General features: G+C 60.6%; 50 protein-coding genes. 31 read left to right on the top strand and 19 right to left on the bottom strand.

The features are described 5' to 3' along the window. The first annotated feature begins 142 nt into the window (after positions 1 to 142). The 4 genes from relA to eno all read left to right on the top strand — a co-directional run bounded on the left by relA (position 143) and on the right by eno (position 6,503). On the top strand, positions 143 to 2,356 hold the full coding sequence (gene relA, locus I6L40_RS19520; protein ID WP_040068329.1) for a GTP diphosphokinase: 2,214 nt from the start codon (positions 143 to 145) through the stop codon (positions 2,354 to 2,356). 179 nt (positions 2,357 to 2,535) lie between these two features. Beyond that, complete coding sequence (mazG, locus tag I6L40_RS19515; RefSeq protein WP_071912850.1) at positions 2,536 to 3,333, top strand: nucleoside triphosphate pyrophosphohydrolase; 798 nt, start codon at positions 2,536 to 2,538, stop codon at positions 3,331 to 3,333. 141 nt (positions 3,334 to 3,474) lie between these two features. Beyond that, positions 3,475 to 5,112, top strand: a complete 1,638-nt coding sequence (pyrG, locus tag I6L40_RS19510) for a glutamine hydrolyzing CTP synthase (RefSeq protein ID WP_033113091.1) — start codon at positions 3,475 to 3,477, stop codon at positions 5,110 to 5,112. An 89-nt stretch (positions 5,113 to 5,201) separates the two neighbouring features. After that, positions 5,202 to 6,503 (top strand): phosphopyruvate hydratase, encoded by a 1,302-nt coding sequence (gene eno / locus I6L40_RS19505; RefSeq protein WP_005335583.1) that lies wholly within the window; start codon positions 5,202 to 5,204, stop codon positions 6,501 to 6,503. 218 nt (positions 6,504 to 6,721) lie between these two features. Here eno and I6L40_RS19500 read toward each other — a convergent pair whose 3' ends face one another. The 7 genes from I6L40_RS19500 to I6L40_RS19470 form a co-directional block, all read right to left on the bottom strand. After that, positions 6,722 to 8,686 (bottom strand): LTA synthase family protein, encoded by a 1,965-nt coding sequence (locus I6L40_RS19500; protein WP_216994744.1) that lies wholly within the window; start codon positions 8,684 to 8,686, stop codon positions 6,722 to 6,724. A gap of 175 nt (positions 8,687 to 8,861) precedes the next feature. Continuing rightward, on the bottom strand, positions 8,862 to 9,692 hold the full coding sequence (locus tag I6L40_RS19495) for an alpha/beta fold hydrolase (protein WP_216994743.1): 831 nt from the start codon (positions 9,690 to 9,692) through the stop codon (positions 8,862 to 8,864). Positions 9,693 to 10,046: 354 nt separating this feature from the next. Further along, positions 10,047 to 10,415 carry an SMI1/KNR4 family protein gene (locus I6L40_RS19490; RefSeq protein WP_201909143.1) on the bottom strand — a complete coding sequence of 123 codons (369 nt, stop codon included), beginning with the start codon at positions 10,413 to 10,415 and terminating at the stop codon, positions 10,047 to 10,049. 777 nt (positions 10,416 to 11,192) lie between these two features. Then, positions 11,193 to 11,678, bottom strand: coding sequence for a hypothetical protein (locus I6L40_RS19485; RefSeq protein WP_216994742.1), 486 nt, complete (start codon positions 11,676 to 11,678; stop codon positions 11,193 to 11,195). A 723-nt stretch (positions 11,679 to 12,401) separates the two neighbouring features. Continuing rightward, positions 12,402 to 13,256 (bottom strand): 23S rRNA (adenine(2030)-N(6))-methyltransferase RlmJ, encoded by an 855-nt coding sequence (locus I6L40_RS19480; protein WP_216994741.1) that lies wholly within the window; start codon positions 13,254 to 13,256, stop codon positions 12,402 to 12,404. Continuing rightward, positions 13,250 to 13,711: a DUF2390 domain-containing protein gene (locus I6L40_RS19475; protein WP_033113755.1), complete on the bottom strand. Its 462-nt coding sequence runs from the start codon at positions 13,709 to 13,711 to the stop codon at positions 13,250 to 13,252. Before I6L40_RS19475 ends, I6L40_RS19480 begins: the two co-directional genes overlap by 7 nt. Further along, positions 13,704 to 15,614, bottom strand: coding sequence for an ABC transporter ATP-binding protein (locus I6L40_RS19470; RefSeq protein WP_043849947.1), 1,911 nt, complete (start codon positions 15,612 to 15,614; stop codon positions 13,704 to 13,706). Before I6L40_RS19470 ends, I6L40_RS19475 begins: the two co-directional genes overlap by 8 nt. Before the next feature lie 154 nt (positions 15,615 to 15,768). Here I6L40_RS19470 and I6L40_RS19465 point away from each other — a divergent pair, with 154 nt between their 5' ends. After that, positions 15,769 to 16,179 carry a CBS domain-containing protein gene (locus tag I6L40_RS19465; RefSeq protein ID WP_216994740.1) on the top strand — a complete coding sequence of 137 codons (411 nt, stop codon included), beginning with the start codon at positions 15,769 to 15,771 and terminating at the stop codon, positions 16,177 to 16,179. Positions 16,180 to 16,280: 101 nt separating this feature from the next. On the opposite strand, the gene I6L40_RS19460 is transcribed toward I6L40_RS19465, so the two are convergent. The 3 genes from I6L40_RS19460 to I6L40_RS19450 form a co-directional block, all read right to left on the bottom strand. Further along, a complete protein-coding gene (locus I6L40_RS19460) occupies positions 16,281 to 17,942 on the bottom strand; it encodes a hypothetical protein (RefSeq protein WP_216994739.1) in 1,662 nt (553 codons plus the stop codon). 129 nt (positions 17,943 to 18,071) lie between these two features. Further along, positions 18,072 to 18,533 carry a hypothetical protein gene (locus tag I6L40_RS19455; protein ID WP_216994738.1) on the bottom strand — a complete coding sequence of 154 codons (462 nt, stop codon included), beginning with the start codon at positions 18,531 to 18,533 and terminating at the stop codon, positions 18,072 to 18,074. Positions 18,534 to 18,572: 39 nt separating this feature from the next. Then, positions 18,573 to 19,949 (bottom strand): PLP-dependent aminotransferase family protein, encoded by a 1,377-nt coding sequence (locus I6L40_RS19450; protein ID WP_071912869.1) that lies wholly within the window; start codon positions 19,947 to 19,949, stop codon positions 18,573 to 18,575. Positions 19,950 to 20,069: 120 nt separating this feature from the next. Between I6L40_RS19450 and I6L40_RS19445 the strand changes: the two genes are divergently transcribed. From I6L40_RS19445 to I6L40_RS19410, 8 genes are all read left to right on the top strand, one after another. Next, positions 20,070 to 20,666, top strand: coding sequence for a LysE family translocator (locus tag I6L40_RS19445; RefSeq protein WP_071912871.1), 597 nt, complete (start codon positions 20,070 to 20,072; stop codon positions 20,664 to 20,666). A 130-nt stretch (positions 20,667 to 20,796) separates the two neighbouring features. After that, complete coding sequence (locus tag I6L40_RS19440; RefSeq protein ID WP_042030532.1) at positions 20,797 to 21,387, top strand: LysE family translocator; 591 nt, start codon at positions 20,797 to 20,799, stop codon at positions 21,385 to 21,387. A gap of 126 nt (positions 21,388 to 21,513) precedes the next feature. Continuing rightward, complete coding sequence (locus I6L40_RS19435) at positions 21,514 to 22,212, top strand: aspartate/glutamate racemase family protein (protein ID WP_216994737.1); 699 nt, start codon at positions 21,514 to 21,516, stop codon at positions 22,210 to 22,212. A 130-nt stretch (positions 22,213 to 22,342) separates the two neighbouring features. Beyond that, the gene (locus I6L40_RS19430) at positions 22,343 to 23,449 is read left to right on the top strand and encodes a 1-acyl-sn-glycerol-3-phosphate acyltransferase (RefSeq protein ID WP_216994736.1); all 1,107 of its coding nucleotides are present in this window, start codon (positions 22,343 to 22,345) and stop codon (positions 23,447 to 23,449) included. A 306-nt stretch (positions 23,450 to 23,755) separates the two neighbouring features. Beyond that, a complete protein-coding gene (locus I6L40_RS19425; protein WP_071912874.1) occupies positions 23,756 to 24,226 on the top strand; it encodes a YhcH/YjgK/YiaL family protein in 471 nt (156 codons plus the stop codon). Positions 24,227 to 24,447: 221 nt separating this feature from the next. Then, the gene (locus tag I6L40_RS19420; protein WP_033113766.1) at positions 24,448 to 25,647 is read left to right on the top strand and encodes an acetate kinase; all 1,200 of its coding nucleotides are present in this window, start codon (positions 24,448 to 24,450) and stop codon (positions 25,645 to 25,647) included. A gap of 132 nt (positions 25,648 to 25,779) precedes the next feature. Next, complete coding sequence (locus tag I6L40_RS19415; protein ID WP_216994735.1) at positions 25,780 to 27,021, top strand: mechanosensitive ion channel family protein; 1,242 nt, start codon at positions 25,780 to 25,782, stop codon at positions 27,019 to 27,021. 186 nt (positions 27,022 to 27,207) lie between these two features. Beyond that, the gene (locus I6L40_RS19410; RefSeq protein ID WP_033113768.1) at positions 27,208 to 28,134 is read left to right on the top strand and encodes a L,D-transpeptidase family protein; all 927 of its coding nucleotides are present in this window, start codon (positions 27,208 to 27,210) and stop codon (positions 28,132 to 28,134) included. A gap of 78 nt (positions 28,135 to 28,212) precedes the next feature. On the opposite strand, the gene I6L40_RS19405 is transcribed toward I6L40_RS19410, so the two are convergent. Then, entirely contained in the window at positions 28,213 to 29,106 is an 894-nt protein-coding gene (locus I6L40_RS19405) for a DUF535 family protein (RefSeq protein ID WP_216994734.1), read from the bottom strand. A 323-nt stretch (positions 29,107 to 29,429) separates the two neighbouring features. Between I6L40_RS19405 and putP the strand changes: the two genes are divergently transcribed. The 10 genes from putP (at position 29,430) to rpoS (ending at position 37,790) form a co-directional block, all read left to right on the top strand. Beyond that, entirely contained in the window at positions 29,430 to 30,947 is a 1,518-nt protein-coding gene (gene putP / locus I6L40_RS19400) for a sodium/proline symporter PutP (protein ID WP_041210188.1), read from the top strand. A 206-nt stretch (positions 30,948 to 31,153) separates the two neighbouring features. Then, on the top strand, positions 31,154 to 31,471 hold the full coding sequence (gene ftsB, locus I6L40_RS19395) for a cell division protein FtsB (protein WP_041210187.1): 318 nt from the start codon (positions 31,154 to 31,156) through the stop codon (positions 31,469 to 31,471). Further along, positions 31,464 to 32,156 carry a 2-C-methyl-D-erythritol 4-phosphate cytidylyltransferase gene (gene ispD, locus I6L40_RS19390; protein ID WP_216994733.1) on the top strand — a complete coding sequence of 231 codons (693 nt, stop codon included), beginning with the start codon at positions 31,464 to 31,466 and terminating at the stop codon, positions 32,154 to 32,156. The genes ftsB and ispD overlap by 8 nt, the downstream gene beginning before the upstream one ends. A gap of 54 nt (positions 32,157 to 32,210) precedes the next feature. Beyond that, positions 32,211 to 32,687: a 2-C-methyl-D-erythritol 2,4-cyclodiphosphate synthase gene (ispF, locus tag I6L40_RS19385; protein ID WP_041210185.1), complete on the top strand. Its 477-nt coding sequence runs from the start codon at positions 32,211 to 32,213 to the stop codon at positions 32,685 to 32,687. Then, positions 32,687 to 33,745: a tRNA pseudouridine(13) synthase TruD gene (truD, locus tag I6L40_RS19380; protein WP_203132730.1), complete on the top strand. Its 1,059-nt coding sequence runs from the start codon at positions 32,687 to 32,689 to the stop codon at positions 33,743 to 33,745. Before ispF ends, truD begins: the two co-directional genes overlap by 1 nt. Next, positions 33,726 to 34,472, top strand: coding sequence for a 5'/3'-nucleotidase SurE (gene surE / locus I6L40_RS19375; RefSeq protein ID WP_041210183.1), 747 nt, complete (start codon positions 33,726 to 33,728; stop codon positions 34,470 to 34,472). Before truD ends, surE begins: the two co-directional genes overlap by 20 nt. A 4-nt stretch (positions 34,473 to 34,476) precedes the next feature. After that, entirely contained in the window at positions 34,477 to 35,094 is a 618-nt protein-coding gene (locus tag I6L40_RS19370; RefSeq protein WP_033113776.1) for a protein-L-isoaspartate(D-aspartate) O-methyltransferase, read from the top strand. Continuing rightward, entirely contained in the window at positions 35,091 to 35,672 is a 582-nt protein-coding gene (locus I6L40_RS19365) for a YqaA family protein (protein ID WP_033113777.1), read from the top strand. The genes I6L40_RS19370 and I6L40_RS19365 overlap by 4 nt, the downstream gene beginning before the upstream one ends. 9 nt (positions 35,673 to 35,681) lie before the next feature. After that, complete coding sequence (locus I6L40_RS19360; RefSeq protein WP_216994732.1) at positions 35,682 to 36,758, top strand: peptidoglycan DD-metalloendopeptidase family protein; 1,077 nt, start codon at positions 35,682 to 35,684, stop codon at positions 36,756 to 36,758. Positions 36,759 to 36,803: 45 nt separating this feature from the next. Then, the gene (rpoS, locus tag I6L40_RS19355; RefSeq protein WP_041210181.1) at positions 36,804 to 37,790 is read left to right on the top strand and encodes an RNA polymerase sigma factor RpoS; all 987 of its coding nucleotides are present in this window, start codon (positions 36,804 to 36,806) and stop codon (positions 37,788 to 37,790) included. A 97-nt stretch (positions 37,791 to 37,887) separates the two neighbouring features. On the opposite strand, the gene I6L40_RS19350 is transcribed toward rpoS, so the two are convergent. Continuing rightward, positions 37,888 to 38,925, bottom strand: coding sequence for an alkene reductase (locus I6L40_RS19350; RefSeq protein WP_216994731.1), 1,038 nt, complete (start codon positions 38,923 to 38,925; stop codon positions 37,888 to 37,890). 199 nt (positions 38,926 to 39,124) lie between these two features. Here I6L40_RS19350 and I6L40_RS19345 point away from each other — a divergent pair, with 199 nt between their 5' ends. Beyond that, entirely contained in the window at positions 39,125 to 39,691 is a 567-nt protein-coding gene (locus tag I6L40_RS19345; RefSeq protein WP_041210179.1) for a TetR/AcrR family transcriptional regulator, read from the top strand. A gap of 106 nt (positions 39,692 to 39,797) precedes the next feature. Here the strand turns inward: I6L40_RS19345 and I6L40_RS19340 are convergent, their stop codons facing one another. Beyond that, positions 39,798 to 40,751, bottom strand: a complete 954-nt coding sequence (locus tag I6L40_RS19340) for a LysR family transcriptional regulator (protein ID WP_216994730.1) — start codon at positions 40,749 to 40,751, stop codon at positions 39,798 to 39,800. 155 nt (positions 40,752 to 40,906) lie between these two features. Between I6L40_RS19340 and aguA the strand changes: the two genes are divergently transcribed. Beyond that, positions 40,907 to 42,004, top strand: coding sequence for an agmatine deiminase (gene aguA / locus I6L40_RS19335; RefSeq protein ID WP_201961399.1), 1,098 nt, complete (start codon positions 40,907 to 40,909; stop codon positions 42,002 to 42,004). A gap of 127 nt (positions 42,005 to 42,131) precedes the next feature. After that, entirely contained in the window at positions 42,132 to 43,835 is a 1,704-nt protein-coding gene (locus tag I6L40_RS19330) for an amidase (protein ID WP_216952000.1), read from the top strand. Between the two features lie 98 nt (positions 43,836 to 43,933). Here the strand turns inward: I6L40_RS19330 and I6L40_RS19325 are convergent, their stop codons facing one another. Further along, a complete protein-coding gene (locus I6L40_RS19325) occupies positions 43,934 to 44,962 on the bottom strand; it encodes a hypothetical protein (protein WP_216951999.1) in 1,029 nt (342 codons plus the stop codon). Positions 44,963 to 45,308: 346 nt separating this feature from the next. Between I6L40_RS19325 and I6L40_RS19320 the strand changes: the two genes are divergently transcribed. Next, a complete protein-coding gene (locus tag I6L40_RS19320; protein WP_254204062.1) occupies positions 45,309 to 46,070 on the top strand; it encodes a CphA family subclass B2 metallo-beta-lactamase in 762 nt (253 codons plus the stop codon). A gap of 104 nt (positions 46,071 to 46,174) precedes the next feature. Here the strand turns inward: I6L40_RS19320 and I6L40_RS19315 are convergent, their stop codons facing one another. Then, a complete protein-coding gene (locus tag I6L40_RS19315; RefSeq protein WP_124241738.1) occupies positions 46,175 to 47,599 on the bottom strand; it encodes a DASS family sodium-coupled anion symporter in 1,425 nt (474 codons plus the stop codon). Between the two features lie 333 nt (positions 47,600 to 47,932). On the opposite strand from I6L40_RS19315, the gene I6L40_RS19310 reads away from it, so the two are divergent. Continuing rightward, positions 47,933 to 49,207, top strand: a complete 1,275-nt coding sequence (locus I6L40_RS19310; protein ID WP_216994728.1) for a lipopolysaccharide biosynthesis protein — start codon at positions 47,933 to 47,935, stop codon at positions 49,205 to 49,207. Positions 49,208 to 49,535: 328 nt separating this feature from the next. On the opposite strand, the gene I6L40_RS19305 is transcribed toward I6L40_RS19310, so the two are convergent. The 3 genes from I6L40_RS19305 to I6L40_RS19295 form a co-directional block, all read right to left on the bottom strand. Next, entirely contained in the window at positions 49,536 to 50,783 is a 1,248-nt protein-coding gene (locus tag I6L40_RS19305) for a DEAD/DEAH box helicase (RefSeq protein WP_215801875.1), read from the bottom strand. Between the two features lie 103 nt (positions 50,784 to 50,886). Further along, positions 50,887 to 52,356, bottom strand: coding sequence for a GGDEF domain-containing protein (locus I6L40_RS19300; protein WP_216994727.1), 1,470 nt, complete (start codon positions 52,354 to 52,356; stop codon positions 50,887 to 50,889). A gap of 109 nt (positions 52,357 to 52,465) precedes the next feature. Further along, positions 52,466 to 52,924, bottom strand: coding sequence for a hypothetical protein (locus I6L40_RS19295; RefSeq protein ID WP_216994726.1), 459 nt, complete (start codon positions 52,922 to 52,924; stop codon positions 52,466 to 52,468). Positions 52,925 to 53,139: 215 nt separating this feature from the next. On the opposite strand from I6L40_RS19295, the gene I6L40_RS19290 reads away from it, so the two are divergent. Further along, complete coding sequence (locus I6L40_RS19290) at positions 53,140 to 54,048, top strand: S-adenosyl-l-methionine hydroxide adenosyltransferase family protein (RefSeq protein ID WP_182926150.1); 909 nt, start codon at positions 53,140 to 53,142, stop codon at positions 54,046 to 54,048. A gap of 79 nt (positions 54,049 to 54,127) precedes the next feature. Here the strand turns inward: I6L40_RS19290 and I6L40_RS19285 are convergent, their stop codons facing one another. Continuing rightward, the gene (locus I6L40_RS19285; protein ID WP_005343397.1) at positions 54,128 to 54,688 is read right to left on the bottom strand and encodes a carbonate dehydratase; all 561 of its coding nucleotides are present in this window, start codon (positions 54,686 to 54,688) and stop codon (positions 54,128 to 54,130) included. A gap of 203 nt (positions 54,689 to 54,891) precedes the next feature. Between I6L40_RS19285 and I6L40_RS19280 the strand changes: the two genes are divergently transcribed. Continuing rightward, positions 54,892 to 55,533, top strand: coding sequence for a ribonuclease (locus I6L40_RS19280; protein WP_216994725.1), 642 nt, complete (start codon positions 54,892 to 54,894; stop codon positions 55,531 to 55,533). 74 nt (positions 55,534 to 55,607) lie between these two features. Beyond that, positions 55,608 to 56,678, top strand: coding sequence for a nitronate monooxygenase family protein (locus I6L40_RS19275; RefSeq protein WP_216994724.1), 1,071 nt, complete (start codon positions 55,608 to 55,610; stop codon positions 56,676 to 56,678). The last annotated feature ends 213 nt before the right edge of the window (positions 56,679 to 56,891 follow it).

Here is a 56,891-nt window from a genome sequence, read left to right as displayed (position 1 = left end):
AATTCGGCTGGGCCTGCCGGAGAGACCTATTGTCTTTTTTGACAATATGCCTTGAAACCCTCTCCGGAAATCCCCATTTGAGGCGATCTCACAAGGGGTGAAAGTGACTACTTTCGGCCAAACACTTTAAAGGATTGATACCATGGTTGCGGTTCGCGATATTCATTTGAAAGACAACTTCACCCTGGAGGAGTGGGTCAGCTCGCTCACCCTGAGTGACAGTGACAAGGAGCAGTTGCGAACCGTCTACCAGTATTGCCTGACGTTGGGCGACGAGGCCCTCACCAGCAAGCTGCTGGTGCGCGGCATCGAGATGGTGGGCATCCTGCTGATGCTCAGCATGGATCTCGGTACTCTCAAGGCCGCCATCATCTACCCCTTTGTCGAAGCCGGTCTCATCAGCCAGGAGCGGATGGACGAGGATTTCGGGCCCAAGATCGCCAAGCTGGTGGAAGGGGTGCTGGAGATGGAGGCCATCCGCTCCCTGCAGACCCTCCATCGCAGCGAAACCTCGCCGGAGCAGGTCGACAATGTGCGCCGCATGCTGCTCGCCATGGTCGAGGATGTGCGCGCCGTGGTCATCAAGCTGGCCGAGCGGATCGCCTGCCTGCGGGAAGCGAAAAAGGCGGATGAAGAGACCCGGGTGCTGATGGCCCAGGAGATCACCAACATCTATGCGCCGCTCGCCAACCGGCTTGGTATCGGTCAGCTCAAGTGGGAGCTTGAAGATCTCGCCTTCCGCTACCTGCACCCGGAAACCTACAAGCAGATCGCCAAACAGCTGGATGAGAAGCGGCTCGATCGGGAACGCTACATTCAGGAGTTTGTGCGCTCCCTGCGCGATGCGCTGAAAGAGGCGGGGGTCGAGGCCGAGGTCTACGGCCGACCGAAACACATCTACAGCATCTGGCGCAAGATGCAGAAGAAGCATCTCGAATTCAACGAGCTGTTCGACGTGCGCGCGGTGCGGGTAGTAACCAAGCGGCTGCAGGATTGCTATGCGGCGCTCGGCATCGTTCACACCCACTTCCACCACATTCCCCGCGAGTTTGACGACTACGTCGCCAACCCCAAACCCAACGGCTATCAATCGATCCACACCGTAGTGGTGGGGCCGGAGGGCAAGACGGTCGAGATCCAGATCCGTACCGACCAGATGCATCAGGATGCCGAGCTCGGCGTCGCTGCCCACTGGCGCTACAAGGAGGGTCCGCAGGCTGGCGGCAAGGCCAACACCTTCGAAGACAAGATCGAGTGGCTGCGCAAGCTGCTCGCCTGGCAGGAGGATCTCTCCGAGAGCGGCTCTCTGCTGGAAGATCTGCGCAGTCAGGTGTTCGAGGACAGGGTCTATGTCTTCACCCCGAAAGGGGATGTCATCGACTTGCCGGCGGGTGCTACCCCGCTCGACTTTGCCTATCACGTCCACAGCATGATCGGCCACCGCTGCATCGGTGCCAAGATTGACGGCCGCATTGTGCCGTTCACCTACGCCCTTCAGACCGGCGATCAGGTGGAGGTGATCACCCAGAAAGAGCCGAACCCGAGCCGCGACTGGATGAACCCCAATGCCGGCTTCCTGCGCTCCAGCCGGGCGCGGGCCAAGGTAGCGACCTGGTTCAGAAAGCTGGATCGGGACAAGAATATCGTGGCCGGTCGCGAGCTGTTCGAGAAGGAGCTGGATCGCCACAACCTCAGCATGTCCAAGATCGACAAGGGCAACATGCTGCGCCGCTTCAATCTGGAGAGCACCGACGATCTGCTGGCTGGTATCGGCAGCGGCGATATCCGCATCAACCAGGTGCTCAACTATCTCGACACCTGCTACAACAAGCCGACGGCGGAAGAGGAAGATCGTCGCCTGCTGGAGAGGCTGGAGCAGAAGGCCAATGCGCCGATGCGCCACAAGCCCAAGGATCACATCGTCGTGGAAGGGGTCGGCAACCTGATGACCCATATTGCCCGCTGCTGTCAGCCGATCCCGGGCGATGCCATTCAGGGCTTCATCACCATGGGGCGCGGCGTCTCCATCCACCGGGAAGATTGCGAACAGTTGAAAGAGCTCTCCCGTCGCAACCCGGAGCGACTGATCGATGCGGTGTGGGGGGAGAACTATTCCGGCGGTTACAGCCTCACCATCCGGATCATCTCCAATGATCGCTCCGGCCTGCTGCGCGATATCACTACCGTGCTGGCCAACGAGAAGATCAATGTGATGGGGGTACGCTCACGCTCCAACGTGCGCGAGCAGACCGCCGAAATCGACATGGAGCTGGAGATCTACAACATCAACGCCTTCAACCGGGCGTTGGCAAAGCTCAGCCAGCTCAACGACGTAATTAGCGCCAAGCGGCTTTGATAGCGAACCGACCGGCCCCAGTGGCCGGTCTGTATTTGCGACCCTTTTTGAACTAATCGAAAGCGAATATCCCATGTCCCCACGTTATGACTTCTCCCGACTGTTTGACATGAGATTGCTCGACTGCGCGGCCTGATGTCGCTTCCTCCCCCATTTAACGAATCGAAAGTGAGTAGCCCATGTCCCAACGTTACGATCTGCCCCAACTGCTCGACATCATGGCTCGCCTGCGCGATCCGCAAAACGGCTGCCCCTGGGATCTGAAACAGAACTTCCAGACCATAGTGCCGCACACCCTGGAAGAGGCCTACGAAGTGGCCGATGCCATCGAGACCGAAGATTGGCAGGGGCTGAAAGGGGAGCTGGGTGACCTGCTGTTTCAGGTGGTGTTTTACGCCCAGCTTGGCAAGGAGCAGGGGCTGTTCGACTTCGCCGATATCGTCGATACGGTGAGTGAAAAGCTCATTCGCCGCCACCCCCATGTCTTCTCGGATGCCGACCTTGCCAACGAGCAGGCGGTGAAAGCGAACTGGGAAGCAGAAAAGGCCAGGGAGCGGGCGGCCCTCGACAAAGAGAGCGTGCTGGACGATATCCCGCTCTCGCTGCCAGCCCTGACCCGCGCCGCTAAGATCCAGAAACGCTGTGCCACCGTCGGTTTTGACTGGAAGACGCTGGGGCCGGTGGTGGACAAGATCCACGAGGAGATCGACGAGGTGATGGAAGAGGTGCTGATGGTCGATGTGGACGAGGCGCGGGTGAGCGACGAGCTTGGCGATCTGCTGTTTGCTACCGTCAATCTGGTGCGCCATCTGGGCAAGGATCCCGAGCAGGTGCTGCGGGGCGCCAACGCCAAGTTCGAGCGTCGCTTTCGTCAGGTTGAGCAGATAATCGCCGCAGAAGGGCTGAAAATGAGCGATTGCACCCTCGAAAAGCTTGATGCTGCCTGGGACAAGGCGAAGGAAACCGAGCAAAGTTGATTTGGCGCAAGATGGGGCGGCAAGGAGCCTGATAGATTTTTGCTCATTGTTTGGGAGAGGGGTTTTTGGTATACTGTTTCCCCGTCCTGCTTCATCCCCGAAGCACCCCTTAAAATTCCCTAAACTTCTTTCAGGTTCAGCATGACGACCAAATATATTTTTGTTACTGGTGGCGTTGTTTCATCCCTCGGCAAAGGCATTGCCGCAGCTTCTCTGGCAGCCATTCTGGAAGCCCGTGGTCTGGATGTGACCATCATGAAACTGGACCCCTACATCAACGTGGATCCGGGCACCATGAGCCCGACCCAGCATGGTGAAGTGTTCGTAACCGAGGACGGGGCCGAAACCGATCTGGATTTGGGTCACTACGAGCGTTTCATCCGCACCAAGATGACCCGTCGCAACAACTTTACCACCGGCCGTATCTACGCCGACGTACTGCGTAAAGAGCGTCGTGGTGACTATCTGGGCGCCACCATTCAGGTTATCCCGCACATCACCAACGCCATCAAGGAGCGGGTGATTGCCGGTGCCGAAGGCCATCAGGTTGCCATCGTCGAAGTGGGCGGTACCGTAGGTGACATCGAGTCCCTGCCGTTCCTCGAAGCCATTCGTCAGCTGGCTGCCGAAGTGGGCCGCAACAATGCCATGTTCATGCACCTGACGCTGGTTCCTTACCTGGCTGCTGCCGGTGAAGTGAAGACCAAGCCGACCCAGCACTCTGTAAAAGAGCTGCTCTCCATCGGTATCCAGCCGGATGTGCTGATCTGCCGCTCCGACCGTGCCATTCCGGCCAACGAGCGCGCCAAAATTGCCCTGTTCTGCAACGTGCCCGAGCGCGCCGTCATCTCCATGAAAGACGTCGACTCCATCTACAAGATCCCGGCACTGCTGAAATCCCAGAACCTGGACTCCTACTTCACCGAGCGTTTCGGTCTGGAGTGCAAAGAGGCCGATCTCTCCGAGTGGGAACAGGTTATCTACGAAGAGGCCAACCCGACTGGTGAAGTGACCATCGGTATGGTCGGCAAGTACGTCTCCCTGCCGGACGCCTACAAGTCCGTCAACGAGGCGCTCAAGCACGGTGGTCTCAAGACCCGCCACTCCGTCAACATCAAGTACATCGACTCTCAGGATATCGAGACCCGTGGCTCCGAGCTGCTGGAAGGTCTGGACGCGATCCTGGTGCCGGGTGGCTTCGGTGAGCGCGGCGTGGAAGGCAAAATCCTGGCTGCCCAGTATGCCCGCGAGAACAAGATCCCCTACCTGGGTATCTGCCTCGGCATGCAGGTTGCCATGATCGAATTCGCTCGCAACGTGGCGGGCATGGAAGGGGCTCACTCCTCCGAATTCAAGAAAGATTGCGCGTACCCGGTCGTTGGCCTCATCACCGAGTGGGTTGATGAAGAGGGCAATATCGAGACCCGTACCGAGAAGTCAGATCTGGGCGGTACCATGCGTCTGGGTTCCCAGCTCTGCCACCTGGTCGAAGATTCCAAGGTGCGTCAGATGTACGGCAGCCCGACCATTTACGAGCGTCACCGCCACCGTTATGAAGTCAACAACAAGCTGCTGCCGCAGATCGAGGCAGCCGGCCTGAAAGTGACCGGTCTCTCCGCTGACAAGAAGTTGGTGGAAATCATCGAGATCCCGGATCACCCCTGGTTCGTGGCCGCGCAGTTCCACCCGGAGTTCACCTCTACTCCTCGTGATGGCCACGCCCTGTTCGCCGGTTTTGTGAAGGCGGCAGGCGAGTATCAGAAGCGTAATTTGAAGTAATTGAAAATAAATGCGGTTGGGGCACTGTGCCACAGCCGCTTTTTTTGGCATATTTTTGTTGTTTTTTTACGAAACCTGAGGAAATACACATGTCCAAGATCGTTAAAGTGATCGGTCGTGAAATCATCGACTCCCGTGGTAACCCGACCGTTGAGGCCGAAGTTCACCTGGAAGGTGGTTTTGTTGGTATGGCAGCCGCTCCGTCTGGTGCGTCCACCGGTTCCCGCGAAGCGCTGGAACTGCGTGACGGCGACAAGAGCCGTTTCCTGGGTAAAGGCGTGCTGAAAGCCATCGAAGCCGTAAACGGCCCGATCGCTCAAGCTCTGCTGGGTAAAGATGCCAAGGACCAGGCCACTGTCGACCAGATCATGATCGACCTCGACGGTACCGAGAACAAATCCAAGTTCGGCGCCAACGCCATCCTGGCGGTTTCCCTGGCTAACGCCAAAGCTGCCGCTGCTGCCAAAGGCATGCCGCTGTACGCCCACATCGCCGAGCTGAACGGCACCCCGGGTGTTTACTCCATGCCGCTGCCGATGATGAACATCATCAACGGTGGTGAGCACGCCGACAACAACGTCGACATCCAGGAGTTCATGATCCAGCCGGTTGGCGCCAAGACCCTGAAAGAAGCCGTTCGCATGGGCGCAGAAGTGTTCCACAACCTGGCCAAAGTGCTGAAGTCCAAGGGCTACAACACTGCAGTTGGTGACGAAGGTGGTTTCGCTCCGAACCTGAAATCCAACGCCGAAGCGCTGGAAGTTATCGCTGAAGCCGTTGCCGCTGCCGGTTACAAACTGGGCACCGACATCACCCTGGCTATGGACTGCGCTGCTTCCGAGTTCTACGACGCAGAGAAGAAAGAGTACAACCTGAAAGGTGAAGGTCGTGTCTTCACCTCCAACGGTTTCTCCGACTTCCTGGCTGACCTGACCACCAAGTTCCCGATCGTCTCCATCGAAGATGGCCTGGACGAATCTGACTGGGAAGGTTTCGCCTACCAGACTGCTGAACTGGGCAAGAAAATCCAGATCGTTGGTGACGACCTGTTCGTAACCAACACCAAGATCCTGAAGCGCGGTATCGACAACGGCATCGCCAACTCCATCCTGATCAAGTTCAACCAGATCGGTTCCCTGACCGAAACTCTGGCTGCCATCAAGATGGCCAAAGACGCTGGCTACACTGCCGTCATCTCCCACCGCTCCGGTGAGACCGAAGACGCTACCATCGCCGACCTGGCTGTTGGTACCGCTGCTGGCCAGATCAAGACCGGTTCCATGAGCCGTTCTGACCGTGTTGCCAAGTACAACCAGCTGATCCGTATCGAAGAAGCTCTGGGTGCCAAAGCTCCTTTCCGCGGTCTGAAAGAAGTTAAGAACCAGGCTTAATCAAGCCTCGGTCGTCAACCTCGGTTGACCCGGCCAGACCTAAGGTTTGGCGAACAATCCGGAGCCCTTGTGGCTCCGGATTTTTTTATGGCTGCTTTCCGGCGCGATTGCCGGCGTGGCAGAAGTTGGCAGCGCAGCTAGCCAGGGTCAATAACGGCCAGACCGACAACAGATACAAAGAAGCCCGCATGAAGCGGGCTTTTTTGCTTGGGATGGGCTCAGCTCTTGGCGTGGTCAGCCTTGCTGCGGGGTTCAACTCCCGCAGTCGTGGAGGTGGCTGGGGCGCTCTGATCGGCCAGCTGCGGTGAAAGCAGGCTGGCTGGCGCGAGTTGGCCATAGGCGCGCGACTTGCCGTCAAACAGCAGGCTCTGCTGATACCAGGTGGTGGCCCAGCTGAAGTCCCGCTCGCGGGCCGCCGCGTCGTCGCAAGGCTGCGGCTGGTGCAGTTGCAGGTCTGCCTTCCAGTTAAAGCAGGTGAGCTTGTCCGGCTCGCGCATCGGGTACTCGACGATCTGCTCGCCGTAGACCCGCCCTATGGTACCGCTGGCGGCATAGATGCCCCCGCGCGGCGCTTCGCCTAGCAGGGAGTGGCCGGTAAACCAGGGCGCCTTGCCCCCCAGCAGGTCGAGGATGGTGGGGGCGATATCCTGCTGGGCGCCGATGCCCGGCTGATGGCGCGGGGTGATGGAGCCATCGGTGGCGAACATCAGGAAGGGGATCCAGTACCGCCCCATATGGCCGCTGCGCTCGCCGGCGGTGTGATCAGCGGTGATGACGAACAGGGTCGTGCCTAGGTTGGCCTGCTGGTACTCCTCGATAAAGCGGCCGAGTGCCTTGTCGGCATAGTGGAGCACGCTCATCTGCCGCTCGTTGCTGCTCTGATCGCCAAACAGCCAGGGCTCGCCCGGCGGCAGCTGGTCATCGTGGGTGGTGGTGTTGTTCACCATGTAGAAGAAGGGGCGCGACTCCGCGCGCGCCTTGCTCAGGATAAAGCGGTAGAGATCCGGGTCCTGATAGCCCCAGCTGTTCTGCTCCACCTTGGCGGCGGGCATCTCCAGCTTGCCGTAAGAAGCCTGCGTCCCCAGCAGCTGGGCCAGTTGCCCTGTCTCCCCCTTATGCATCCCCTGAAAGACCGCCGTGCTCCAGCCTGCGTCGCTCAACAGTTTGGGCAGGCACTCGTAGTGCTGATCCTGCAGCGGCGTATTGGGGATGCCCGCCTCCAGCGGGTTTTGATAAGAGCAGAGGGCGGTAAAGAACCCCTCCACCGTGCGACGGCCGCCGGCGATCAGGCCATCGGTGCGCAGCCCCTCGCGGTGCAGCGCATCCAGATGAGGTGTGGTGAGCGGCGCAGCCGGGTTGTAGCTCTGCATCAGCTCGGCAGGCCAGCTCTCCAGCAGCATCAGGATGACGTTCATCTTGCGCTGCGGCGGCTGGTAGGGGGCGTGGCCATCGAGCTGTGCCAGCGTCGCCAGCTGCTCCGTCGCGGGTGGTGGCAGCTGCTGATAGAGCGGCGTGCCGCCGCCGGTCTCGTCGGCGGAGCTGCTGCTGACCAGCATGGCGTAGACGGGGTTGAGGGCGAGCAGCGCCTGCTGGGGATTGCCGATGGCGTAGGCGCGATCCGGCTTCATCGGCAGATCGGTCAGGGAGCCGCGCACGCAGAGCACCGCGATGGCAAAGGTGAGCAGCAGCGGCAGCTCGGTCTTCGCCAGCGTCATGCGCGCCGGCAGGCGCAGCTGGCGGCGGCACAGCAGGGCGCTGGCCAGCGCACCGGCCAGGGTTGCGACCATCAGCAACGGGTACTGCTTGAGGGCGGTGGTGAGCAGACTGCCCGCCTCGCGGGTCACCTCGCCCAGCTCATAGCTGATATGGCGACCCGAATTGGCGAAATACATCAGGTCGGCCACCTGCAACCCCGCCAGCACCATGGCCGGAACCCACCACCAGAGCCAAGAGAGGCGACGTAGCCCGAGCCGCACCGCCAGCCAGCAGAGCAGGGCAACAGGCGCCCACAGCAGGGCCGCCGCCGCCAGATCGAAGCGAAAGCCCCACAGCAGCGCCTCGAGTTGTTGAGTGGTGGTCAGCACCGAAAAGCTGGCGGGCGACCAGAACAGCAGCAGGGATTTGAGCAGCAGTGCCAGGAGTGCGAGCAGCGCCAGACCCGACAGCAGAAAGCGAGCGAACATAGCCAATCCGGAGTTTCAGGAATTCATCGAGCGGCTATTGATAACGGATGTAGTTGTCGGCTTACAAGCATTACTGTCACGCAATGGTAACCAGATGTGACAAGTGTGAAGAGGTTCGCCTTTGCCGGGGAGATACGAGAGCCATAGTGCGCTCGCATCCCCTCCCGGTGGCGACCTAGCGGGCGGCGGATTGGCTGGTCAGCCACTCCTGCAAGGCATTGGCAAAGGCGGCGGGTTGCTCGATGGGGTAGAGGTGGTTGGCCCCCTCGAGCCGCTTGAGCTGGCAGTGCGGCAGCTGCGCGGCAAGGGCCTCGCCGACCAGCGCGAACAGCGGGCGGGTCGCCGCTCCCAGCATCACGCAGGCGGGCAGGGTCAGGGTGGCAAGACGTGCGGGCGACCAGTCAGGGCGTTCGCTCTGGCTCAACTGCTTGGGCAGGCTGGCTGCCTCGGCCAGCTGCGCCTGCTGCCACTTGACGGGCTGGCTGGCAAAATAGCCGCCGCGGCCACCCGAGCCATCGATCAGGCTGGCGACCGCCTGTGGCAACTTGCCCTCCTGCACCTGTGCAAACAGCGGGCCGAACATGGCGCCGGCATCGGCCATAAAGGCGGCAAGACCCTGCTCATCGAGGGCGCCGGGGCAACCCGGCTCCACCAGACAGAGTGAGCGAAACCGCTCGGGCGCCATCAGGGCGGCGGTCAGGGCGACATCCGCCCCGTATGACCAGCCCGCCAGATGCACTGGCCCGCACGACAGTTGTTCCAGCAGGTCAAGCAGATCGCTGGCATGGGTCTCAAGACCAAACGGCCCCTCTTTGCCCGCCTCGCCAAAGTGGCGCAGGGTGGGGGCATAGACGGTGTAGTGCTGCGAGAGCTGCTCGATATGTTCGAGCCAGAGGGTGTGGTTGGCCAGCGCGCCATGGATCAGCAGCAGTGGCTCGCCGCTGCCCGCCTGCAGGCAGGGCTGCGCGCTGCCATTGACGATAAAGGTGTGAGTCTGTGACTGCATATCAACGCCTCCCCGGCGTGTCATAAGAGCGGAGGAGTATATGACAAGCGCCCTGCGGCCGGTAAGTAGCCTCTTTCAGGCTGGCGCTAGCCACTATAAGCAAAAGTTGGGTCATTATCGGAAAACCCATAAATCCAGCTTATAGTGGCACCGGCGAGCCTTGGATTGCATCAGGGTGACTGATACAAGCCCCGCAAGGGGATCTTCCGATCCTTGGTGTTGTATTGGTGGGGATACTCGCGATTGTCCGAATACGCTGCGCTATTCGAACCTACGGGCTTAATCAGTGAATGACAGAACCGCCTCCGTGTCAGTAAATTCTGCTATCGAGATGGTGGTTGCGAGCATTTTGCGTCACTCAAGATTTATACAAACTTGATTGTGCCATGCAGACATGTTCGGCCATTTTTCATTAGAGCTTCCATTATGAGACCAATAGATGACTTCTCCTGTTTTTGATATGCAGAAATAGTCACCATTATCTTCAATAAAAGGCAATAAATCCCTCGGTACACCTATGATTTCCCAAGCTATTCTAGCCATTTCAAAAATATCAAGGCGGCCTGCATCGGGCAGAATAACTGCTGCTTCAAAAATTGCGTTTGCGACATCACTACCAGATTTTAAAAAGCATCGATAGTCATTGTGAAATGTGATGCCTAGTTTTCTCTCTGCAATAGCTATTTCATCATCTGTCGGGATTCTAAATGGGTCGTTTTGCATAAAACTATTCCAAAGCATTAATTGTCGGGGTGACTGTTGTATAGTATAAGGTTTGGAAAGATAAGTTGGATTAAATGATTACATCTTCTAAGAATGCTGCAAGCTTATAAGCTCTATCCAGATGAAAATAAAGTTGCGGGTCATCTATTTGGTGGTCATCAATCATTCTGAAGTCCATAAATAGCTTGTGTTTTATTTTATGGTAATGAAACTTGTTTTTGTTTTTTATTATATTTATGGCTCCGCGCACTTCGTTATATATTACTCTGTCTTTGTTGAGGTAATCATCTATTGTCCTCAGTTCATTGAGTAGTTCAGTTTCGATAGATTCAATTGTCATAGGTGCTTTATGGCCTATTATTAGCCCTTTTGTCGTTGGTGGAGGGTAAGTCAGGGGGGCTATCAGAATATCTATTGTGATTGCTTTATTCGCGACTTTTCGAGTCTACGGGCTGCGGCCGGTAAGTAACCTCTTTCAGGCTGGCCATAGCCACTATAAGCAAAAGTTGGGGCATTATCGGAAAACCCATAAATCCAGCTTATAGTGGCATCGGTGTACCTTGGGTTGCATCAGGGTGACTGATACAAGCCCCGAAAGGGGATCTTCCGAACCTTGGTGATGTATTGGCGGGGATATTCGCGATTGTCCGAATACGCTGCGCTATTCGAACCTACGGGCTAGTGCTCTCTAACGTTTGACGTGAGGGGCCGCCGTAGCGGCGAAGGGAACCCACAAGCGCAGCTTGTGGGTGGTCCCTCTCGACGGAATGGTTAGGGCTATTTTTCAAGTAAGGCACGGTAGTAATCTGCGACGTTATTTTCCGGCCCTTGCATGATGCGATTGAGCGCACGCCCCCAAGGCCAGAAGTTAACACCTGACTTGGTTTTGAGCCCTGGAAATTTTTGCCCATTCAAACTGACGATGCCCCACTCCCCACCGTGATTGCGACGGTAGACCTCGCCGATGTAACTGCCATAGCCTTTAGCAAATGACATGGCTTGCTCTTCAGTGGGACGCGGTTTCGTGGTGATGAATGAGGAGTGCATCAACGCCAATGCCTTCTCTACGGTTGGGATACTTGCATCAGACCAATCAAGGGTGATGCCAAATTGGTTCTTCGCCATATCCACGGCATCTTGCGCATATGCCTCGGCAACCTTTTGAACATTGGCGTCGGGCGTGAAAGTCGGTTTTGTTTCCGCCAAGGCAGGCTCCACGATTGAAAGAAGCGAAAGACAAAAGGCAAGCAGAGTGTTACGCATGCAGATAGCCCTAACAGTGATTAGATGGAAGGCGGCATTAATCCGTTAGCAGAGAATTCCATATAACCCCGTAACATTCTTACCGCCGAAAAGTAAAAATTATCATTAAATCATAACGTTATCAGCTTTTCTCTCGTGTTGGACGTATTCATTTGACTTCCTCTTTTTGCACCACCGTTACTACTGTATGAAAAATCAGTGCTCAGTGAAGTCTTGGAAAGCGCCGCCAAATCACGCTTGCGTGAACAGGTCAGAAATGAGAATGAGGTCGTCAACATTTGGAGTGGGTCGTAGGAAACTATCGCTTATCCATTCCATCTGGCATGGCTACCGCTCCTGAATTCCAGCCTCCAGTCTGCTGCTTTTAACCAATAAGGTGTGGCTGGCATGGCTCATGGGGTGACTCCGACGAGGCTTTGTTGCCAATTGGCTATAGTACCGCCAGCTTGGTCAAGGGAAAGGGCGATGAGGTGATTTTCTGAGCCAGATCAAGCAATTAATAAATCGCGACCGGTTGGCGCAGCGAGTGGAAAGTGCTGCCACTGTGTTGCTGGATAAAAAGTGTTGGCGGGTAGCCGTGTCGGTGGGGAAAAGCGCTGGCGGGTAAAAAACAAGAAGCCCCTGAACGGGGCTTCTCTTTGTAGGCCATGCCGCCACGGTGAGCGGCTTGGCTGATCGTCTCGCTGGCGCCTTGACCGGGCGCCAGAGCAGGTTGGGGCGGGCTTACTCTTCGACCTTGTTCAGCCACTCGACCTTGTATTGGGCGCCGGTGCCCTGCGCCAGCTTGGCACACAGCGGTTTGAGGAAGGCTTCAATCTGCTCGTCCAGCATCCAGGGCGGGCTGATGATCAGCATGCCTGAGCCGTTCATGCCCCAATCCTTGGTCTGACCGGCCACTTCCAGCTCGGCCACCAGCACGTTGCCGAAGTTCTCGCGCTTGATGGCGCGCAGCATGTCGCGGGATTTGTCCGCCTCTTCCCCCAGAATGGGATACCAGAGGGCGTAGATGCCGGTGGCCCAGCGCTTCTGCGCCTTTTTCAGGGTATCGACCACGGCGAAGTAATCTTCTTTGAGCTCATAAGGCGGGTCGATCAGCACCAGCCCGCGGCGCGGGGTGGGCGGCAGCAGGGCGACCAACCCTTCGAAACCGTCACGATGGTGGACGGCAACGCGCGGGTCGTAACCCATGTTGGCGCGCAGATCTTCCACTTCGTTGTTGTGCAGCTCCATCAGCGCCAGCTTGTCCTGCTCGCGGGTGAGGCGGCGGGAGAGCTCCGGCGAGCCGGGGTAGTAGTGGAGCTGGCCATCGCTATTCATCTCGTCGATAACGGCGAAATAGGGGGCCATGGCGGGCCACTGGCCGCGCTCGTCCCACAGCCGGCCGATGCCGTCGGCATACTCCGCCTTCTTCTGCGACCACTCGCCGCGCAGGTCGTAGAGACCGCCGCCGGCATGGGTATCCAGCACGATGAAGGGTTTCTCCTTCTTCTTGAGGGACTCGATGATCAGGGCCTGAACGGTGTGTTTCAGCACGTCGGCGTGGTTGCCGGCGTGAAAGGCGTGGCGATAACTCAGCATATTAGGTCTCTGAGGGGGCCCTGCGTGGCCCCCAGTAGCGATAGATAGTTCAACAGATTCTGGCTCTTGCCGCGCACCAGGGTGAGGCTGCGCAGGGTTTGCAGCAGCACCCCCTGCTGGAGCCGTTCCAGCTCCAGCTCGTGGGCCAGCATGGCCTGATATTCGGATTCACCGAGCCGCCCCTTGGCGTTTTTGCGCAGGGCGCGCCAGGGGGTCAGCACGGCTTCGGTTTGCAGCAGGGCGGGCTGCAGGTCGAGCAGATCGACCGGGATCCCGAGCTCATCGAGGCGATGCAGCAGCAGGGCCAGATTGACGTTGCCCCCCAGCTCCTGCACGGTGAGCCAGTCATGGCTGCGGGCGCCGTACACCTCGCCGCTCCACTGCCAGAAGCCGCGCGGGGAGGGGAGTTCATCGGCAGCGACCCGCTCCGGGGCCATCAGCATTTCGTCACGCAAGGAATTCCTGCTCCATGGTTTCCAGCTCTTCGGAGAGGCTCATCCACTCCATTTCGACATTCTCCAGCTCCTCCTTGATGGGGCCCTGGGACTTGAGCAGTTCGGAGAGCTTCTGCTTGGCGCTCTCCTCGTAGATGGCCGGATCGGCCAACTGGCTCTCGATGTCGGCCAGCTTGCCCTGCAGCTTCTCCATGCTCGCTTCGAGCTTTTCCAGCTTTTGGCGCAGCGGACGGGTTTGCTGGCGGAACTCCGCCTCGCGCCGCTTCTGATCCTTGCGCGCCACCGCCGAGTTGGCAGAGACGGGGCCATCGGCCGGTTTGGCGTTGGCCTCTTTCTCCTGCTCGCCGAGCCACTTGTGGTAGTCGTCGAGATCGCCGTCGAACGGCTCGACCCGGCCACCGTGCACCAGATAGAAGTCGTCGGTGGTGGTGCGCAGCAGGTGGCGATCGTGTGATACCACCACCATGGCCCCTTCAAAGCCTTGCAGCGCCATGGTCAGGGCGTGGCGCATCTCCAGATCCAGGTGGTTGGTCGGTTCATCGAGCAGTAAGAGGTTGGGCTTTTGCCAGGTGATCAGCGCCAGCACCAGCCGCGCCTTTTCACCGCCGGAGAAGGGGGCCACCTTGTCGAGCGCCTTGTCACCGTGAAAGCCGAAGCTGCCCAGATAGTTGCGCAGCTCCTGCTCGGTTTTGTCCGGCGCGAGGCGCACCAGATGATCGAGCGGGGTGTCGTCGAGACGCAGGGTCTCCAGCTGATGCTGGGCAAAGTAACCGATGCTCACCCCGGCACTCACTTCAAGCTTGCCGGAGAGCGGCGGGTTGGAGCCCGCCAGCATCTTGATAAAGGTCGATTTACCGGCGCCGTTGCGACCGAGCAGACCGATACGGGAACCCGGTACCAGATTGAGTTTGATCTTCTCGAGGATCACCTTGTCGCCGTAACCGGCGGAGAGGTTCTCCATGGCGATGAGCGGGGTTGGCAGAGCCGAGGGCTCGCGAAACTCGAAGCTGAATTCGGAGTCGGCGTGGGCGGGCAGGATCTTCTCCATCCGCTCCATGGCTTTCAGGCGGCTCTGGGCCTGACGGGCCTTGGAGGCCTTGTAGCGGAAGCGGTCCACATAGGATTGCATGTGGGCCATTTCGCGCTGCTGCTTCTCGTACATCGACTGCTGCTGGGCCAGATGTTCGGCGCGCTGCAGTTCGAAGTCGGAGTAGCCGCCGGTGTATTCGTTGAGCTTGCCGTTCTCGATATGGATGATGCGGCTGATGACCGAATCGAGGAAATCGCGGTCGTGAGAGATCAGCACCAGCGTGCCCTGATAGCCCTTGAGCCACTTCTCCAGCCAGATGACGGCGTCGAGATCCAGGTGGTTGGTCGGTTCATCGAGCAGCAGCAGGTCGGAGCGGCAGAGCAGCGCCTGGGCGAGGTTGAGGCGCATGCGCCAGCCGCCGGAGAAGCTGCGTACCGGCGAGCTGAGCTGCTCGTCGGCAAAGCCGAGGCCATGCAGCAGTTCGGCGGCGCGGGCGCGGATGCTGTAGGCGCCTATGGTGTCGAGCTTGCTGTGCAGCTCGGCCACCAGCAGGCCGTTGTCATCCTGCTCGGCCTGGGCGAGCTCGGCCTCCAGCGCGCGGAACTCCTTGTCGCCGTCGATCACGTAGTCGAGGGCTGAGCAGTCGAGCGCCGGGGTCTCCTGCGCCACGCCCGCAATCTGCCAGCCTGCGGGTAGGCTGAAGCTGCCGCTGTCGATGGCCAGCTCCCCCCGTACCAGTGCAAAAAAGGTGGACTTGCCACAGCCGTTTTTGCCCACCAGACCCACCTTGTGGCCCGGGTGAATGGTGGCGGAGGCGTTGTCCAGCAGCTTGCGGCCGCCGCGGATCAGTTCGATTTGACTGGCAACTATCATGGGTGGGATCTGCTTGCTCAAAAATGGAGGAGAAAAACTGGCGCGGATCTTACGTGAAAAGGCGCAGATTTGCACTTTGGCGCGCGGCTCGCTATGGCTGGTATGACAAAAACATGCCATAACAGAGAAACCAGTTTGGTTACGGGAGGTTAGCATGCTTATCAGGGATATTATGACGACCCGGGTCGCCACCGTGTCGATGGATGATCGGCTCAGCGTCATCAAGGATATCTTCGAGCAGGCCCACTTTCGCCATCTGCTGGTGCTGGAGGAGGGGGAGCTGGTGGGGGTCATCTCCGACCGCGACCTGTTTCGCGCCATCAGCCCCTATCTCGACTCCGAGGCCGAGATGACCCGCGACACCGAAACCCTCACCAAGCGGGCGCACCAGATCATGAGCCGCCACCCCGTCACCATTGCCCCCCAGCTCTCCGTGCGCGAAGGCGTGCAGCTGATGCTGGATAAGAATGTCTCCTGCCTGCCGGTGCTGGAAAACGGCGCTCTGGTCGGCATCATCAGCTGGAAGGATTTTCTGCGGGTTGCACTGACGCCGGACGGGCTCTGAATCGCCCCGGCCGCCTGGGGCCGAACGGGAAGTGATAATCGGAACGAGAGAGGGGAGCCATGGCTCCCCTCTCGCATTGAGGCTCACTGGTCGCTTGGGCTTTATGACGCCGGCGGCTTGCCGGAACTGCTCGCAGGCATGCTGCCGGAGAGCTTGGGTTGCAGGTGGCTGCGGATCTCGTTCAGGGTCTGGCGATACTGCTCCCCGTGCTGCTCCAGAAAGGCGGGGCTATGGCGCAGGCGCCGCTCCAGTCGATCTACCACCAGCGCCACCTTGGGCGCAGCCATGCCGGCGGGCCAGCTGTGCTGCAGCAGCTCCAGCAGTTGCCAGGCATCGCCGGGCAGGGCGGGGAACTCCTCCTGCAACTGCAATCCCGCCTGCAGCGCCAGCTGGTGGTCGCCGATGTGCATCGCCCGGTGGCGGGTCTGGCGCAGCTCGGTCAGGCGCTGCTCGCGGGCCGTCAGGCGCACTCCCAGCTCGCTCACCAGATGGTGAAAGAGCTGGCGGGTGAGGGGATGGGGGGCGACCCGGATGCGATATTCGGATAGTTGGGTCAGGTAGCGGCTCGCATGGTGCGGCAGCCCGCAGAACTGGCTGACGGCAAAGCCGAGCAGCAGGGTGACATGACTGGTGCTTGCCTGATCCGGCTGATGGTGCGAGATGAGGATCAACGCCTCGTCGAAGCGGTACTCCAGCCCCAGTTTCAGCGCCTGCAGCAGCTCGTACTCGTGCGCCTGCAGAGTCACGGTGCGCTTGAGGTGAACCCACTCCTGCAGCAGGGAGCGGATCCGGTTGGCGGAGGGGCTCTGCCACAGCACCGCCAGCGCCGCGCTCAGCATGAAGCTCTCCAGCGACTGGCGGGGATGCAGCTCACCGAAATAGCGCAGATTGAGGCTGTGGACCTGCTCCAGCACCTTATCCTCATCTTGCAAGATCAATCCCAGCAGCATGGCCAGCTGGTGCCAGCGTGGCTGGTGGGGGCGGATTTTTTGCAGCTCCTGCAGCGTGCCCCAGGCGGTTTGCCACTGATGTTGATGGAGCTGGCTGGCCAGCGTCAGCTCCCGCTTGGTGGCCAGCGGCAAGGTATCCTGATGGCGCTGCAGATCGGTGAGCGCACTCTGCAGTTTGCCCAGCCCGAGCAGGCCGTAAAAGAGGCCGGCTCTGGGCCACTTGGTGCGGTATTCGTTGGCGCAGAGGGCGTAGTGCTGGGCGGCTGCCATCTGATCGTCGGATTGCAGCAGCAGATAACCCTTGAGTCGATCCAGCCAGGGGTTGAGCTCCCGATGTTCCGGCTGGAACAGCAGGTCTTCACAGGTGGCGGTAGCGATCTGCCACTCCCGCAGGGCGATGGGGGCGCTGAGGGAGGGGGTGAGTGAGCTCAGGTGCACCAGCTGGCGCAGCACCTCGTCGAGCTGACCGGTCATAAAGGGGAGCGGCAGATAGAGGGAGAAGTAGAGATCCGAGGGGAGAAACTCCTGCTCGCTCTGGTCGGCATCGAGCAGCAGCAGGACACAACCGGGTTGCAGCAGGCCGAGGTAGTGCGCCTCGTGGAGCAGGCGGGCCCCTTCACGCCCCTGCTGCTTGTCCTGCTGAGAGATGATGGCATCAAAAGGTTGTTGCTGGAGCAGGGCAAACAGGCCGTTGTGTCCATGTTCCGGGTGGTTGTGGTAGTGAATATGCTCGGCCAGCACACCCTGTTCGGTCAGTTGCCGGATGATGGCGCTGCGCAGCAGAGGATCCTCATCAAGCAGCAATATCGCCATACAACACTCCCTTTTTGCCAATCCTTGAATGAATCATGGTAGAGCCAAGAGACGCTCGGGCCCAGTCTTGGGCGGATGAAAAGTTGACAGTAGTCAGCAGAGTGCGGGATGGGGCATGATGAGCAGTTATCACATCTCGCTTGTCTTGGCCGGGAAGCTGCACTCGGTCTGTCTGATCATGCGCTCTCCTTCTCCCCCGGCACCTTGCCAGCTTAGTTCGAGCTGCCCTAGGTGGCCAAGGTGGCGCAGCTCGAATTCGTAGCGCTGACAGGGATTATCCAGCGGCAGTGTGCTCATCCCCGTTGGCAACCGGTAGTCATAGCTGAGCCGCGGCCCATCCTGCAGCTGGCTGCGAAGCGGCACCAGTCCCTCCGGCGTGGGGGATGGCGCTTTCAGATAGCGGCGCAAGCTGAGCGGCGCGTCGATCGCCTTCTGATAGTTGAGGCCGTTCATGGCCGCCAGCTCCTCCTCCAGCCGTTGCAGCTCCCCCTCCAGACCCGTGATGACCACCCCCAGCTGTTGATGGGCTGGCGAGGCGCACCCGCCCAGCAGCAGGGTTAAGGCGAGCAGGGTGGCTCTGAAGCGGGGCATGGCATCTCCTTGACGGGTCATTGTGGTTGGTAGGGCAGACTATAGCAGGGGATTGCTGGGGGGCGTGCCCCGCAGCAGCTGGGCCAGCCGCTCCAGCCCTTCGGCCACACGGGCATCGGTAGCGGGCTGGCTCAGGCTCAGGCGTACCCCCTGCGGGGCGGCAAACTGGCCGGCGGCGAAGTGTTCCCCGCTTGCCACCCCGACGTCAAGGGCATCGGCTGCGGCGGCGAACTCCTGACTGCGCCACGGCTCGGGCAGTGGCAACCAGGCGTGCATGCTGCCCGGCTGCCAGCGGGCGCCGGGCAGCAGGTGGAGCAGCAGCTCGCCACGACGTGCCAGAGTCTGCCGCTGCTCGCGGATCAGCTGGTCGATCCCCGGCTGGCTCACCAGCTGGCAGGCCAGCTCGACCAGTAGGGGGCTCACCATCCAGCTGGAGAGGCGCATCGCCTGAGCGAAGGCCTGCTTGAGGTGGTCAGGCGCCAGCACGAAGCCGACCCGCATGCCGCCGCAGGCGATTTTGGCCAGACTGCCGAGATAGATGACCCGCTCCGGCGCCAGATTGACCAGCGGCACCTGATGGGGCTCCGGCAGCAGGCCGTTGACGTCATCCTCGATGATCAGCAGATCGTGCCGGCGGGCAACGGCGACGATGGCCTCGCGCCGTGCCAGCGACATGATGGCGGTGGTGGGGTTTTGCAGGGTAGGGGTGAGGTAGAGCACTCTGGCACGCCGACTGCGGCAGGCCGCCTCCAGCGCATCGGGCAGCAGCCCCTCCTCATCCATGGCAAGCCCGATGACCTGATTCTTCAGCTGGCGGGCATTGCCCAGCATGCCGGGATAGCTGAGCCCCTCGCACATCAGACTCTCGCCGACACAGCCGGTCGCCAGCATGGCCAGCATGATGCCGTGCTGGGCGCCGTGGCTGAACAGCAGCCGCTCCTCTTGCGCTGCAATACCCTGCCTTGTCAGCCACTCGATAAAGCGCTGGCGCTGATCCGGCTGGCCTGCCTCCTTGCCATAACCAAGCAGCAGGTTGAGATCCCCCTGACTCAGGTTTTCCAGCAGCGGGCGGATTAAGGCGGCCCGATCGAGCTGCACCGGCAGGTTTTGCCACAACTCGATGCGCGGCCCCTCCTCGGTGCGGATCACCCACTGATTGGCGGGATCCGTGCTCGCTCCCTTAACCCAGGTGCCGTGGCCGACCCGGGCGGCGACCAGCCCGCGCCGCTCCGCTTCGCTGTAGGCGCGGGTGACGGTACCCACAGTGACCCCCAGCTTGTCCGCCAGCGCCCTGTGGGTCGGCAGACGGGTTTGGGCGGGCAGCGAGCCATCCACAATGGCCTGCTCGATGGCGCTGGCCAGTCTGAGGTAGAGGGGGCCATCGAAGGGGGAGAGATCCGGCGTCCAGATTGTCATGGTGACAATAAATCCATTGATCGAAACTTGAGGGCAATATAGCGTGAATTTCAACCTGATAACAACCATTGAGGGTTGATTGTATCGATACAATCAACCTATCAAGATGAGGAGTCGCTCATGACGTTCGAATGGTATGCCACCCTGTTTGGCTTCGCCGTGCTCACCTGCGGCACGCCCGGCCCCAACAATTTGATGCTGACGGCCTCCGGTGCCAACTTCGGCGTGCGGCGCACCCTGCCACACCTGTTTGGCGTAGCGCTGGGGCAACCTGTGCTGCAACTGGTGCTGGCGCTGGGGCTCTATCCGCTGTTCGAGCGCTGGCCCTTGCTGCGCCTCGGCTTGCAGATCTTCGGCAGCCTCTATCTGCTTTGGCTGGCCTGGCGCATCGCGGTGGCGGGCGCTCCGAGCGATCCGGCCCGGCGCGCCCGGCCGCTGACCCTCCTGGAGGGGTTGGGTTTCCAGTTTCTCAACCCCAAGGCGTGGATGATGGGGATCTCCGCCATCAGTCTGTTCAGTCTGACCGGTGCCGGTTACTGGCCCAGCCAGCTGGCGGTGATGATCATGTTCGCACTGGTGGCTCTGCCCACCTGCTTTGTCTGGGTGCTCTTTGGCCATCAGCTGAGCAACTGGATCAGCACGGATCGGGGCTGGCGCCGGCTCAACGGCTCCCTCGGTCTGCTCACTGCCCTCTGCGTGGTGATGCTCTGGTATTGAGGCTTTTCCCACCCGCTTTCTCCTTGTGGTCGAGCTGCCGCTTCTGCATATTGGTGGGCTGCTTTATCTGGCAGATTGTCTGGCGGATTGTCTGGCAGAGAGTCCGATATGTGGTCTGAACGAGGTTGAGATGGATCTGAACTGGGTACTGCCCCTCGCGGGGTTTGCACTGGTCACCTGCGGTACGCCGGGGCCAAACAATATGCTGCTCACCAGCGCCGGGGCGGCGCAGGGATTTCGCCGCACGCTGCCGCTGCTGGTGGGGGTGGTCGGGGGGATAAACCTGATGATCCTCGCCATGGCGCTGGGGCTCGGGGTGATATTTGACAAGGTGCCGCTGCTGCACGACGGGCTCAAGCTGATCGGCTCGGCCTACCTGCTCTGGCTGGCGTGGAAGGTGGCGACCGCCAGCGGCCCGGCAGAAGGCAATCGGCCGCTTATTCCCGCCCATCAGGGGGCCATGCTGCAACTGCTCAACCCCAAGGCGTGGATGATGGCGCTCTCCGCCATCAGCGGTTTCACCCTGGCGGGAGAGGCCTACTGGCCATCCGCCATCTGGGTGCTCGCCATCTTCTTTGTGACCGGCCTCTATACCGGTGCTTTCTGGGTACTGTTTGGTGCTCAGGTGCGCCGTCTTATCCGCACCGCCCGGGGCTGGCGCCGTTTTAACCTCGGCATGGGGATCGCTACGGCGGCCTGCGTGCTGATGATCTGGATTTAGCCCGGGGTTGACCCGGGCCTTTACCGGCTGTCTTGTTGGCCCTGCGGGGCCTTTTTTATCTCGCTCGCGTGACCTTGCCTGCAAGGTGGCGTGGCACTGCCTTACCTTGGGATGAAAGGAGCTGTTATGAAATGTATCGGTCTGCTGGGTGGCATGAGCTGGGAGTCCACTGTCAGCTACTATCAGGCACTCAACCGCGGGGTGCGGGCCAAGCTCGGTGGCTTGCACTCGGCGCGGGTGCTGCTCAATAGCGTCGACTTTGCCGAGATAGAGCGGCTGCAGCATGCCGGAGACTGGCCCGCCACTGCCCGCCTGTTGGCGGCCGAAGCGCGCAAGCTGCAGGATGGTGGCGCCGATTTCTTGCTGATCGGCACCAACACCATGCACAAGGTGGCGCCCGAGATTGAGGCTGCCATCAATATCCCGCTGCTCCATATCGCCGATGCCACCGCGCGCAGCCTGCAAGCGGACGGGATAAAACGGGTCGGCCTGCTCGGCACCCGCTTTACCATGGAGCAGGATTTCTACAAGGGGCGGCTGCAAACGCACTTCGGGTTGGAGGTGCTGGTGCCTGCCGAGGCAGAGCGGGAGCGGGTCCATCGCATCATCTATGACGAGCTCTGTCTGGGCGAGATCCGCGACGCGTCGCGCGCCGAGTATCTGGCCATTATCGCCGGGCTGGCCGCTGCCGGCGCCGAGGCGGTGATCCTCGGTTGCACCGAGATTGCCCTGCTGGTGGGGGAGGCGCAGGCGGCCGTGCCGCTCTACGACACCACCGCCATTCATGCCGAGGCAGCCGTCACCCTGGCCCTGACATCCGATTAATTAACTGGTCAGATCTCACTATTCATGCTTGTCTCATACCCCTTGCCATAAAAGCGTGTAAAATTGCGCCCTGAATTTTCCCCGGCCAACGCGGGTTGGCTGCGGTTTCCTAGCATGCAAGGCTGACATTGTGACTGAAGTTGACAGATTCGCGGACATTCGCCCTTACCGCGATGAAGAAGTGCCGGCGGCCATCGAACGGCTGATCCAGGATGATGAATTTATCGGTGCCATCGCCAAATACCGTTTTGGCTCCCTGATGAGCTGGCTGGGCTGGGCGATTCGCCCGCTGATCCGCCAGGTGCTGCGCTACAAGTGGTCAAAAGTGACCACAGTGCATCAGGTGCAGGTCGGGGTGACCAACTATATGTCCCGGATGATCGCTACCTCCACCAAGGGGGTGACCTTCTCCGGGATCGAGCATCTGAAGAAGGAGCAGGGCTACCTGTTCGTCTCCAACCACAGGGACATCGCCATGGATCCGGCCTTCGTCAACTGGGGTCTCTATACCCACGGTTTTGACACGGTCCGCATCGCCATCGGCGACAACCTGCTGCGCAAACCCTGCGCCACCGAGCTGATGAAGCTCAACAAGAGCTTTATCGTCAAGCGCTCCGCCAAGGGGCCGCGGGAGATGATGAAGGCGCTCGGCGAGCTGTCGGCCTACATCGGCCAGTCGGTGCACGAAGGCCACTCCATCTGGATCGCCCAGAAGGAAGGGCGCGCCAAGAACGGCGACGACAAGACCGATCCGGCCATCCTCAAGATGTTCTACGTGGACGGCAAGAAGCAGAAGATCGACTTCGTCGACTACATGCGCAGCCTCAATATCGTGCCGGTCAGCATCAGCTACGAGCTGGATCCCACCGACAAGGCCAAGGCGCGCGAGCTGTACGAGAAGTCGGTCAACGGCAGCTACGAGAAGGGCGAGTTCGAGGACATCGAGAGCATCGTCGCCGGCATCGTCGGCCAGAAGGGGCGGGTACACGTCTCCTTTGGCGCCCCCATCACCGAGGGCTTCAGCGATCCGGATGAACTGGCCGCGCTCATCGACAAGGCGATCTGGGGCAACTACCGCCTCTTCCCGAGCAACTATCTGGCGGCCGATGTCTCTGGCAAGGCCAACACCATCGAGCAGGCGGCCTTCCTGACCCGTCAGTCAGAGGTGCCGGAAGAGCACAAGGCAATCTGGCGTGCCATGTATGCCAAACCGGTGGAAAACGCCGGCAAGGCTTGAATGAAACCGGTTGCGTGAAAAAAACGGGAGCAGATGCTCCCGTTTTTGCGTCTGGTCAAAGTCGCCGGCAAAAGGGTGGTGAATAATATGGTTTCAGCTGGTACGATCACCCGAAAAATGGGGTTCACGCTCTTGGCAACCACCGGATGAGTGTGTAACAGTGCCCCAATATGCTGAATGTGAGCATTAGCTCTAATCCCTCTGCACGGATCGCCGGGGGCATTATCGAAGGACCTGTAACAGGTCCTTTTTCATTGGGCGGCAAAGATGCCGCGCAGATATACCTAACAGGAAGATGCTCGCACCATGATCACCGGTAGCCTGAACACGTTGCAGCGTACGCCGCTGCCTGCCCCGCTGGATCGCATCATGGTCGAGGTGGTCAAAAGCGTTGCCCTCTGGCGCGAGGCGCCCCTTGGCAAGAGCGAGATCGACGGCCTCAAGCTGTTCTGTCTGGTGAGCGAGGAGATGACCGAGCCGGCTGCGGATCGCCGTGGCGAGTTCCACCGCGATTATCTCGATATCCAGCTGCTGCTGGCAGGCGAAGAGTGGATCGGTGTCGGGCCTCATGAGTATGCAGACGAAGGGGCTGACCATCCCCATCCCGACCTCTGGTTTGTCGATGACGAGCAGACCACCTATCTGGCGCTGCAACCTGGCGATTTCGCCATCTTCTGGCCGGGCGAACTGCATCGCCCGCTCTGTACGCGCAACCAGCCCGCCAAAGTGAAGAAGCTGGTGGTCAAGGTACATAGGGATCTGCTGGCCATCGCCTGAGCATCCCCATTGACGCGAGCCCTGCGCAGCAGATGCGTCGAGACTCGCAAGCATTGAAACGAGTGATACGCACCACAAGTGGCGATGACTCTTTCAAGAGCAAGAATTGAAAAATTGGACGCACCCTCCTGCGACCATAAGCCCCCGGCAGGGGAATCCCATCCTCTTTTGGATGACACGACACTGTCGGCATAAAGCCGAAGCACAGGAAGATGTAGAAAATGAGCAAGTTGGTACTGATCCTTAACTGCGGTAGCTCTTCCCTGAAATTTGCCGTAATGGACGCCGAAACAGGTGAGGACATGCTGTCCGGCCTGGCCGAATGCTTCAATCTGGATGATGCACGTATCAAATGGAAACTCCACGGGGTCAAGGGCGAAGCCATGCTGGGAGCGGGTGCCGCTCACCAGGAAGCGCTCGACCACATCGTGGGCCACATCCTGCCGCAGGATCCGTCTCTGGCCGGTCAGCTGGTGGCCATCGGCCATCGCATCGTACACGGTGGCGAGCAGTTCTCCCGTTCCGTTCGCATCGATGACAGCGTGATCGCCGGCATCGAAGCCGCTATCCCGTTCGCCCCACTGCACAACCCGGCTCACCTCATCGGTATCCGCGCTGCGCTCAAGGTGTTCCCGCAACTGGCTGACAAGAACGTGGCCGTGTTCGACACCGCGTTCCACCAGACCCTGCCGCAGGAGGCCTACCTCTACGCGCTGCCTTACAAGCTCTACAGCGAGCACGGCATCCGTCGTTACGGCGCGCACGGCACCTCCCACCGCTACATCGCGGAAGAGGCGGCCAAAGAGCTGGGCAAGCCGCTGAACGAACTGAACATCATCAACTGCCACCTGGGCAACGGTGCCTCTGTTTGCGCCATCAAGAACGGTGAGTCTGTTGACACCTCCATGGGTCTGACTCCGCTGGAAGGTCTGGCGATGGGCACCCGTTGTGGCGACATCGATCCGGCTGTGGTCTTCTTCATGCACGACCAGCTCGGTTACAGCGTGGAGCAGATCAACCACACCCTGACCCGTGAGTCCGGTCTGCTGGGGATGACTGAAGCGAGCAGCGACTGCCGCTATGTCACCACCAACTACGCCACCGACGCCGGTGCCAAGCGTGCGCTGGATGTCTTCACCTACCGTGTGGCCAAGTATGTCGGCGCCTACGCCGCTGCGATGGATGGCCGTCTGGACGCCGTGGTCTTCACCGGTGGTATCGGTGAGAACGCCGCCATGGTGCGCGAGATGGTGCTGGCGCGTCTGGCCCTGTTCGGCTTCAAGGTGGACAAAGAGGCGAACAACGCCGCGGTACTGGGTGGCGAAGGCCGCATCACTACCGCCGACAGCCGTTGCGCCATGGTGATCCCGACCAACGAAGAGCTGGTCATCGCCCGCGATGCCCTGGGTCTGGTCGGCTAACGCCAATCGGTCTCATCACAACGCCCGGCTTTTGCCGGGCGTTGTCGTTTGTGGCGACCCGTTATTTGACTTGGAGGCTCGGGGCGTTACCCTGACGGCCACGTTTTGGCATTGCAGCATAGGGGGAGAGGAATGAAAGAGACGTTTTTTAACTGGCTGTCGGCGCTTGGGGTCGAGGTGACCGGCATGATGGGGCTGGTGATTGCGCTCGCTTTCATCCTCGTCACCTCGCTGCTGCTGCACATGATGCTGCACCGCTTTCTGCTGGTGCGGCTGGTGGGTATTCTCGGCAGGGCCAAGCAGGTGTGGCTGCCACCCCAGCTGCAACAGCGCCTCTTCTACCGGCTTGCTTTCGTCTTTCAGGGGGCCGTGCTGCTCGGTCAGGCGGAGATCTGGCTGCCGCGTAGCTCCGATAGCCTGAAGCTTATCGAGATGGCGGCCCAGCTCTGGATCCTCTTCTTCCTGCTGCTCTCCTTCTTTACCCTGCTCGACTGCGTGCTGGCGGTGAGCCGCAACATCCGGTTGTGGCGGGATCTGCCTTTGCGCGGCATCTTCCAGGGGGCCAAGCTGGTGGGCAGCATTCTGGTCGGCATCCTGATGATTGCCCTGCTGCTTGGCAAGTCACCGCTGTTCCTGTTCAGCGGTCTGGGCGCCATGACCGCTGTGCTGATGTTGGTATTCAAGGACCCCATCCTCGGTCTGGTGGCGGGGATCCAGCTCTCTGCCAACCGGATGCTGAACGTTGGCGACTGGCTGCAGATGGACAAATATGGCGCCGACGGCGAGGTGACCGATATCGGCCTTACCACGGTCAAGGTGTCGAACTGGGACAAGACGGTCACCACCATTCCCACCTATGCCCTCATCTCCGACTCCTTCAAGAACTGGCAGGGGATGACCGAATCGGGCGGACGGCGCATCAAGCGCAGCATCAATATCGACATGACCAGCGTGCGCTTCATGACGGCCGAAGAGCAGTTGCAGCTCAAGCAGGCCCAGCTGCTGGCGCCCTATCTCACCCGCAAGGAGCAGGAGCTGAGCAGTTACAACCAGCAGCTGAGCGATGCCTTGAATTGTCCCATCAATGGCCGTCACCTCACCAACCTCGGCACCCTGCGCGCCTATCTGGATGCCTATCTGCGCGCCCATCCCGGCATTCGCAAGGATATGACCCTGATGGTGCGTCAGCTGGCGCCGACCTCTGACGGCTTGCCGCTGGAGATCTACTGCTTTACCGCGACGACGGCGTGGGCCGAGTACGAAGGGATCCAGGCCGATATTTTCGACCACATTTTCGCCATCATCGAGCAATTTCATCTGCGGTTGCACCAATCTCCCACTGGATACGATATGCGCTCCTGGCAGAAGGGATAAGCGGGCGACAGACAGGGGGTGGCGGCGGATAAAAAAAGCGATATTAATCGTCGACCCGCCGCTACTTGTCAGTTGAAATTTGCTTTGCAGAAGAGAAAAATGGCGGCCTTCTCTTCGCGCCCCTGATCCTCGTCTGATCAGCTGTCAGCCCAGAGATGTCAACTCAGTCATTATCATGGGAAAGTTATGAAGCTCCTTCGCAATAGTGTGGCAACACTCTGCTACAGCCTGCTGCTGACCGCTGCGCCGGTTTTCGCTGTTGAATATGCTCTGCCTGCGGCCAACAGCCGTCTGGTGGGGGAAAATCTGGAATACGTGGTCCCGGCCGAAGAGAACGGCCAGCCGCTGGAGGCCATTGCCGCAAAATTCCAGCTGGGGCTGACCAACATGATCGAAGCCAACCCCAAGGCTGACCCCCTGCTGGTGCAGACCGGCGAGAAGCTGGTGATCCCCCATCAGCTGATCCTGCCGGATGCGCCCCGTGAAGGCATCGTGCTGAACGTGGCCGAGATGCGCCTCTACTACTACCCGAAAGGCAAGAAGGTGGTGGAAGTGCTGCCCATCGGCATCGGCCAGCTGGGCACCGACACCCCGGAGAACTGGGTGACCAGCGTGCAGCGCAAGAAAGCGGGCCCGACCTGGACACCGACTGCCAAGATGCACGCCGAGTACGCCGCCCGTGGCGAGAGCCTGCCTGCGGTATGGCCGGCTGGCCCTGACAACCCCATGGGGCTGTTTGCGCTCTACATCGGCAAGATGTACGCCATCCACGGTACCAACGCCCAGTTCGGCATCGGCCTGCGGGTGAGCCACGGCTGTGTGCGTCTGCGCAACGATGACATCGAGTACCTGTTCAAGAAGGTACCGGTAGGCACTCGCGTCCAGTTCATCAACCAGCCGCTCAAGGCCTCTGTCGAGCCGGATGGCCGCCGCTATCTGGAAGTACATCAGCCGCTGTCGCGCAGTGAGGAGGAGTTCAACTCCAGCCTGCCGGCACCGCTGCCGATGACCCCGGCCATCACCCGCTTCATTGCCCACGCCGACAGCGACTCCCAGCTGGTCAAACAGGCGCTGGAGCAGCGCAGCGGCATGCCGGTCGCCATCAACGGCTAATCCCGGTAATCGGCCACAAGAAAGGGCGAACAGCGTGCTGTTCGCCCTTTCTCTTTTCTGGCCTTGTACGGGGCCGGGTTAGCTACGGCGCAGATTATCGGCGAGCTCTCCGGCGAGCTGATCGAGCATCTGGTAGCGTGCCTTGTAGCTGGCCCGTTTGCGGGAGGGGATCTCCTCCAGCGTCTTGCGCGGTATCTGCAGCGGCAGGCTCATCCAGAGTTCATCCATGACGTTGCCCTGATGCTCTTCCCACAGCCCATCCAGATCGAACTTGACCCGGTTTGCGGTGCGCTTGCTGCACTGGTAGACGTGGCTTTGAGTGCGGATCCCGAGCAGGGTTTCACACCCCAGGCCGCGAGCCAGCTCGGCCGCCATGTAGACCAGCAACGACATGGGACGCAGGCCCCCGCACGCCTTGGTGACCAGTTTGATCTCCTCACTCAGCCCCTTGCCCCCTTGCAGCGAGCAGATATCCAGCGTGGGCTGCGGCTCGCAGCGCAGGTTGAGCGCCATGAAGTAGAGCGCCGACTCGCCGAGCTTGAGGGTCAGGCTCATCTCCCCCTCTTTGGCCATGTGGGTCTGGTAATCGAGCTGCAGGGTGAGTGGTACGGCCAGCTTGTCGCTTTGCCAGCTGGCAAGTTGCAAGCCGCTCTGGCTGTAGATCGCCTGCTGCTGCGCTTCGGGCAGGGCCCGTGCCAGCTGCCGGTAGTGGGCGGTGATGAGCCCGGCGCGGAGCCCCTTGCGCAGCCCCTTGTGGCGATAGGGGTGAATCGGTTTTTCCAGAATATCGGGGAAGCGGGTGATCGCCTGCGCCAGCAGCGGCAGCGTCTCCTGCTGGCGATAGAGGGCACGGGCTCCCGGATGCAGCCAGAGGCGGCCAACGAATTTGGCCCGTCTGATGAGATGGCCCGACTCCTCTACCGGATGGAGACGGCGGGCGAGGGTGCGTAGTTGCGACAGATGGGAGGACATAGGCGTGGCCCCGGTTCGTTGGATTCAGGGCGGCGAGTGTAGGAGGGGACGGGGAGGATGTAAAAAGCTCGATAGTAACAAAATGTGAAGATAAAACGCTCAATAGCAGGGGCAAGTGCTCTGATCTCTCGCCCGGACGGAAAAGGAAATTCGGTTCTATCTCCTTGATGTAGAGATGATTTGCTGCGCAAAGGTTTTTATTGTGTTTTCTGTTTGTTAATAAAGGGGTTGGGCCGACAGGGACGGGTGATTAAGCTAGGCCGGTTTTTAGGGACGAGCCCGTCATCAGAGCGGGTAAAAGATGAAATAAAACGGAGTTTTGCATGACAGCCAGCACACCCATGTTAATCACCTTTCTGGTTTACATCCTCGGGATGGTACTGATCGGCTTTGTTGCCTATCGCGCCACCCGCAACTTTGACGATTACATCCTTGGCGGCCGCCGGATGGGGAGCTGGGTCACCGCCCTCTCCGCCGGCGCCTCCGACATGAGTGGATGGTTGCTGATGGGCTTGCCCGGCGCCATCTTCATCAGCGGCATCTCCGAGAGCTGGATCGCCATCGGTCTGGTCATCGGTGCCTACCTCAACTGGCGCTGGGTGGCGGGCCGCCTGCGGGTTCATACCGAGAAGAACCGCAACGCCCTGACCCTGCCGGACTACTTCACCTACCGCTTCGAAGATCACAGCAAGGTGCTGCGCATCCTCTCGGCGCTGGTGATCCTGCTCTTCTTCACCATCTACTGCGCTTCCGGCGTGGTGGCCGGTGCCCGCCTGTTCGAGAGCACCTTCGGCATGGATTACAACACCGCCCTCTGGGTCGGTGCGGCCGCCACCATCACCTACACCTTCTTCGGCGGTTTCCTCGCGGTGAGCTGGACCGATACGGTGCAGGCGACCCTGATGATCTTCGCCCTGATCCTCACGCCGGTCTTTGTCATCATCGCCGTGGGCGGGGTGGACAGCGCCATGATTGAGGTAGCCGCCAAGAGCGCCAGCAACCTCGACATGTTCAAGAATCTGGACGTTATCGCCATCATTTCCCTGATGGCGTGGGGGCTCGGTTACTTCGGTCAGCCGCATATTCTGGCCCGTTTCATGGCGGCCGATTCCCACCACTCCATGGCCAATGCCCGTCGTATCAGCATGACCTGGATGATCTTCTGCCTGGGCGGCGCGGTGGCCATCGGCTTCTTCGGTCTGGCCTACTTCGCCCGCTTCCCGGAAGTGGCGGGTGGCGTCACCGGCAACCCGGAGCGGGTCTTTATCGAGCTCTCCAAGATCCTGTTCAACCCCTGGATCGCCGGTGTGCTGCTCTCGGCCATTCTGGCAGCGGTGATGAGTACCCTGAGTTGCCAGCTGCTGGTCTGCTCCAGCGCCATCACCGAGGATCTCTACAAGCCGTTCCTGCGCAAGAACGCCTCCCAGCGCGAGCTGGTGTGGGTGGGGCGCCTGATGGTGCTGGCCATAGCCCTGATCGCCATCAGCGTTGCCATGAATCCGGAGAACCGGGTGCTCGGGCTGGTGAGTTACGCCTGGGCCGGTTTTGGTGCCGCGTTTGGCCCGGTGGTACTGCTCTCCGTGCTCTGGCCGCGAATGACCCGCAACGGCGCGCTGGCCGGCATGCTGGTGGGCGCCATCACGGTGATCGTCTGGAAACAGTTCGGCTGGCTGGGGCTGTATGAAATCATCCCGGGCTTCCTGTTTGCCTGTATCGCGATTGTAGCGGGCAGCCTGCTGGGAGAAGCGCCTTCAAAAACCATGCTGGAGCGTTTCCGCGAGGCCGAAGAGGAGTACAACACCCCGGCCGAGCTGGAAGGGGAGCCGGTCGCCGTCAACTGATAGCGGCACCTCCGTTCTGACAATCAACCCCGCCCCGGCGCATCTGACCACACTGGTCAATCCTTGCGCCGGTTTGGCGGGGTTTTGCGCTATCTGACTCACCTTTGGGCACTTTTTTCTGCTTGCCCGGCCCCTTCGGGGTATTGGCTTTCTTTTGTCTTTGCACCGAATATGGGACACTAGGCCGCTTGAAGGAGACCTAGAGCATGCGCCTATTCACCCTGATCCTGATCCTCCTGCTGGGAGGTCTGCAATATGACTTCTGGCTGGGGAAGAACGGGCTGTCCGACTACCAGAGTCTGTCGGAGGCCATCTCGCAGCAGCAGCGGGACAACCAGAGCCTCAAGGATCGCAACGACCTTATTTATCGCGAGATCGATGATCTCACCTCTGGCCTTGAGGCCATCGAGGAGCTTTCGCGCAACGATCTGGGCTACATCAAGCAGGGCGAGACCTTCTACCGGATCATCCCCAAAGAGAAAGAAAAAGAGAATGTGCCAGCGGATGCCCCTTACGATGACTGATGCGAGCCGTATTCCAGCTCTGACGGCGATCGTGCCGGCCGCCGGCATTGGCAGCCGGATGGGGGCCGAGTGCCCCAAGCAGTATCTGCAACTGGCGGGCAAGACCATTCTCGAGCACACCCTGGCGCGGCTGCTCGCACACCCCGCCATAGTGCAGGTGATCGTGGCGCTGGCTCCCCATGACCGCTGGTTTGACACCCTCCCGGTGGCGCAGGATGAGCGGATCCTGCGGGTCGAGGGGGGCGCCGAGCGCGCCTTTTCCGTCCTCAACGCCCTCCATGTGGCGCAAGGGGAGTGGGTGCTGGTGCACGATGCGGCCCGCCCCTGTCTGACCCACGGCGATCTCGACGCCTTGATTGCCACTGCTATGACGAGCGGTGGCGCCATCCTCGGCAGCCGGGTGCGCGATACCATGAAGCGCTCCGATGCGGCCGGCAATATCATTGCCACCGTCGAGCGCGAGCAGCTCTGGCATGCCCTGACGCCGCAGATGTTCCCTACCGGCCCTCTCAAGCGGGCACTGGAAGAGGGGTTGGCGCTCGGTGCCACCATTACCGATGAGGCCTCCGCCATGGAGCGCGCCGGATTCACGGTGCGGATGGTGGAGGGGCGCGCCGACAACATCAAGGTGACCCGGCCGGAGGATCTCTCTTTGGCGGGACTGTTTTTAAGCCAGCAGGCATAAGCCCACCTATCAGAACAAAGAGGTCTGAACAGACAGGCCGAACAAGGAGCGAGCATGATCCGGATTGGACATGGTTTTGACGTACACAAATTTGGCGGGGTTGGCCCCTGCATGCTGGGCGGGGTGCCGGTTCCCTACGAGCAGGGACTGATCGCCCACTCCGATGGCGACGTGGTGCTGCACGCGGTGAGCGATGCCCTGCTGGGCGCCATCGGTGCCGGTGACATCGGGCGTCACTTCCCCGATACCGCTGCCGAATTCAAGGGTATCGACAGCCGTATCCTGCTGCGGGATGTCTTTGCCCGCGTGCAGCGCGCAGGTTATGCCATCGGCAATCTGGATGTGACCATCATCGCTCAGGCACCCAAGATGGCGCCTCACATCGAGGCCATGTGCGCCGTGCTGGCTGCCGATCTGCAATGTGATTTGAACCGGGTGAACGTCAAGGCGACCACCACCGAACAGCTTGGCTTTACGGGGCGCAAGGAAGGGATCGCCACCGAAGCCGTCGTCTTACTGGTGAAACAATAATGCTGGAACAACTTGCCTACCTGCACGGTGCGCCCACCGCCCGCGGTATCCTCAAGGCCGAGGCCGCCGACTTCGTGGTCAATGAAGACCTCGGGTTTGAACCCTGCGGGGAAGGGGAGCACATCTTCGTCCGGGTGCGTAAAACCGGCGAGAACACCGCCTGGGTGGCTGGCCTGCTGGCCGATGCGGCCGGGGTCAACCGCAATGCGGTGACCTGGGCGGGCCTGAAGGATCGCCACGCAGTGACCGAGCAGTGGTTCGGCATTCACCTGCCGGGCAAGGCCGAGCCGGACCTCTCCGTCATCGAGAGCGACAGCATCCGGATCCTGGAGGTGAAGCGCCACAACAAGAAGCTGCGGGTCGGCTATCTCAAGGGCAACCACTTCACTCTGCGTCTCACCGGTCTGGAGCAGGCCGACGGGCTGGAGTCACGCCTGCAGGCTATCGCTACCCAGGGCGTGCCCAACTACTATGGCGAGCAGCGTTTCGGCCGTGAAGGCAACAACCTGGAAGCGGCCAAGGCGATGTTTGCCGGCAAGCGGATCAAGGATCGCAACAAGCGCTCTCTTTACCTCTCCGCCGCGCGCAGCATGCTGTTCAATGCCATCGTCAGCGCCCGTATCGAGCAGGGGCTGGCCCATCAGCTGCTGGCCGGTGACTGCGTGATGCTCAAAGGTAGCCACTCCATCTTCAGTGAAGAGAGCGTGACCCCCGAGCTGGAAGCGCGTCTCGCCTCCGGCGACGTGCAGCTCACCGCGCCCCAGTGGGGGCGTGGCCGGCTGGCCAGCCAGGGGGCCGCTGCCGAGTTCGAACAGGGCGTACTGGCGGCTTACAGCGACTGGTGTGACGGCCTGGAGAAAGCGGGGCTGGATCAGGATCGCCGCCCGCTGCTGCTCAAGCCGGAGCAGATGAGCTGGCAACTGGAGGGGGAGGTGCTGACTCTCTCCTTCTTCCTGCCGGCGGGCGCCTTTGCTACCAGCGTGGTGCGCGAGTTAATGCAGGCCGAAGAGGCCGATCACGGTTTCAGGAATCAAACCGATGCGAATTCTGGTCAGTAATGACGATGGTGTGCATGCCGAGGGCATCCGTGCCCTCAGCGAGGCGTTGCGCGCCTGCGGCGAGGTCGTGGTGGTGGCACCGGATCGCAACCGCAGCGGCGCGAGTCACTCCCTGACGCTGGAGGTGCCGCTGCGGGTCACCCGCATCAGCGAAACCGGTTATCATGCAGTGAAGGGGACGCCGACCGACTGCGTCCACCTCGCGGTCAACGAGCTGGTGCGCCCCGAGCCTGACATGGTGGTTGCCGGCATCAACCACGGTGCCAATCTGGGGGATGATGTCATCTACTCCGGCACGGTGGCGGCTGCGACCGAAGGGCGCCACCTTGGCTATCCCTCCCTCGCCATCTCGCTGGTGGGCAAGACCCATTTCGCCACGGCGGCCCACTATGCGGCCCTGTTGGTGAAGGGGTTGATGAAGCACCCCCTGCCAGCGGATCAGATCCTCAATGTGAATGTACCTGACCTGCCGCTTGAGCAGATCCGGGGGATCAGAGTGACCCGCCTTGGCAATCGCCATCGGGCGGAGTCGGTGATCCGCACCGAGGATCCCCGCGGTCAGCCCATCTACTGGATTGGCCCTCCCGGCGACAAGCAGGATGCAGGAGAAGGAACCGACTTTGCTGCCATCGAGCAGGGTTATGTCTCGATAACTCCCCTGACCATTGACATGACTGCCTATGACAGTCTCGCTGGTCTGGGGGCCTGGTTAGATCTGCAGGGATGAGGGTGTGATAGTACAGCGCCTGTTAAATCAGCTCATTGCGCAGGATATTCGCGATTTTCGCGTACTGGCGACCATCGCGAAAGTGCCGCGCCAGCTATTCGTGGATGAGGCCATGGCCCACAAGGCGTGGGACAACACCGCCTTGCCGATTGGCCATGGCCAGACCATTTCGCAGCCCTACATGGTGGCGCGAATGACCGAGCTGCTGATGCAAAATGATCCGGCCCATGTGCTGGAGATTGGCACTGGCTCCGGTTACCAGACGGCGATCCTCGCCCATCTGGTGGAGCACGTTTATACCGTGGAGCGGATCAAGTCGCTGCAGTTCCAGGCAAGACGCCGGCTGCGCCAGCTCGATCTGCACAATGTCTCGGCCAAGCACGGTAACGGCTGGCTGGGATGGCCCAACAAGGGGCCTTACGACGCCATTCTGGTGACGGCGGCGGCGAGCGAGATCCCGACGGCGCTCACCGATCAGCTGGCCGATGGCGGTCGGCTGGTATTGCCGGTGGGCGACAGCCAGCAGACCCTGCAACTGATTGAACGCTCCGGCTCCCAGCTGACCAGCCGAATTCTGGAACCGGTGCGTTTTGTTCCCCTGATCGACGGAGATGTTGAGTGAAGTTGTTTTCCCGTTTGTATGTACTGGTAATGCAGTGGGCACGCCACAAATACGCCCCTTGGTATCTCTCCATCACCGCCTTTATCGAATCGGTCTTCTGGCCCATCCCGGTTGACGTGATGCTGGCGCCGATGGCGCTCGGCAAGCCCCACAAGGCGTGGCACTACGCCACGCTGGCCACCGTCTTCTCGGTGCTGGGTGCGCTGTTTGGCTATGCCCTTGGCTACGCGCTGTGGGATCCGGTAGTGCAGCCGCTGGTGGCTTCCGTCGGTTATGAGGGCAAGATCGCCATCGCTCGCCACTGGTTCGAACAGTGGGGCATCTGGGTCATCTTTATCGCCAGCTTCACCCCGATCCCCTACAAGGTCTTTACCGTGACGGCTGGGCTGTTGCAAATGGCTCTGTTGCCCTTCATCATCACCTCCCTTATCGGCCGCGGTTTGCGCTTTTTCCTGGTGGCAGGTTTGATGCGCTGGGGTGGCGAGAAGATGGAACGCAAACTGATGCACTACGTAGATGTGCTCGGTTGGCTCTGTATTGGTCTGGCCGTCGTGGCCTATTTCTGGTTTAGTCGTTAAGGATCCGCTATGCGTTCGCGTATTTGGCAGGGAAGCAGTGTCGTCGTTCTTTCATGGCTGCTGCTTGCCTGTTCCTCCAGTAAAAATGCCGCTCCGGTTGAGGGGCTGGGTGATGGTCCCTTCGTCTCGACCATCCCGACCCGTCAGGCCAGCGCTCAGGTCAGTGCCCCCATTCAGGGCAACAGCTATGTGGTGAAGCGGGGCGATACCCTCTACTCCATCGCCTTCAACTCCGGCAACGACGTGCCGTCGCTGGCCAGCCTCAACAACATCAGCCCGCCCTACAACATCTATCCGGGGCAGCGCTTGCGACTCGATGGCTCCAGCGCCAGCGTGAGCAGCAGCCGCAGTTCCGGTACCTATGAGGTGCGTCGCGGCGATACCCTAAGCAGCATCGGCCGCCAGTTCGGCATGACGCCGCAGGCGCTGGCCCAGAGCAACAACCTGAGTGCCCCCTACGCCCTGCAACCGGGTCAGGTGCTCAACGTCCAGTCTGCTGGCGGCAGCAGCACCCAGATGGTAGCCGCAACCCGCCCGGTGACGCCGGTTCCGGTGCAGACCACCACGACCCGACCGAGCAGTGGCCCGCGTCCGCTGGCAGAACCGAGTGGATCTGGTCAGACCACGCCATTCATCTCGCAGAAATCCGTTGCTGCGGAGGCACCGAAGGAATACGCTCAGGTCAAAGAACAAAAAACAGACAACTCCCAGTCGAGACTCTCCTGGCACTGGCCTGCAAAAGGCCGGATCGTCGAGGGGTTCTCTGTTGCAGAACAGGGTAACAAGGGTATCGACATAGCCGGCCAGAAGGGGCAACCCGTCTACGCCGCCAGCAGCGGTAAGGTCGTATACGCTGGCAGTGCTTTAAGGGGGTACGGCAAGCTGATCATCCTCAAGCATGATGATGACTATCTCTCCGCCTACGCACACAACGACGAGTTGCGGGTGAAGGAAGGGGACAGCGTCAAGGGGGGCTCGGTCATTGCCAACATGGGCAGCACGGACGCGCCGGATGTGCGATTGCATTTCGAGATCCGGTATAGAGGCAAGTCGATCAATCCGATGAGCTATTTGCCAAAGCGTTAACCCCAGAGAGACCGTCTTACTCTGGTAACGTCAGGGAGACACACCATGAGCCAAGAACAACTGGTAATGCAGGATGCAGAGTTAGAGTTTGACGCTGACCCCGAGTCTCACGAAGAGGTAGAAGAGCTGGAGGAGGTGGCCGCCGAGGCGGAAGAGACCATCTCCGATGAATTGCTGGCACCGGAACTGAACAAGGTGATGGATGCCACCCAGCTCTATCTGGGGGAGATTGGCTTCTCCCCACTCCTCACTGCCGAAGAAGAAGTCTATTACGCCCGTCGTGCCTTGCGGGGTGACAAAGCAGCCCGCAAGCGCATGATCGAGTCCAACCTGCGACTGGTGGTCAAAATCGCCCGTCGTTACAACAACCGCGGCCTGGTGCTGCTGGATCTCATCGAAGAGGGTAACCTCGGTCTTATCCGCGCGGTCGAGAAGTTCGACCCCGAGCGCGGCTTCCGTTTCTCTACCTATGCCACCTGGTGGATCCGCCAGACCATCGAGCGGGCCATCATGAACCAGACCCGCACCATCCGTCTGCCCATTCATGTGGTCAAGGAGTTAAACGTTTACCTGCGCACTGCGCGTGAACTCTCTCACCGTCTCGATCACGAGCCGACCGCCGAAGATATCGCCCAGGCACTCGATTGCTCGGTGGACAATGTGAACCGCATGCTCAAGCTCAACGAGAAGATCACCTCGGTGGATACCCCCATCGGTGGCGATCGCGACAAGGCGCTGCTGGATGTGCTCTCCGACGAGCGCGGCATGGGGCCGGAGCTGGAGTCACAGGAAGATGATATGCGCAGCAGCATTGTGCACTGGCTGGAAGAGCTCAACCCCAAACAGCGGGAAGTGCTGGCGCGTCGTTTCGGCTTGCTGGGTTACGAGCCTGCCACCCTTGAGGATGTGGGGGCCGAGATTGGTCTGACCCGCGAGCGGGTACGCCAGATCCAGGTCGAGGGGCTGCGCCGTCTGCGGGAGATCCTGCTGAGCCAGGGGCTCTCAATCGAGGCCCTGTTCCGCACCAATTAAGTCCGCACCAACGCAATACGGCATCAGCCAGATAGCACGAGGGGAGCAACCGCTCCCCTCGTTTTTTATTGCCTGTTGTCTGGCGATACCGATGCGGTTAGACCAGTTCGGCCAGCATGGTGTCGGCGTAGGGCACCAGCGCTTCGCCATTTTTCACCTTGGCAAGATAGTCCGGGTTGGCGATAAGCGGACGGCCGATGGCCACCAGATCGAAGCGGTTGGCCTCGATGGCTGCGGCGGCGCGCTCGGCGTCGTAGTTGCCCACCCCGACCAGATTGCCCTTGTAGTGGGCGCGCAGATAGTCGGAGGCGCGGCCACCCAGATAATCGAAGGTGAGGTTGTCATCGAAGATGCCGAGGTGGATATAGGCCAGCGGGCGATCGTTGAGCTTGCTCAGCAGATAGTCGAACACGGCGCGATCTTCCGGGCTGCCCGCCAGATGGACATAGGCACCCGGGGAGAGACGAATACCAACCCGATCACCGCCGATGCGGGCGCTGATGGCATCGACCACTTCCAGCGCGAAGCGGCTCATATTTTCCGGGCAGCCACCGTAGTTGTCGGTGCGCAGGTTGGTGGAGTGGTGCAGGAACTGGTCGATCAGGTAGCCGTTGGCACCGTGGATCTCTACCCCGTCAAAGCCCGCCTCAATGGCGTTGGCTGCGGCTGTCGCGTAATCCTGCACCAGCTGGGCGATTTCGGCTTCGGTCAGGGCGCGTGGCACCTGATAGGTCAGCTCGCGCATGCGGGGCACAGTGCCCTCGTGCGCCACGGCAGAGGGAGCCAGCACTTCAGCCTGATGGAAGAAGGGGTGGGAGAGGCGGCCGACGTGCCACAGCTGGGCGAAGATCTTGCCGCCTTTGGCGTGTACGGCGCTGGTCACTCTCTTCCAGCCATCGATCTGGGCCTGGGTGAAGAGGCCCGGGGTATTGGGATAGCCCTGCGCATCGGGGCGGATGATGACGGCTTCGGAGACAATCAGGCCGATGTCGGCACGGCGAGCATAATAGGCAGCCATCTGCTCGGTCGGCACCAGACCGGGGCCTGCCATGCAGCGGGTGAGCGGGGCCATCATGAAGCGGTTGGCCAGGGTCAGAGTCTCATTAAGGCGATACGGCTGAAACAGGGTATTCATGATAGTGTGTCCTGAACGGGTTATTCTTGAACGTGCATTCAAGACGTTTTTTTGTTCCGATGCAAGTCTTTTTTGAATGCGCGTTCAAGATGGTTGGCCCCGACCTGCGAGTGGGGTACACTTGCCGACCTTTTCCAGCGCGCGTTGCCAGCGGCTCTTTTTGTGCCGTGGCAGCGAACCATTTCCGACGGGAGGAGCCATGCGCATTGCCGAGTTTGATCGTGACGAGGTGCTACGAAATGCCATGGAGGCGTTTCGCGCCAAGGGGTACGCCAAGACCACCATGCAGGAGCTGGTGGCTGCCACCGGCCTGCACCCGGGCAGCATCTACGGCGCCTTTGGCAACAAGCGCGGCCTGCTGCTGGCGGCTGTCGATCACTATGTGGAGAGCAAGCGGGCCCTGCGCCGCTCCCTGCTCGACAACCCGAGCCCGCTGGCCGGTCTTGCTGCCTATCTCGATCAGGTGGTGACCGAGGCGCTCTGCGGCACCTGTCTGGTGACCCGCACAATGATGGAGCTGAGCGAACAGGACGAAGAGCTTACCCAGCGGGTCAAGGGGATCTACGGCGAGCTGGAGCAGGAGCTGGCGGATCTGCTGGCGCAGGCGCAGCAGTGCGGTGAACTGGCGCCGGATCGGGATATCCGCACTCTCACCGCCCTGCTGCTGATCAACCTGCAGGGGCTTATCACCTTCGCCCAGTGCCGCCCCGATCGCCCCCTGCTCGACGACGTAGTTGCCCAGCTGATGCGGGCCCTGCGGGCGTAACGCGATACCGCAGAAACAACAGTGGCTCCCTCGGGAGCCACTGTTGTTTCTGGTCTCAGCCCTTCCTCGGCTTTTCCATCAATCTTTGATGCCAGACGCCGCGGTTTTACCTCGGCCCCACCAGCTCCTTCATCAAATCTTTCAGCCACACCAGCGCCGGTTGCTGGGCGTGCACGGGGTGCCAGACGCAGTTGAGGTGATAATCCGGTACGTCTGCGGGCAGCGGCAGGCTTTTCAGCGGCCAGTGGGTGGCGAGCAGCTCGGCCACCATGCTGGGCAGCACCAAGAGGTGATCGCTCTGGCTGACGATGGCGGCGGCGGACATATAACTCTGGCTGTTGACCGAGATGGTACGGCTAAAGCCCTGACTCTTCAGATAGCGGTCGAGGCTCGCCTCCGAGGTGCCCAGCGGCGAGTGGAACACATGGGGCATGGCGATAAGCTGCTGCAGGGTGATGCGCTCCTGCCACTGGGAGGGGTCATCCTCGGCGCCGGTGGGGGCCGATTTGGCAATGGGCAGATCGGCGCGCACCAGCCCGGCCAGCGGCTCGGTGAGCCAGGTCTCCTTGCCCAGATACCCCGGCACCTGCATGTACTCGTCAAAGCCCAGCACCAGATCGATCTCGCCGCTTGCCAGCTCGGCTTCGGGCAGGGTGTCGCGCAGGATGCGGATCTCGATGGTGACCCCCGGTGCCAGCCGTCTGAGCCGCTGAATAAGCGGCGGGATCAGCACACACTCCACGTAATCTGTGGTGCAGAGCACGAAGCGTCGCTTCGACTGGCTCGGCTCGAACTCTTCTTCCTCGGTGAGCTGCTGCTCCAGCAGCCGCAGCGCCTGCTGCACCCCGAGATGCAGCCGCTGGGCGCGCGGGGTTGGCAGCATCCCCTGCGGGGTGCGCACCAAAAGCGGGTCGCCGAGAAAGGTGCGCAGCCGGTTAAGGGAGTGGCTCATGGCGGGCTGGCTGATAAAGAGCGCCTCGGCGGCGCGGGTAACGCTGCCCTGCGTCATCAGGGCGTCAAAAGCGAGCAGCAGATTGAGGTCGAGCTGGTGCAGTTTCATGGGGGGATTATTCGCCGTGTTTATGGGACAATCCATCCTATTCATTTGATGGATGGGGGCGCAACGTCATAATCTGCGACCCACTCTTATTTTTCCGGGTTCCCGCGCCGCATCGGGCGTAAACGGGGGCCTCAATCCATGCAAGGAGCCTTGCGATGAGCATCAAGACCATTAACTCCACGCCGGCCGCCGACGGCTTCACCATGCCCGCCGAGTGGGCGCACCAGCAGGCCGTCTGGATGATCTGGCCGTTTCGCCCGGACAACTGGCGCGTAGCCGGTCGCTTCGCGCAAGAGACCTTCGCCAAGGTGGCCGATGCCATCGGTGGCGCCACCCCGGTCTTTATGGGTGTACCGGCCCAGTTTATGGAGCAGGCCCGCGCCATCATGCCCGCTCACGTCACCCTGGTCGAAATGGACAGCGATGACTGCTGGGCCCGCGATACCGGCCCGACCATCGTTACCAACGCTGCCGGCGAGTGCCGTGGCGTGGATTGGGGCTTCAACGCTTGGGGCGGCCACAAGGGCGGTCTCTACTATCCGTGGAATCAGGATGAGGAAGTGGCAGCCCAGATGCTGACCCAACACGAGATGGCTCGCTACGATGCGCCGCTGATTCTGGAAGGGGGCTCCATCCACGTCGATGGCGAAGGCACCTGCCTGACCACCGCCGAGTGCCTGCTCAACGAAAACCGCAACCCGCACCTGACCAAAGAGCAGATCGAAGCTCACCTGCGCGACTATCTGGGCGTCACCAGCTTTATCTGGCTGGACGAAGGTGTCTACATGGACGAAACCGACGGCCACATCGACAACATGTGCTGCTTCGTGCGTCCGGGTGAAGTGGCGCTGCACTGGACTGACGATCAGAACGATCCCCAGTACGCCCGCTCCGTGGCCGCCCTCAAGGTGCTGGAAGCGGCGGTCGATGCCAAGGGGCGCAAGCTGAAAGTGTGGAAGCTGCCCCAGCCGGGCCCGCTGTTCTGCACCGAAGAGGAGTCTGCCGGTGTCGAGAGTGGTACCGGTGTGCCGCGCGAGGCAGAAGGCCGTCTGGCCGGTTCCTATGTGAACTTCCTCATCACCAATGATCGCATCGTCTATCCGCTGCTGGATGCCGCCACCGATGGCGAAGCCCAGCGCATTCTGGAAGAGATCTTCCCGGAGCACACCGTGGTCGGCGTGCCGGCCCGCGAGATCCTGCTGGGCGGTGGCAATATTCACTGCATTACCCAGCAGATCCCTTCAGGTCAGTAAGCTGGTCGAAGAGTGTAGAAATTCAAAACCCCACGCCGTGGGGTTTTATCTCTTGATGGTGTGATGGTCGCAGGCGCTGATGCGGCGATCATCATGACAAACAGTCACCCTTTTACAGGAGATCCCCATGATCGAAGTGACCGAGGTTTCCATTGCCGAGCTGCGTGCCGCGCTCGAATCAGGCCGCACCACAGCGGTCGAACTGGTCAAGGCCTATCTGGCCCGGATCGAGGCCTACAACGGCCCCGAGACTGCCACCAAGCTCAACGCCGTGGTGGTCGCCAATCCCGATGCGCTGAAAGAGGCCGAAGCTTCCGATGCCCGCCGTGCCCGTGGTGAAACCCTGAGCCCGCTCGACGGCATCCCCTACACCGCCAAAGACAGCTATCTGGTCAAGGGGCTGACTGCCGCTTCCGGCAGCCCGGCCTTCAAGGATCTGGTAGCCCAGCGCGATGCCTTTACCGTTGAGCGCCTGCGCGCCGCCGGTGCCATCTGCCTTGGCAAAACCAATATGCCGCCGATGGCCAATGGCGGCATGCAGCGCGGCGTCTATGGCCGTGCCGAGAGCCCCTACAACGCCGACTACCTGACCGCGCCCTTTGCCTCCGGCTCCTCCAACGGCGCCGGTACAGCCACCGCCGCCAGCTTCTCCGCCTTTGGTCTGGCGGAAGAGACCTGGTCGAGCGGCCGTGGCCCGGCCTCCAACAACGGTCTGTGCGCCTACACCCCGTCCCGTGGCGTGATTTCGGTGCGCGGCAACTGGCCGCTGACCCCGACCATGGATGTGGTGGTGCCCTATGCCCGCACCATGAACGATCTGCTGGAAGTGCTCGACGTAGTGGTCGCCGACGATGCCGACACCCGTGGCGATCTGTGGCGCATGCAGCCCTGGGTGCAGCTGCCCAAGGCCTCTGAAGTGCGTCCGGCTTCCTATCTGGATCTGGCTGCCAAGCCCGATGCCCTCAAGGGCAAGCGCCTCGGCGTGCCGCGCATGTTTATCAACAAGGATGAACTGGCCGGCACCAGCGAAAACCCCGGTATCGGCGGCCCGACCGGTCAGCGCATCCATACCCGCGAGACCGTAATTGCCCTCTGGGAAGATGCGCGCAAGGCGCTGGAAGCCGCTGGCGCCGAAGTCATCGAAGTGGACTTCCCGCTGGTCTCCAACTGCGAAGGGGACCGACCCGGTGCGCCGACCGTGTTCAATCGCGGCATCGTGAGCCCGGAGTTTCTCAACGACGAGCTGTGGGAGCTCTCCGGCTGGGCGTTCGACGACTTCCTGCGTGCCAACGGCGATCCCAAGTTGAACAAGCTGGCCGATGTCGATGGGCTGAAGATCTTCCCCCACGATCCGGGCACCCTGCCGAACCGCGAGGGAGATCTGGCGGCGGGCATGGACGAGTACGTCAATATGGCCAAGCGCGGCATCAAGCGCTTTGACGAGATCCCCACAGTGCCGGATGGCCTGCGCGGTCTGGAAAAGACCCGCAAGCTGGACTTGGAAGATTGGATGGACGGGCTCAAGCTCGACGCCGTGCTGTTCCCGACCGTCGCTGACGTCGCCCCGGCTGATGCGGATGTGAATCCGGCCTCCGCCGATATCGCCTGGAGCAACGGCATCTGGGTTGCCAACGGCAACCTCGCCATTCGCCACCTCGGCGTGCCGACCGTCACCGTCCCCATGGGGGTGATGGCCGATATCGGTATGCCGGTGGGCCTGACCTTCGCCGGTCGCGCCTATGACGACAACAACCTGCTGCGCTTCGCCTCGGCCTTCGAATCCACCGGCAGCAAGCGTATGGTGCCACCGCGGACGCCGCCGTTGGGGTGAAGAAGATCTCCGTTATGAATGCAATAAGGCTCCCGATGGGAGCCTTATATTTATAAGTTCAGAGGTTCAGGCGAGATACAATATTCAGGTGGTTGATTTCAATCTTGTTCAGGAAAGTTTGCCTGCATCACTACGGCACTGCGGATTTCATCCTTTATGGACTTAGCGTTAATTTGCAGGCGAACAGGGCGACGTGACCACTCTCCTCTTTGCAATGCATCCAGATAGCGCCGATCTAATGTTCCATCTTGGACTTTAGCGATGAACTCATCACCAGACTCTTGGCTGCGGACTTTGACTTTGAACTCATCTGGGTTGGAAGAGTCGACATTTAAGATGCGATACATACCATCTAGCCGCACATCTTCGGATTTATTTCTAGCATTCTTTACCAGCTCTGCTGCCGTTTCTCCATCCATCTTCATGCCTTGGATTTCGACTTCATCAGCAGTTGCGCTTCGTTTAAACAACTCAGTTCTGGAGTCATCAGCATAGGCTTTGATAGTGTGCAGCTTTGGTTGTTGTTGGAGAAGCTCAGTCAACATTTCCATGCGCTTAGTCTCTTGGGCATCGTCTCGCGCACGCTCTTCCATTCGGAGCTTTTGTTGCTCAATCAGGAGTTGTTGCTCTTCTTTCTTCGCTTCAATTTGGCGAATCTCAACTCGTTGAGCAAGATAATCCGAGTATGCGGATTTACCTGCCCAAATGGCAGCAACAGCAATAACCATGGTGAGTAATGTTTTAGCATCCATTTTATCAATTAGATCCTTACCCCATTTTTCTAACAGGCCATCCAGATCCACACTGAATAAGGAGCTACCCGGTTCTACCTTTACAACGATCTGGAGTGCTTCTTTCTCTAGGGCATTTAGTGCCGTTACCTTAGGAGTATTGTAACGTGCGATAGCATAGCTTCTGTATATATTGCGTTGAAGTTCCAAGAAGGCACTCATCAAAGGAGGGGTGATTGTTGACTGAAATCCCTCTCCTTTTAGATGGACTGTTAATCGTGGCCATCCATCAAACCGCAGGTCATAAGCATCAACATCAATTTCGTTTTCCAACAGCTGCCGAAGCAGTTCATAGGCATCATTTTCTGAGCGAATAACAAACGCAGGTGCTTCCATAGGGTATCTTTCGGCCACGAGAAAAGAGCCAAAAGGTTACTATGAATCGTTTTGTGAATAAATTAGGTCTATCACAAATGAGCTCAAAACAGACTCAATTACTCACCATCTTGTATGTAGGGCTTCGCGCAGCGAAGCCCTACGTTTACAGAGTATTCGGTCGTTCGCGAACAGGAGGTCGCTGCTGATTTTTCCGGACTTTCCCCTGACTTCCCCCAGACTTCACCTTCTCTTCACACAACCTCATTTTCCCCTCACAAATCCCCCGTATCTTCTGCCCACTGCTTAAAAGGCCCGGCTTGCCACAGGGGTGGCGAGGGGGCGGTTGGTTCGAGGGAGCAAGATGATGAAAGGTTGGATGAAGTGCGGGTTGGCCGGGGCCGTGGTGCTGATGGCGAGTTTCTGGGGTGGCAGCGTGCGGGCGGCGGGGATCTCCCTCAAGCAGGTGAGCGGCCCTGTCTATGTGGTGGAGGACAACTACTACGTCAAAGAGAACTCCATGGTCTATTTCGGGGCCAAGGGGGTGACTGTGGTGGGGGCGACCTGGACGCCGGATACCGCCCGCGAGCTGCACAAGCTGATCAAACGGGTCAGCAGCAAGCCGGTGCTGGAGGTGATCAACACCAACTACCACACCGATCGGGCGGGCGGTAATGCCTACTGGAAGTCCATCGGTGCCAAGGTGGTGGCGACCCGCCAGACCCGGGATCTGATGAAGAGCGACTGGGCCGAGATTGTCGCCTTTACCCGCAAGGGGCTGCCGGAGTACCCGGATCTGCCGCTGGTGCTGCCGAACGTGGTGCACGATGGCGACTTCACCCTGCAAGATGGCAAGGTGCGCGCCTTCTATGCGGGCCCGGCCCATACGCCGGACGGCATCTTTGTCTACTTCCCCGACGAGCAGGTGCTCTATGGCAACTGCATCCTCAAGGAGAAGCTGGGCAACCTGAGCTTTGCCAATGTGAAGGAGTATCCGCAGACCATCGAGCGACTGAAGGCGATGAAGCTGCCGATCAAGACGGTGATTGGCGGTCACGACTCACCGCTGCACGGGCCCGAGCTGATCGATCACTACGAGGCGCTTATCAAGGCGGCGCCCCAGAGCTGACCCGCGCTGTTTTTAAACACACTGCAGCTTGTGGCAAGCGCAGCGCCGGTATAGAACGCTGCACACCCTCTATGCAAAAGGGCCCGTTACGGGCCCTTTTGCTATCAGATCAGCCACTGCCACCAGGTGAGGCCGATGCTCATCACCACGGCAAAGCCCACGATGGCGATCACCAGACCGATGCGCATCCACTCTGCGCTGGTGTGATAGCCCATCCCCATCAGCAGCGGGATGCGGGCGTGGGAGTAGGTGGCGAGGTTGCAGCCGACGTTGGTGATGGCGGCGATGCTGAAGATGGCGAGCTCGGCAGGCACGCCGACCGCCAGCAGGGCCCCGGCAATCACCGGTGCCAGCGCCACCACCTTGGCGGTGGCCGAGGCGAAGGCGTAGGAGGTAAAGAGGTAGAGCCCCATCACCACCAGCAGCATGGGAATGGTGCCGAGCCCGCCGAGGGTGCTGTGCATAAAGCCGGAGAGTTCATCCCCCAGCCAGCCGGTAAAGCCGACCCGTTTCAGGTTGTCGGCCATCCCCATCAGCACGCTGAACCAGATCAGGGTATCGAAGGCGGCGCTGTTGCCCTTCACATCGTTCCAGTTCAGCACCCCGAGCAGCAGCAGGGCGGCCAGACCGAGAAAGGCGACCGTGGTGGCATCCAGCCCCAGATTGCTGCCGCCGACCCAGAGCACCACCAGACCGACAAAGACCCCGAGCAGGCTCTTCTCATGGCGGGAGAGGGGGCCCATTTTGGCCAGCTCCTCGCGGGCGAAGCGGGGGGCATCCGGTGTATCGCGGGTCTCGGGGCGGATCACCATATAGAGCACCAGCGGCATGATCAGCAGCAGACCGATGGCGGGCGGCAGCAGATAGAGCGCCCACTCGCGAAAGCCGACCGTCAGCCCGGCGACGCTGGCGGCAATACCGACCAGCGCCAGATTGCCGGCAAAGCCGGTGCTGAAGGCGACCGCCGAGGCGTCGTTCATGGCGCTGACGCTGGAGAGCAGGAACTGCCCCAGCTTGCGGTCATCCTTGTTGATGGTCTTGGCCAGCGAGTCGGCAATGGGGGCGACGATGGCGGCGCGGGCCGTGTTGCTCGGGGTGGCGGGGGCCAGAATAAAGTCGGCAACCGCCAGACAGTAGGCGGAGCGCAGGGTGGACTGGCCAAAGCGGCTGAGCAGCAGCAGGGCGATCCGCTTGCCAAGGCCGGTCTTGGCAAAGGCGCTGGCAATCATGAAGGCGATGACGATAAGCCAGATCAGCGGGTGGTTGAAGTCGACCAGCGCCCCTTCGATGGCCGCCTTGGGGGTCGCTTCGCCGCCGGCATGGAGCACGGCGTAGAGCCCGAGGGAGAGGATGGCGATATAGCCGGTCGGCGCTATGTTGGTGACGATGACCAGAATGGTGGCGATAAACAGAATGGCGGTGTGGTAGGCCGCCGGTGCCAGTCCGGCCGGGGCTGGCAGCTGCCAGCAGACGATAGCCAGCAGCACGGTCACGAGTGCGGCGAGCTGGGCGAGAGTGAGTTTTTTCATAAGATTCCTGTCCGGAATGAGTGGGGAGGGAGCGATTGAGGCCGCTTCAGCCCCCCTACTATAAAAGGGGTATTGATGGATGCCAAATCCATCAATTACATCAAATTGAGCTTTCGATTAATTGCGGCTGGTTATTTGGGCTGGTCTGGCCTTGTGGAGATGGGGTGGTGCAGGGCAACCGGCAGGGAATCAAAAGTGATGAACAGCAAAACGCCCGGGAGCGGGCCTTTTGCCCTTGGTTGTTGTGAGTGCGCGGGATTAAGGCTGTTCAAGGCGGGTGGGCTTTCATAAGATGGCGTTTAGTCATACCCCGGAAAACCATAAATTTTCGTTATGCAATACGCCTCTCTCGCCCGCCTCAAACAGGCCTTTATCACCGGAATGTGGGCCTCGCTGGTCAGCATCGTTATCGGCTTCGCTTTCAAGGTGTGGCTGGCGCAGTGGGTCGCCAAGGGGGAGCTGGCGCTGTTCAACAGCGTGGTCGATTTGATCTCCCTCTCCTTTATCCTGATGACTGGTTTTCGCTCCTCCATGGTGGTGAGCTACTCCCAGACCAAAAACGATCGGGACATCATCAATATCTTTCGCTACTTCCTCATCGGCATTGTGCTGCTCACCTGGGGGGCGGTGATCCCTTATATCAAGCACGGGCTCCATATCCGGGTGGAGTATCTGCAACTGGTGGGGGTCATCTTCGGGCTGGGGCTCAAGGTCTACTTCACCAATCTGGTGGCCATGTACCGGATGTATGCGCTCTCCAACCGGGTCACCTGGCTGGAGCCGCTGGCCAACGGCCTGCTGTTCATGGCCTGCTACTTTGGGCTCGGGATGGATGCGCTCGCCTCGCTCTTCTACGGGCTGACCTTCTCCTCGCTCGCTATCGCCGGTTATATGTATCTTTCGCGGCGCCGGGCCATCGCCACCAGGCCGCTCGCCAAGGTGGCGCTCGGCCCCGAGATGGTGAGCTATGTGAAGAAGAGCTTTACCGCCTCGCTGGAGGCGGGGGCCAGCATCCTGATGATCTACATCACTGTGCTGCTCACCATCCGCCACTTCAGCCTCGACGAGCTGGGGGATTTTCAGGTGGTGGTGCGCCCCATCTTCACCTATATGACCACCCTGTTCGTCTTCCCCATCTACCGCTTTGTGCTGCCTGAGCTGGCGGTCAATCTGCGCAACGGCGATCACCGCCAGATCAGGATGATCCGGCGCTGGATCTTCCGTCTCTCCGCCATCGTCAGTCTGGCCTTCTTTGGCTTGATGCTGCTGGCGGGCAAGCCGCTGGTGCTGCTGTTCTTCCCCGCCGACTACGTGGGGGCGGTGCCGGTGCTGTTCCACTTCTCCATCTTCTTCATCTTTATGATGCTCAATGGCTATCAGCTCGCCTATATCAAGGCCCACGGTTACTTTACCCAGAGCCTGCTGATCCGGTTGGCGGGCATAGTGGCGCTGGTCGCCGCCTACTATCTGGTGGCCGAGTTCACCGCCAACGTGGTGGCGATTATCGTGGCGCTGGGTCTCGGCTATATGGTGATGTTTATTCTCTCGACCCTGGCGGAGCGGCAGATCCTGCGTACCCTGCCACCCGAGCTGGCGACGGCGCCCTAGCCGTTGCTGCTAAGGCTCGCAGTATCTGTGGGCACAAGGGGTTGGCAGGGGAGGATGGGTTGAAGCGACCAGGCAAAGAGAACGCCCGATCGGGCGTTCTCTTTTTATAGGGCTTGCAGCCCCGCTGTTGCCCCTTTATGGCAGACAGGGCGTGGCGGACATCGGTATAAGCTGGAGTTGGGTCATTTTGGGAAAACCCATAAATCCTGCTTATAGTGAGCCGGTTTGCCGCTGCGCCCCCGCACGGCGGCAAAACCGGCCGCACAGGGGTTTGCTCCGGTTTGTAGGGATGGGTTTGCAGGGATTGGGTTGCAGGGATTGGCGGGGGTTAGCGCCGACCCTTGCCACCCTTGTTGCCAGCGAGGGCCTGCTTTCTGGCGCGCTGTTTCTGGGCCGCCTTGCTGTTGCGGCGCGGCTCGGGCTCAAAGCGAGTCAGATCCGGCTCAAAGCCGGGGAACCACTGCTGGGGCAAACGGGTGTCGAGCACCGCTTCCACCTTCTCCAACAGGGGCGCATCTTCCGGGCTGAACAGGGTGATGGCGAGCCCTTTGTTGCCGGCGCGACCGGTGCGACCGATACGGTGGACGTAATCCTCAGCCACAAACGGGAACTCAAGGTTAATCACGTAGTTGAGATCCGTGATATCGAGGCCGCGGGCCGCCACGTCGGTGGCAACCAGCGCCTGCAAGGTGCCGGCGCGAAACTCCAGCAGCACCTTCTCCCGCGCGCTCTGCGACAGGTCGCCGTGGAAGGCGAGTGCATTGATGCCCGCTTTGCCAAGCTGCTGGGCCAGCTTGTCGGCCCCCTGCCGGGTGCGGCTGAAGATAAGCGCCGGTGCCCAGCCTTTCACTTTCAGCATATGCTCGACCAGCGCCAGCTTGCGATCGCTATCCACGGTATAGACCCGCTGCTCTACCTCGGCTGCCGTGGTGTTGCGCGGCGCCACTTCAATCAGTTCGGGGTCGCGCAGCAACACTTTGCAGAGGGCAAACAGGTTGTCGTCGCAGGTGGCGGAGAAGAGCAGGGTCTGGCGATCCGCCGGGATCTGTTTGAGCAGCGCCTTGATCTCGTCCATAAAGCCCATGTCGAGCATGCGGTCCGCTTCGTCAAACACCAGATGGCGCAGCGCCGCCAGACTCAAGGCCCCTTGCCGCAGATGGTCGAGCAGCCGGCCCGGGGTGGCGATCAGAATATCCACCCCGGCTTGAAGCGCCGCTACCTGCGCCGCGATACTCACCCCGCCGTAGACCTGGGTGCTGGTGAGACCTGTCCCCTGACCGTAGCGCGCCACACTCTCGGCGACCTGCACCGCCAGCTCGCGGGTCGGCACCAGCACCAGCGCGCGGATCGGGCGGGGCTCTGCCTGTGGCTGTTGTAGCAGCTGCTCCAGCAGTGGCAGCACGAAGGCGGCGGTCTTGCCGGTGCCGGTCTGGGCGCCCGCCATCAGATCGCGCCCCGCCAGAATGACGGGGATGGCGCTGGCCTGCACCGGGGTCGGCGCGGCATAGCCCAGTTCGGTCAGGGTCTGCTGCAAGCGGGGGGAGAGGGCCAGTTCGGCAAAGGAGGCTGTGGACATAGGGGCACCAGTTGGGGTTATCGCGGCCAGCGGCCACGATGCTGTGAGTGATCGTGGCCGCGATGGTAACAGATAGAGGGGGAGTGGCAGAAGGCGGGCCAGCTTAGCTGGCGATTTCGGCGTCGGGGTTGCGGATCAGGTGGATCTGCTGGCCATCGTAGCTGGCGATATTGTGTTTGCCCTGCTGCTTGACGTGATAGAGCAGCTCGTCGGCCAGATGCACCGCCTCGGCCACCGACAGGTAGTCGCGAATGCGGATCACGCCGGCCGAGAAGGTGATGGGGTCGGGCAGCTCGGTAATGGTGAGGGGGCGGGCCAGCAGCCGGGCGGCGGAGTGGCGCATCATCTCGTCATCATCCATCCCCTTGAACAGCACGATGAACTCCTCGCCGCCCCAGCGGATGGCGCTGTCCACCTTGCGGATATTGCTCCTGAGGTGGCGGGAAAAAGCGACCAGCGCCTGATCGCCAATACCGTGGCCATAGGTGTCGTTGATCGACTTGAAGTTGTCGATGTCGAGGATCATCAGGTAGTCGTGCTCGTGCAGCATGGTACGGTTGAGGATGTCGCGCCGCGGCAGCTGGGTCAGGTGATCGGTGTGAGCCAGGGTGCGCAGCCGCTGGTAGAGCTGCTTCCACGCCACCATCGCCAGCAGAATGATGATGATGTAGACCTTGAAGGCCGCGCTGTGGAGCGCCAGCTTGATGAAGTCGAGCCAGGAGTAGGACCACTTCAGATAGAGCACGGCGCCGCTTTTGGTCTGCATAAAGGGTTTGTTGAGACAGAGATGAAAGGCACGGCACGGCTCGGCGGCATCGAAGGCGATGGCGGTGCGGGTCGGGTTGAGATTGTGAAAGGGGCGCAGCACCTCGTTGAAGGCTTCATCTACCGCGATATCGATGGCCAGCAGGCCATATTTGTAGCCGCCGCGCCCCGGTTGATAGGTGAAGGGGAAGTACATCACTATGGTGTTGCGCAGGCTGAAGCTGTCTACCTCGATATCGGAGACCACTGCTTCATCGGTGCTGCAGAAGTGCCGGAGCTTGCTGAAGCTGGCGCAGCCGAAGTAGTGATACCAGGGGCGAAAACTCATCAGATCCACCCGGACAGAGCCCAGCTTGGCGGGCAGGATGCGCTCGTTGGCCACCATGCCGATCAGCCGGTAGTCGTCCCAGATGGTGTAGATGTTGATCACCTCCGGGTAGGAGAGGGCGTAGCGGAAGGTGTTGAGGATATTGGCCGCCGGGTATTGCAGCGGGACATCTGCAAAGCGCTCCTTGCTCTTGAGGTCGTAGCCGTAGAGATAGTCGGTGCCGACGCCGCTCGGGGGCGGGCGCCTGTCGAGCGGATGGTGTTGTGCCAGATAGCTGGCGATGTTCTCCACCTTGAGGATCTTGGCCCGCTGATAGAAGACGTCGAACACGTTCTTCTGCTTGGCGGTGATGAGGTTCATATCGTGCTGGACGTTGAGATAGGTGTAGTAGAAGACGCAACCCAGCCCGCCCAATACCAGCAGGGCGAGCCCCAGCAGGGTGGCTCTGGGACGGTCGAGTCGAATTTGATACCAGGCCATGGCCGGGGTCTCTCCTGAGTGGGGTGAAGGGTTCGTAGGTGCCGGATTGCGGGCGTGGACATGATTGAGTATATGCCACCCCGCCTGGCATCAGCCCCGGCGCGGCCGACTATTCAACCTGCGACACCTGCTCGCTGGCCAGATGGTGCAACCATTCCCGCACGATCAGCAGCACGGCGGCAAACTCCTCCTCCCGCGGCAACTGGTTGGCGGCGAGGGGATCCCCCTCAGCCATGGCGGCCAGCTGGCCAAAGGCTTGCTCCACCAGTTCCCGGCTCATGGTGTTATCCCCCAGCACTTCGGCCAGCGAGGGTTCGCTGCGCAGGGTGAGGGGCAGACCGGGCGGTATATCGGGAGCGATGCGCATCAACTCATCTTCCACCACCATGATGGCGCGCTCCAGTTCGAGCGGGGTGGGCGGCGCGTGGCGAAATGGCCCTGGCTGGATGGCGCGGGTGCCGAAGGCGAGCGTCCAGCTGGCGAGGGGAGCATCGGCGTGGCCAAGCCAGACCTGACTGCGCTGCTCGCCAATCTCCAGTAACAGTGTGGTGTCGGGGGCGGGATTCATGGTGCGGGACTCCTGTCGGGGGCGAGTGTGACAACCCTCTTTTGATAACGCCATCAACCGGCTTTGGCGAGCACAATTTCTGCCATAGCCCCTCTGTTTTGCGAGTGGCGGCTCACTTTGGTGTTAACACCTTGCAATAAATTCCTGCTGTGGCAGTCTGGATGGCCAAATGAAGGTTTTTAACCACTCATTGCCACCGTTTCAGGAGTTCAGATATGGATATTCGTACCGCTCCCCGCGCCATTGCGCTCGCCCTGCTGCTGGCCAGCAGTGTTGCCACCGCCAACGAGGCGCTGGTGATCCAGACCGACTTTGGCCTTAAAGATGGCGCCGTCTCGGCCATGAAGGGGGTCGCCTTCGGGGTGGATCGCACCCTGCCGCTCTATGACCTGACCCACGAGATCCCGGCCTACAACATCTGGGAAGCCTCCTACCGCCTCTATCAAACCTTGCAGTACTGGCCCAAGGGCACTGTGTTCGTCAGCGTGGTGGATCCGGGTGTCGGCACCGATCGCAAGTCGGTGGTGCTCAAGACCAAGAGCGGCCACTACATCGTCAGCCCGGATAACGGCACCCTGACTCTGGTAGCCGAACACTTCGGCATCGACACCGTGCGCCAGATCGACGAGAAGACCAACCGCCTCAAGGGCTCCGAGAAGTCCTACACCTTCCACGGTCGCGACGTCTACGCCTACACCGGCGCCCGGCTCGCGTCCGGTGCCATCAGCTACGAGCAGGTGGGCCCGAAACTGCCTGCCGAGGTGGTGAAGATCCCCTATCAGGCTGCGGTAGCCGAGAAGGATGGCACCCTCAAAGGCACCATCCCGATCCTCGATGTGCAGTACGGCAACGTCTGGACCAACATCGACGATGCGCTGCTGACCAAGGCGGGGATCAACAAGGGGGATACCGCCTGCATCAAGATCAGCGAAGGCTCTGCGCTGAAATATGACGGCAAGGCCCCCTACGTCAGCAGCTTTGGCGATGTGCCGGAAGGGCAGCCGCTGGTCTATCTCAACAGCCTGCTGCAGGTGTCGGTGGCGCTGAACATGGACAGCTTCGCAGCCAAGCATCAGGTGCAATCCGGTGCCAACTGGCATATCAGCCTGAAGAAGTGCTCCTGATCCGCACATATATAAGTAGCGATAGAAACAGCAACGGGCGCCTCGGCGCCCGTTTTGTTCTCTGGTAATAAAGAAAGGATCAGAACTCGTTGGAGAGCGCCTTGTACCCTTTGACCAGATCGATATTGGTGTGAGCCACATCCTCGGAGAACTCGGCGGCATCCACCGAAACCCGCGGGATATGGGTCAGATCGCTCTGCTGGTTGATGCGGGTGGTGGAGGGGACGTAGAACTCCGGCGGCAGATCGCAGCCATCGATCACCGAGTTGTGACGCACCACGGCACCATCGCCGATATGGCAGTTGAACAGCACGCTGTTGAAACCGATAAAGACCCGGTTCCCCACTTCGCACGGCCCGTGGACGATGGAGCGGTGGGCGATGGAGGTGTATTCGCCGATGGTGACGGCGGCGCCGGATTTGGAGTGGATCACCACCCCGTCCTGAATGTTGGAGTTGGCGCCGATGACGATGGGCTCCATCTCGCCGTTGGCATCCACCTCGTCGGCGCGGATCACCGCGTAGGGGCCGACGAAGACATTCTCTTTGATGATCACCTTGCCGCAGATGATGGCGGTTTTGTCGATATAGGCGGATTCATCGATGACCGGCAGGTGGCCGGAGGGATTTTTGCGGATCATGTTACATCCTGTGGTTGCCAAGAGGAGTGCTTGGGTGGTGGACGAGGCGTCCACCGGTCGGTCAGCTTACCCCTCGTCGCTCCTCGGTGAAAGCCCTGACTGGTCTGACCCTTGTCGCAAGCAGTGCCGCGATCACTGTTTCCGCTCGCCGGAATATGGGAGCATGGCTGCCATCCCAAGAGTCGGTTTGGATGGATATTAAGATGAAGAAGATGATGGCCCTGTTGGCTGGTGGTTTGCTGCTCTCCTCTGCGGTGCAGGCGAAAGGGGTGGCGGGTGACTTTGATTACTATGCCCTGGCGCTCTCCTGGTCGCCCGAGCACTGCGCCGTCAAACCTGCGGACAAGGATCAATGTTCCCGCAAGCTGGGCTTTGTGTTGCACGGTCTCTGGCCCCAGTACGATCGTGGTTACCCGAGCAACTGTACCCGCGAGCGGCTCGACGCCAACATGGAGCAGAAGTTTGCCGGCCTCTACCCCAGCCGTTTTCTCTATCGCCATGAGTGGGAGAAGCACGGCACCTGCTCCGGCCTGAGTCAGCCCCAATTCCATCAGCTGGCAAGCGACCTGCGCCAGAAGGTGAAGATCCCGGCGGCTTATCAATCCCCGGAAGAGCCGCTGCGCAAGAGCACCTTCCAGCTCAAGGCTGATCTGGTGAGCGCCAACGAGTGGCTGGCTCCCGACAACATCACGGTAGCGTGCGCCGATGGTGGCCGCTTCCTGCGGGAGATCTACATCTGCGTCAATAAAGAGGGGACGGATGCGGTCACCTGTTCCGCCGAGATGAAAAAGCGCGAGCGCCGCTCCTGCGGTCAGCCGGATTTCCTGCTGCGCAGCGTGCGTTGATGTGTCACTAGCGTGAGCGGGCCCATGATGGGCCCGTTCTATTTTTCCGCCATTTGCAGAAAGGAGTCTGGATCATGGATGCCCCTTCCCGTTTTGCTCGTCGCCTCGGTCTGCGTTACCCGCTGATCCAGGCCCCCATGGCAGGTGTGCAGGATCACCGGCTGACCATCGCCGCCTGTCAGGCTGGCCTGCTGGGCTCCTTGCCGGCGGCCATGCTCGGCTGCGAGCAATTATCCTCCCAGTTGCAGGCGATGCGGGCTGCGACCGATGCACCCTTTAACGTCAACTTCTTCTGCCATCTGCAGGAGGAACCGAGCCCGGAACAGCAGATGCGCTGGCAACAGGCGCTCTCTCCCTACTATGCCGAGTTTGACATCAGCATGGCGGCAGCAACGGCTGCCGCAGCCAGGGCGCCCACCCGGGCCCCGTTCAACGCACAATATGCCGAGCTGCTGACCGGGTTCAGGCCGGCGGTGGTCAGCTTCCACTTTGGTTTGCCTGCCCCCGAGCTGCTTGCCAACGTGAAGGCGAGCGGCGCCTATGTGCTGGGCAGTGCCACCACGGTGGCCGAGGCTCAGTGGCTTGCTCACCACGGCGCCGATGCGGTGATTGCGCAGGGGCTGGAAGCGGGCGGTCATCGCGGCCATTTCCTCTCTGATGATCTCGCGCTGCAGCAGAGCACCTTTACCTTGCTGCCACAGATCCTCGCCGCGATCGACCTGCCGGTGATCGCCGCCGGTGGCATCGTCGATGGCAAGGGGATTGCCAAAGCGTTGGCGCTGGGGGCGAGTGGCGTGCAGATGGGCACCGCCTTTCTCTGCTGCCATGAGGCGACTACCTCGCCGCTGCATCGTGCGGCGCTTCACTCATCTCGAGGCGAGCATACGGCGCTGACCAATCTGTTCAGCGGCCGCCCCGCCCGCGGCATCCGCAACCGGTTGATGCGGGAGCTGGGCCCGCTCTCGGATCTGGCGCCTTGCTTCCCTTATGCCAGTGGCGCCCTGGCTTTGCTGCGCTCAGTGGCGGAGTCCCGGGGCGATAGCGGGTTCTCTCCGCTCTGGGCGGGGCAGGATCTCTCCGGTTGTCGTGAGCTGCCCCTCCGCGAGCTGGTGGCGGAGTGGATAAAGGAGGCCGGGCTGGTGTGATTGCCTCTATACAAGAGGCAAAGAGAGCTGACTGGTGAGGGGATGGCTGGCGAACTGCGTGCTCAACCACCTGATAAGCGCTGTGTTATGGCCGCGAACAATCCGGATTTTACGCCTTTCTGTGGATAAGTCTGTGCAAAGCTTGTTGGTTGATATGAATAACCAATAAAGTGCAGTTTTTTGCGATTTTATTGCATTTTGGCCCTTGCCAAT

Source organism: Aeromonas sp. FDAARGOS 1410 (assembly GCF_019048745.1).
GTDB lineage: Bacteria > Pseudomonadota > Gammaproteobacteria > Enterobacterales > Aeromonadaceae > Aeromonas > Aeromonas jandaei.
Note: the sequence above shows the minus strand (reverse complement) of the source record. Positions and strands in the feature narration are given on the sequence as shown.

Excerpts from the sequence above, each read along its gene's own strand:
- relA (WP_040068329.1), top strand. The coding sequence starts at position 143 with ATGGTTGCGGTTCGCGATATTCATTTGAAAGACAACTTCACCCTGGAG.
- mazG (WP_071912850.1), top strand. The coding sequence starts at position 2,536 with ATGTCCCAACGTTACGATCTGCCCCAACTGCTCGACATCATGGCTCGC.
- pyrG (WP_033113091.1), top strand. The coding sequence starts at position 3,475 with ATGACGACCAAATATATTTTTGTTACTGGTGGCGTTGTTTCATCCCTC.
- eno (WP_005335583.1), top strand. The coding sequence starts at position 5,202 with ATGTCCAAGATCGTTAAAGTGATCGGTCGTGAAATCATCGACTCCCGT.
- I6L40_RS19500 (WP_216994744.1), bottom strand. The coding sequence starts at position 8,686 with ATGTTCGCTCGCTTTCTGCTGTCGGGTCTGGCGCTGCTCGCACTCCTG.
- I6L40_RS19495 (WP_216994743.1), bottom strand. The coding sequence starts at position 9,692 with ATGCAGTCACAGACTCACACCTTTATCGTCAATGGCAGCGCGCAGCCC.
- I6L40_RS19490 (WP_201909143.1), bottom strand. The coding sequence starts at position 10,415 with ATGCAAAACGACCCATTTAGAATCCCGACAGATGATGAAATAGCTATT.
- I6L40_RS19485 (WP_216994742.1), bottom strand. The coding sequence starts at position 11,678 with ATGCGTAACACTCTGCTTGCCTTTTGTCTTTCGCTTCTTTCAATCGTG.
- I6L40_RS19480 (WP_216994741.1), bottom strand. The coding sequence starts at position 13,256 with ATGCTGAGTTATCGCCACGCCTTTCACGCCGGCAACCACGCCGACGTG.
- I6L40_RS19470 (WP_043849947.1), bottom strand. The coding sequence starts at position 15,614 with ATGATAGTTGCCAGTCAAATCGAACTGATCCGCGGCGGCCGCAAGCTG.
- I6L40_RS19465 (WP_216994740.1), top strand. The coding sequence starts at position 15,769 with ATGCTTATCAGGGATATTATGACGACCCGGGTCGCCACCGTGTCGATG.
- I6L40_RS19460 (WP_216994739.1), bottom strand. The coding sequence starts at position 17,942 with ATGGCGATATTGCTGCTTGATGAGGATCCTCTGCTGCGCAGCGCCATC.
- I6L40_RS19455 (WP_216994738.1), bottom strand. The coding sequence starts at position 18,533 with ATGCCCCGCTTCAGAGCCACCCTGCTCGCCTTAACCCTGCTGCTGGGC.
- I6L40_RS19450 (WP_071912869.1), bottom strand. The coding sequence starts at position 19,949 with ATGACAATCTGGACGCCGGATCTCTCCCCCTTCGATGGCCCCCTCTAC.
- I6L40_RS19445 (WP_071912871.1), top strand. The coding sequence starts at position 20,070 with ATGACGTTCGAATGGTATGCCACCCTGTTTGGCTTCGCCGTGCTCACC.
- I6L40_RS19440 (WP_042030532.1), top strand. The coding sequence starts at position 20,797 with ATGGATCTGAACTGGGTACTGCCCCTCGCGGGGTTTGCACTGGTCACC.
- I6L40_RS19435 (WP_216994737.1), top strand. The coding sequence starts at position 21,514 with ATGAAATGTATCGGTCTGCTGGGTGGCATGAGCTGGGAGTCCACTGTC.
- I6L40_RS19425 (WP_071912874.1), top strand. The coding sequence starts at position 23,756 with ATGATCACCGGTAGCCTGAACACGTTGCAGCGTACGCCGCTGCCTGCC.
- I6L40_RS19420 (WP_033113766.1), top strand. The coding sequence starts at position 24,448 with ATGAGCAAGTTGGTACTGATCCTTAACTGCGGTAGCTCTTCCCTGAAA.
- I6L40_RS19415 (WP_216994735.1), top strand. The coding sequence starts at position 25,780 with ATGAAAGAGACGTTTTTTAACTGGCTGTCGGCGCTTGGGGTCGAGGTG.
- I6L40_RS19410 (WP_033113768.1), top strand. The coding sequence starts at position 27,208 with ATGAAGCTCCTTCGCAATAGTGTGGCAACACTCTGCTACAGCCTGCTG.
- I6L40_RS19405 (WP_216994734.1), bottom strand. The coding sequence starts at position 29,106 with ATGTCCTCCCATCTGTCGCAACTACGCACCCTCGCCCGCCGTCTCCAT.
- putP (WP_041210188.1), top strand. The coding sequence starts at position 29,430 with ATGACAGCCAGCACACCCATGTTAATCACCTTTCTGGTTTACATCCTC.
- ftsB (WP_041210187.1), top strand. The coding sequence starts at position 31,154 with ATGCGCCTATTCACCCTGATCCTGATCCTCCTGCTGGGAGGTCTGCAA.
- ispD (WP_216994733.1), top strand. The coding sequence starts at position 31,464 with ATGACTGATGCGAGCCGTATTCCAGCTCTGACGGCGATCGTGCCGGCC.
- ispF (WP_041210185.1), top strand. The coding sequence starts at position 32,211 with ATGATCCGGATTGGACATGGTTTTGACGTACACAAATTTGGCGGGGTT.
- truD (WP_203132730.1), top strand. The coding sequence starts at position 32,687 with ATGCTGGAACAACTTGCCTACCTGCACGGTGCGCCCACCGCCCGCGGT.
- surE (WP_041210183.1), top strand. The coding sequence starts at position 33,726 with ATGCGAATTCTGGTCAGTAATGACGATGGTGTGCATGCCGAGGGCATC.
- I6L40_RS19360 (WP_216994732.1), top strand. The coding sequence starts at position 35,682 with ATGCGTTCGCGTATTTGGCAGGGAAGCAGTGTCGTCGTTCTTTCATGG.
- rpoS (WP_041210181.1), top strand. The coding sequence starts at position 36,804 with ATGAGCCAAGAACAACTGGTAATGCAGGATGCAGAGTTAGAGTTTGAC.
- I6L40_RS19350 (WP_216994731.1), bottom strand. The coding sequence starts at position 38,925 with ATGAATACCCTGTTTCAGCCGTATCGCCTTAATGAGACTCTGACCCTG.
- I6L40_RS19345 (WP_041210179.1), top strand. The coding sequence starts at position 39,125 with ATGCGCATTGCCGAGTTTGATCGTGACGAGGTGCTACGAAATGCCATG.
- I6L40_RS19340 (WP_216994730.1), bottom strand. The coding sequence starts at position 40,751 with ATGAAACTGCACCAGCTCGACCTCAATCTGCTGCTCGCTTTTGACGCC.
- aguA (WP_201961399.1), top strand. The coding sequence starts at position 40,907 with ATGAGCATCAAGACCATTAACTCCACGCCGGCCGCCGACGGCTTCACC.
- I6L40_RS19330 (WP_216952000.1), top strand. The coding sequence starts at position 42,132 with ATGATCGAAGTGACCGAGGTTTCCATTGCCGAGCTGCGTGCCGCGCTC.
- I6L40_RS19325 (WP_216951999.1), bottom strand. The coding sequence starts at position 44,962 with ATGGAAGCACCTGCGTTTGTTATTCGCTCAGAAAATGATGCCTATGAA.
- I6L40_RS19320 (WP_254204062.1), top strand. The coding sequence starts at position 45,309 with ATGAAAGGTTGGATGAAGTGCGGGTTGGCCGGGGCCGTGGTGCTGATG.
- I6L40_RS19315 (WP_124241738.1), bottom strand. The coding sequence starts at position 47,599 with ATGAAAAAACTCACTCTCGCCCAGCTCGCCGCACTCGTGACCGTGCTG.
- I6L40_RS19310 (WP_216994728.1), top strand. The coding sequence starts at position 47,933 with ATGCAATACGCCTCTCTCGCCCGCCTCAAACAGGCCTTTATCACCGGA.
- I6L40_RS19305 (WP_215801875.1), bottom strand. The coding sequence starts at position 50,783 with ATGTCCACAGCCTCCTTTGCCGAACTGGCCCTCTCCCCCCGCTTGCAG.
- I6L40_RS19300 (WP_216994727.1), bottom strand. The coding sequence starts at position 52,356 with ATGGCCTGGTATCAAATTCGACTCGACCGTCCCAGAGCCACCCTGCTG.
- I6L40_RS19295 (WP_216994726.1), bottom strand. The coding sequence starts at position 52,924 with ATGAATCCCGCCCCCGACACCACACTGTTACTGGAGATTGGCGAGCAG.
- I6L40_RS19290 (WP_182926150.1), top strand. The coding sequence starts at position 53,140 with ATGGATATTCGTACCGCTCCCCGCGCCATTGCGCTCGCCCTGCTGCTG.
- I6L40_RS19285 (WP_005343397.1), bottom strand. The coding sequence starts at position 54,688 with ATGATCCGCAAAAATCCCTCCGGCCACCTGCCGGTCATCGATGAATCC.
- I6L40_RS19280 (WP_216994725.1), top strand. The coding sequence starts at position 54,892 with ATGAAGAAGATGATGGCCCTGTTGGCTGGTGGTTTGCTGCTCTCCTCT.
- I6L40_RS19275 (WP_216994724.1), top strand. The coding sequence starts at position 55,608 with ATGGATGCCCCTTCCCGTTTTGCTCGTCGCCTCGGTCTGCGTTACCCG.